Annotated in this window: 45 protein-coding genes (1 of these 45 running past the window's edge); 28 read left to right on the top strand and 17 right to left on the bottom strand. The window is 41.1% G+C overall.

Going from position 1 to position 57,671, the window contains the following annotated elements:
- Positions 1–196: the final stretch of an SCP2 sterol-binding domain-containing protein gene (locus tag CXF88_RS04510; RefSeq protein ID WP_101085699.1), read on the top strand. The gene continues 302 nt to the left of window position 1, outside the view; 196 of the gene's 498 nt are visible here — the last part of the coding sequence; its start codon lies beyond the left edge, outside the window; it ends in the stop codon at positions 194–196.
- Positions 197–384: 188 nt separating this feature from the next.
- Here CXF88_RS04510 and CXF88_RS04505 read toward each other — a convergent pair whose 3' ends face one another.
- Positions 385–636, bottom strand: a complete 252-nt coding sequence (locus CXF88_RS04505; RefSeq protein WP_101085697.1) for a YfhL family 4Fe-4S dicluster ferredoxin — start codon at positions 634–636, stop codon at positions 385–387.
- A gap of 13 nt (positions 637–649) precedes the next feature.
- Complete coding sequence (gene yegQ, locus CXF88_RS04500) at positions 650–2,014, bottom strand: tRNA 5-hydroxyuridine modification protein YegQ (protein WP_101085695.1); 1,365 nt, start codon at positions 2,012–2,014, stop codon at positions 650–652.
- A gap of 247 nt (positions 2,015–2,261) precedes the next feature.
- Between yegQ and CXF88_RS04495 the strand changes: the two genes are divergently transcribed.
- A complete protein-coding gene (locus CXF88_RS04495; protein ID WP_101085693.1) occupies positions 2,262–3,104 on the top strand; it encodes an HDOD domain-containing protein in 843 nt (280 codons plus the stop codon).
- A 124-nt stretch (positions 3,105–3,228) separates the two neighbouring features.
- A complete protein-coding gene (locus CXF88_RS04490; RefSeq protein ID WP_101085691.1) occupies positions 3,229–4,740 on the top strand; it encodes a bifunctional diguanylate cyclase/phosphodiesterase in 1,512 nt (503 codons plus the stop codon).
- A 38-nt stretch (positions 4,741–4,778) separates the two neighbouring features.
- Here CXF88_RS04490 and CXF88_RS04485 read toward each other — a convergent pair whose 3' ends face one another.
- The 8 genes from CXF88_RS04485 to ettA form a co-directional block, all read right to left on the bottom strand.
- A complete protein-coding gene (locus CXF88_RS04485; protein WP_101085689.1) occupies positions 4,779–5,213 on the bottom strand; it encodes a thioesterase family protein in 435 nt (144 codons plus the stop codon).
- Between the two features lie 40 nt (positions 5,214–5,253).
- Positions 5,254–5,940: a transporter substrate-binding domain-containing protein gene (locus CXF88_RS04480; protein WP_242445095.1), complete on the bottom strand. Its 687-nt coding sequence runs from the start codon at positions 5,938–5,940 to the stop codon at positions 5,254–5,256.
- Positions 5,941–6,407: 467 nt separating this feature from the next.
- Complete coding sequence (locus CXF88_RS04475) at positions 6,408–10,238, bottom strand: EAL domain-containing protein (RefSeq protein ID WP_101085685.1); 3,831 nt, start codon at positions 10,236–10,238, stop codon at positions 6,408–6,410.
- A gap of 310 nt (positions 10,239–10,548) precedes the next feature.
- The gene (locus CXF88_RS04470) at positions 10,549–11,022 is read right to left on the bottom strand and encodes an NYN domain-containing protein (protein ID WP_101085683.1); all 474 of its coding nucleotides are present in this window, start codon (positions 11,020–11,022) and stop codon (positions 10,549–10,551) included.
- 17 nt (positions 11,023–11,039) lie between these two features.
- Complete coding sequence (locus CXF88_RS04465) at positions 11,040–14,144, bottom strand: multidrug efflux RND transporter permease subunit (protein WP_101085681.1); 3,105 nt, start codon at positions 14,142–14,144, stop codon at positions 11,040–11,042.
- On the bottom strand, positions 14,144–15,181 hold the full coding sequence (locus tag CXF88_RS04460) for an efflux RND transporter periplasmic adaptor subunit (protein WP_242445118.1): 1,038 nt from the start codon (positions 15,179–15,181) through the stop codon (positions 14,144–14,146). The genes CXF88_RS04465 and CXF88_RS04460 overlap by 1 nt, the downstream gene beginning before the upstream one ends.
- A gap of 323 nt (positions 15,182–15,504) precedes the next feature.
- A complete protein-coding gene (locus CXF88_RS04455; protein ID WP_101085677.1) occupies positions 15,505–16,737 on the bottom strand; it encodes a hypothetical protein in 1,233 nt (410 codons plus the stop codon).
- A gap of 285 nt (positions 16,738–17,022) precedes the next feature.
- Positions 17,023–18,690 (bottom strand): energy-dependent translational throttle protein EttA, encoded by a 1,668-nt coding sequence (gene ettA / locus CXF88_RS04450; RefSeq protein ID WP_101085675.1) that lies wholly within the window; start codon positions 18,688–18,690, stop codon positions 17,023–17,025.
- Between the two features lie 261 nt (positions 18,691–18,951).
- Between ettA and glyA the strand changes: the two genes are divergently transcribed.
- The 9 genes from glyA (at position 18,952) to CXF88_RS04405 (ending at position 26,473) form a co-directional block, all read left to right on the top strand.
- Entirely contained in the window at positions 18,952–20,205 is a 1,254-nt protein-coding gene (gene glyA / locus CXF88_RS04445; protein WP_101085673.1) for a serine hydroxymethyltransferase, read from the top strand.
- Between the two features lie 114 nt (positions 20,206–20,319).
- Positions 20,320–20,769: a transcriptional regulator NrdR gene (gene nrdR, locus CXF88_RS04440; RefSeq protein WP_011636508.1), complete on the top strand. Its 450-nt coding sequence runs from the start codon at positions 20,320–20,322 to the stop codon at positions 20,767–20,769.
- A gap of 64 nt (positions 20,770–20,833) precedes the next feature.
- Positions 20,834–21,979, top strand: coding sequence for a bifunctional diaminohydroxyphosphoribosylaminopyrimidine deaminase/5-amino-6-(5-phosphoribosylamino)uracil reductase RibD (gene ribD / locus CXF88_RS04435; protein WP_101085671.1), 1,146 nt, complete (start codon positions 20,834–20,836; stop codon positions 21,977–21,979).
- 63 nt (positions 21,980–22,042) lie between these two features.
- Complete coding sequence (locus tag CXF88_RS04430; RefSeq protein WP_101085669.1) at positions 22,043–22,702, top strand: riboflavin synthase; 660 nt, start codon at positions 22,043–22,045, stop codon at positions 22,700–22,702.
- Between the two features lie 103 nt (positions 22,703–22,805).
- Positions 22,806–23,909, top strand: a complete 1,104-nt coding sequence (ribBA, locus tag CXF88_RS04425; RefSeq protein WP_101085667.1) for a bifunctional 3,4-dihydroxy-2-butanone-4-phosphate synthase/GTP cyclohydrolase II — start codon at positions 22,806–22,808, stop codon at positions 23,907–23,909.
- Between the two features lie 123 nt (positions 23,910–24,032).
- The gene (gene ribE / locus CXF88_RS04420; protein WP_011636512.1) at positions 24,033–24,509 is read left to right on the top strand and encodes a 6,7-dimethyl-8-ribityllumazine synthase; all 477 of its coding nucleotides are present in this window, start codon (positions 24,033–24,035) and stop codon (positions 24,507–24,509) included.
- Between the two features lie 13 nt (positions 24,510–24,522).
- Entirely contained in the window at positions 24,523–24,927 is a 405-nt protein-coding gene (gene nusB, locus CXF88_RS04415) for a transcription antitermination factor NusB (protein ID WP_101085664.1), read from the top strand.
- An 87-nt stretch (positions 24,928–25,014) separates the two neighbouring features.
- Entirely contained in the window at positions 25,015–25,971 is a 957-nt protein-coding gene (thiL, locus tag CXF88_RS04410; protein ID WP_101085660.1) for a thiamine-phosphate kinase, read from the top strand.
- Positions 25,972–25,981: 10 nt separating this feature from the next.
- On the top strand, positions 25,982–26,473 hold the full coding sequence (locus tag CXF88_RS04405) for a phosphatidylglycerophosphatase A (protein WP_101085658.1): 492 nt from the start codon (positions 25,982–25,984) through the stop codon (positions 26,471–26,473).
- Positions 26,474–26,670: 197 nt separating this feature from the next.
- On the opposite strand, the gene CXF88_RS04400 is transcribed toward CXF88_RS04405, so the two are convergent.
- The 6 genes from CXF88_RS04400 to barA all read right to left on the bottom strand — a co-directional run bounded on the left by CXF88_RS04400 (position 26,671) and on the right by barA (position 34,458).
- Positions 26,671–27,813 (bottom strand): hypothetical protein, encoded by a 1,143-nt coding sequence (locus CXF88_RS04400; protein WP_101085655.1) that lies wholly within the window; start codon positions 27,811–27,813, stop codon positions 26,671–26,673.
- Positions 27,814–27,884: 71 nt separating this feature from the next.
- Positions 27,885–29,543, bottom strand: coding sequence for a DNA repair protein RecN (gene recN, locus CXF88_RS04395; protein WP_101085653.1), 1,659 nt, complete (start codon positions 29,541–29,543; stop codon positions 27,885–27,887).
- 128 nt (positions 29,544–29,671) lie between these two features.
- Positions 29,672–30,640, bottom strand: coding sequence for an AEC family transporter (locus CXF88_RS04390; protein ID WP_101085650.1), 969 nt, complete (start codon positions 30,638–30,640; stop codon positions 29,672–29,674).
- A gap of 88 nt (positions 30,641–30,728) precedes the next feature.
- Positions 30,729–30,929, bottom strand: coding sequence for a DUF3319 domain-containing protein (locus CXF88_RS04385; protein ID WP_101085648.1), 201 nt, complete (start codon positions 30,927–30,929; stop codon positions 30,729–30,731).
- Between the two features lie 84 nt (positions 30,930–31,013).
- A complete protein-coding gene (locus CXF88_RS04380; RefSeq protein ID WP_101085646.1) occupies positions 31,014–31,610 on the bottom strand; it encodes a YjaG family protein in 597 nt (198 codons plus the stop codon).
- Positions 31,600–34,458, bottom strand: a complete 2,859-nt coding sequence (gene barA / locus CXF88_RS04375; protein ID WP_101085644.1) for a two-component sensor histidine kinase BarA — start codon at positions 34,456–34,458, stop codon at positions 31,600–31,602. Before barA ends, CXF88_RS04380 begins: the two co-directional genes overlap by 11 nt.
- Before the next feature lie 102 nt (positions 34,459–34,560).
- Between barA and rlmD the strand changes: the two genes are divergently transcribed.
- From rlmD to rpoS, 13 genes are all read left to right on the top strand, one after another.
- Positions 34,561–35,940, top strand: coding sequence for a 23S rRNA (uracil(1939)-C(5))-methyltransferase RlmD (rlmD, locus tag CXF88_RS04370; RefSeq protein ID WP_101085643.1), 1,380 nt, complete (start codon positions 34,561–34,563; stop codon positions 35,938–35,940).
- Between the two features lie 184 nt (positions 35,941–36,124).
- Complete coding sequence (relA, locus tag CXF88_RS04365; protein ID WP_101085641.1) at positions 36,125–38,332, top strand: GTP diphosphokinase; 2,208 nt, start codon at positions 36,125–36,127, stop codon at positions 38,330–38,332.
- 91 nt (positions 38,333–38,423) lie between these two features.
- Entirely contained in the window at positions 38,424–39,245 is an 822-nt protein-coding gene (gene mazG / locus CXF88_RS04360) for a nucleoside triphosphate pyrophosphohydrolase (protein WP_101085639.1), read from the top strand.
- 114 nt (positions 39,246–39,359) lie between these two features.
- The gene (locus CXF88_RS04355) at positions 39,360–40,997 is read left to right on the top strand and encodes a CTP synthase (RefSeq protein ID WP_101085637.1); all 1,638 of its coding nucleotides are present in this window, start codon (positions 39,360–39,362) and stop codon (positions 40,995–40,997) included.
- 274 nt (positions 40,998–41,271) lie between these two features.
- Complete coding sequence (gene eno / locus CXF88_RS04350; RefSeq protein ID WP_101085635.1) at positions 41,272–42,573, top strand: phosphopyruvate hydratase; 1,302 nt, start codon at positions 41,272–41,274, stop codon at positions 42,571–42,573.
- A 100-nt stretch (positions 42,574–42,673) separates the two neighbouring features.
- On the top strand, positions 42,674–42,976 hold the full coding sequence (ftsB, locus tag CXF88_RS04345; RefSeq protein ID WP_101085633.1) for a cell division protein FtsB: 303 nt from the start codon (positions 42,674–42,676) through the stop codon (positions 42,974–42,976).
- A 61-nt stretch (positions 42,977–43,037) separates the two neighbouring features.
- Positions 43,038–43,736, top strand: coding sequence for a 2-C-methyl-D-erythritol 4-phosphate cytidylyltransferase (gene ispD / locus CXF88_RS04340; RefSeq protein ID WP_101086298.1), 699 nt, complete (start codon positions 43,038–43,040; stop codon positions 43,734–43,736).
- Between the two features lie 61 nt (positions 43,737–43,797).
- Complete coding sequence (gene ispF / locus CXF88_RS04335; protein WP_101085630.1) at positions 43,798–44,277, top strand: 2-C-methyl-D-erythritol 2,4-cyclodiphosphate synthase; 480 nt, start codon at positions 43,798–43,800, stop codon at positions 44,275–44,277.
- 27 nt (positions 44,278–44,304) lie between these two features.
- The gene (gene truD, locus CXF88_RS04330) at positions 44,305–45,378 is read left to right on the top strand and encodes a tRNA pseudouridine(13) synthase TruD (protein ID WP_101085628.1); all 1,074 of its coding nucleotides are present in this window, start codon (positions 44,305–44,307) and stop codon (positions 45,376–45,378) included.
- Positions 45,379–45,381: 3 nt separating this feature from the next.
- Positions 45,382–46,131, top strand: a complete 750-nt coding sequence (gene surE / locus CXF88_RS04325) for a 5'/3'-nucleotidase SurE (RefSeq protein ID WP_101085626.1) — start codon at positions 45,382–45,384, stop codon at positions 46,129–46,131.
- The gene (locus tag CXF88_RS04320) at positions 46,128–46,763 is read left to right on the top strand and encodes a protein-L-isoaspartate(D-aspartate) O-methyltransferase (RefSeq protein WP_101086297.1); all 636 of its coding nucleotides are present in this window, start codon (positions 46,128–46,130) and stop codon (positions 46,761–46,763) included. The genes surE and CXF88_RS04320 overlap by 4 nt, the downstream gene beginning before the upstream one ends.
- Positions 46,764–46,865: 102 nt before the next feature.
- Positions 46,866–47,795, top strand: a complete 930-nt coding sequence (locus CXF88_RS04315; RefSeq protein WP_101085624.1) for a peptidoglycan DD-metalloendopeptidase family protein — start codon at positions 46,866–46,868, stop codon at positions 47,793–47,795.
- 78 nt (positions 47,796–47,873) lie between these two features.
- Positions 47,874–48,845 (top strand): RNA polymerase sigma factor RpoS, encoded by a 972-nt coding sequence (gene rpoS / locus CXF88_RS04310; protein WP_101085622.1) that lies wholly within the window; start codon positions 47,874–47,876, stop codon positions 48,843–48,845.
- Between the two features lie 358 nt (positions 48,846–49,203).
- Here rpoS and mutS read toward each other — a convergent pair whose 3' ends face one another.
- Positions 49,204–51,801, bottom strand: a complete 2,598-nt coding sequence (mutS, locus tag CXF88_RS04305; protein WP_101085620.1) for a DNA mismatch repair protein MutS — start codon at positions 51,799–51,801, stop codon at positions 49,204–49,206.
- Positions 51,802–52,086: 285 nt separating this feature from the next.
- On the opposite strand from mutS, the gene recA reads away from it, so the two are divergent.
- From recA to csrA, 3 genes are all read left to right on the top strand, one after another.
- The gene (recA, locus tag CXF88_RS04300; protein ID WP_059746422.1) at positions 52,087–53,151 is read left to right on the top strand and encodes a recombinase RecA; all 1,065 of its coding nucleotides are present in this window, start codon (positions 52,087–52,089) and stop codon (positions 53,149–53,151) included.
- 809 nt (positions 53,152–53,960) lie between these two features.
- Positions 53,961–56,585 carry an alanine--tRNA ligase gene (gene alaS, locus CXF88_RS04295; RefSeq protein ID WP_101085618.1) on the top strand — a complete coding sequence of 875 codons (2,625 nt, stop codon included), beginning with the start codon at positions 53,961–53,963 and terminating at the stop codon, positions 56,583–56,585.
- A gap of 460 nt (positions 56,586–57,045) precedes the next feature.
- A complete protein-coding gene (gene csrA / locus CXF88_RS04290; RefSeq protein ID WP_011636538.1) occupies positions 57,046–57,243 on the top strand; it encodes a carbon storage regulator CsrA in 198 nt (65 codons plus the stop codon).
- Positions 57,244–57,671: the final 428 nt, after the last annotated feature.

Genomic DNA, 57,671 nt, shown 5'->3' with positions numbered 1-57,671 from the left:
TTTGGTTGCAGCAGGCAAAGAAGATCCCGACACGCTATTTTTTCAGCGTAAATTACGTATAGAAGGGGATACAGAGTTGGGGTTAGAGGTTAAAAATTTATTGTTGTCTATAGAGTTAGATAACTTACCCAAACCTGCTCGGATCGGCATTGAGCAACTGGCAAAAGTATTACAAACATTAACAGCCAGTGAATAGTGATGGTGTTATTTGACTATAAAAATCGGCGCATTAAGCGCCGTTTTTGCAGATACTAGATGCTAGATGCTAGATGCTAGATGCTAGATGCTAGATACTAGATACTAGATACTAGATACTAGATACTAGATATTAGATGCTAGGTACCTAGGCACTATCTATTAGCTCTTAGTTGCTCAATCCTGAGGTTACACATTGCCCGTGAGAGCAGCGTATTTTAGTAATAGCGCATCATGTGACTCGACATGTTTTGGGTCGGGGTCGATACAATCTATAGGACAAACAGACACGCAAGTTGGCTTGTCGTAATGACCTACACATTCGGTGCACAACGCGGGATCGATTTCATACACCTCTTCACCCATAGTAATGGCCTCATTAGGACATTCGGGTTCGCACATATCACAATTGATACAGCTATCGTCAATGATTAGTGCCATAAAAAACCTTAATTTAAGCTGGTTGATGAGGGTTTCGGGTATCCATTCCCTCAGGTAAATTACGCATTAACATGGCTTTGTCGATATTAATAGCTGCTGGAAGCGCTAGAAACACAAAATGGCCTGAGCCTAAAGCAGAGTCAATCGATTCGCCTTTGCGATTTATTAACCATTCAATAGTGATAACAAAATTACCTTCAGTTGTCATTATTTCAACACTGTCACCGACTGAAAATTTATTTTTTACATCAATTTCAGCCAAACCCTCAGCATTTCGTTTACCGGTGAATTCACCAACAAATTGCTGGCTATCACTCACAGAATGGCCATATTGATAGTTTTGATATTCGTCATGAACGTGACGACGTAAAAACCCTTCGGTATAGCCACGATGCGCCAAACCTTCAAGGTTGTTCATTAATGTGCGATCAAAGTCTTTGCCAGTAGCGGCATCTTCAATTGCTTGGCGATATAATTGTGCGGTGCGCGCGACATAGTAAAAAGATTTAGTACGACCTTCAATTTTTAATGAATCAATCCCCATTCTGGTTAAACGATCCACATGTTGAATAGCCCGTAAATCTTTTGAGTTCATAATGTAGGTGCCATGTTCATCTTCAAACGCAGGCATATACTCGCCAGGACGACCAGCTTCTTGCAGTAGCACTATGTCGCTACTAGGTTGGCCCGAACCTAATGTAGGGCTCTCAAACTGTACGGTTGGAGCCACAGGGATGATATCGCCAGTCTCTGTTTGCTGTGCTGGGTGCACATCGTATTTCCAACGGCATGAGTTGGTACAGGTTCCTTGATTAGGATCGCGTTTATTCATGTAACCAGAGAGCAAGCAACGGCCAGAGTACGCCATGCAAAGTGCGCCATGCACAAACACTTCTAATTCAATATCTGGACAACGTTGGCGAATTTCTTCAATTTCATCCAATGATAATTCACGCGATAAAATGACTCGCTTGATGCCTTGTTGTTGCCAGAATTTAACCGATGCCCAGTTAATCGCATTTGCTTGAACCGATAAGTGAACCACTTGTTCAGGAAACGCTTCGCGGACCATCATGATAAGCCCAGGGTCAGACATGATCACCGCATCAGGTTTCATCGCGATCACCGGTTGCATGTCTTTAATATAGGTTTTTAGCTTGGCATTATGTGGGGCAATATTACTCACCACATACAATTTTTTACCGAGGGCGTGAGCCTCTTCAATACCGCTGGCAAGTGTCTCCATTTTGAAATCATTATTTCTAACTCGTAAGCTATAACGAGGTTGGCCTGCGTAAACAGCATCAGCACCATAAGCAAAGGCGTAACGCATATTTTTAAGCGTACCAGCAGGAGATAATAATTCAGGTTTAAACATGTTTTTTGACCTAATTGAACATTGTGTGATGAAAGGGTCGAAGCTTACTTAAGGATATTAGCGAGGACAAATATAGCCTTGGTATTTGTGAGGTTGGTTGTATTTTTATTGTATCGAAGGAATTTATAACTGTTAAATCAGCACAGAAAGATATAAATAATTGAGTTGTCGTCAGTTGAGTAATCGCAAACGTTATCGGTTTGGGTATATAATCCAACATTAGAGACTATTTATTTATGGAGAACCCATGTCTACGGAACATCAACTCTTGGTTGGACTATTAAAAAAGCTCAAAGATGATGCTTTAGTTTTACCAACATTACCTGAAGTGGCCATGCGTGTTCAAGAAGTGGTATCTCGTCAAGATTCGAGCCTTAAACAAGTAGCAGATATTATTGGACAAGATGCGGCTATTTCAGCCCGTATTATTAAAGTGGCAAACAGCGCTTTATATTCTCGTGGTAATAAAGCAGAAAGCATAAATGCCGCCGTTAATCGTATTGGTTTAGTGCAAATTAAATCCATTACCACGTCAGTTGCCATGGAACAGCTCTTTATCTCAACCAACGAAATGGTGTGGGAGGTGATGGATGAGGTATGGAAGACCTCTATTGAAGTGACAGCTTCATCTTGTGCGATGCTTGAAATGTATAACAAACGTCATCCCACTAAAAAACTAGACCGTGATACGCTTACCCTTGCGGGATTGGTACATAATATTGGTGCATTACCAGTATTAACCGAAGCAGAAGTTCACCCAGAATTGTTTAGCCGAATTGATGACTTACGAAGTCTCGTACGTAAAATGCAGGGGCCGATTGGTCGTGCGGTATTAAAAACGTGGGACTTTGCCCCAGAAGTTATGGAAGTGGTGGAGCGTTGGGCTGATCTTCATTATATGCCTGAAAAAGTGACTTATCTCGACTTTATTCGTTCTGCGGCATTTTATACTGGTGAACTTAGAGCCGGTGAAGAGTTAGAAGAAAGGTTAGGTGTCTTTGTCCTACGAGGTTTACCTGTAACACCAGAAGATCTTGCTAGTGATGAGTTTATTGATATGTACCATTCAATTAAGCAAAGTTACGAATAATGCTATGTTAAGTGAGTTTCACGGATATTAATCAATGAGTTAACATTAAATGATTAATATCTAAGTGAGATTTTTTTGATGTTTAAATAACCGATGACTAAAACTGTAACATGATGAATACTTAATGAATTATTTGCTAATAACAGTGTTATTTATGATTGTGATTATGCTGTGCACCATTGCATTTCTCCATTGGCGTCAGCATCGTTTTATTAAACAATTAACTCACTCGTTAGAATTACAATTACTCAATCAAGATTCATTTAACATAGATTCTCCTGCCAAATCGTTAAAACCGCTCATTAATGTCCTCCATCATTTACATCAATCAAGCCTATTTAGCACCGAACGAGATAAGTTAACCGGATTAGCTAATCGTGTCGGCTTTAAACGTAAAATGTTGTCAAAAATGCCTATTTCAGAAGGTATGTTAGTGCTGGTGGATATTCGACAATTTCGTTTTGTGAATGATTTATTTGGTTTTTTATTTGGTGACAAATTGCTGAAAGCTTTTGCCAAGCGGATAGATAACCTGAACTGTAAAGCACAGTTCATCGCACGTATGAACGGTAATGAATTTTTGTTGTTTTTCCAGCAACCGTTGACTGTCGAGCAGTTGCAAACGATAAAAAATGATTTACAAAGTCCATTTGAAATAGAACAACAGCCAATCAGTATCAAAATGCAGCTCGGAGTATTGTCGCTCAATGAGCATCATGCCGATGTCAGTTTGATGCTGCGCCGTTTAGATTTAGCACTGAAGAAAGCCAAAGCATTAAAACAGCCGATTGCTTTTTACGATCAAGATGATGATAAAGCACAATACCGAGAATTGTTGATTATTAATGGCTTGCCTAAAGGGTTAAAGCAAGGTCAATTATTTATGGTATTTCAACCAAAGCTAGACATAAAAAGCGGCCGATGTAAGCAGGTTGAAGCGTTAATTCGTTGGCAACATGAAGGCTTAGGATTAATTTCTCCAAATGAATTTATTCCATTAGCGGAACAGACTGGAATGATCGATATTCTGAGTAGTTGGGTGTTAGATAACGTATTGGCTCAACAAGCCAAATGGCGAAATATGGGGGTTTACGTTAATGTAGCCATTAATTTGTCATCTACTGATTTAGATAATCCAAACCTTGCTGCCGATGTCGCCACCAAACTATCTCAGTATCTGGTTCCTGCCGAAACCATTACCATTGAAATTACTGAAAGTGTGTTAATGAAATCGCTCGAGCAAACGATTGTTACCTTAAATCAATTACGTGATATTGGAGTTAAACTTGCGATTGACGATTTTGGTACTGGTCATTCTTCTTTAGCTTATTTGCGTCATTTGCCCGTTGATGAAGTGAAAATTGATAAAGCTTTTTTAGATGAATTTGAAACATCTCAAGCGGCGAAACAAATTGTTAAGACCAGTATCGAGCTGGCTAAAAATTTAGGTTTTGAAGTGACGGTTGAAGGGGTTGAATCTAAGTCTGTTTTAGATAGGTTACATCTTTTTGGAGTAGACACTATTCAAGGTGATTACTTTGCTAAACCATTGACAGCCAATGAGTTTGAACATCTTTATCCGCAACTTAATTATCAAAAAATTAATAATCCACACTTTAGTGATCCTAAAAGTTAATTTCTTCAACGTTAAATGTCGTTGTGTCTGATGGTTAATTACTTAAATCCTGCTGATAAATGAGCGATTAATTCTACAGGCATAGGTGCAAGTTGACGCTTCTGGTTCATGCAGACCATTTCAATTGTAGCGGTTACTGCAGGTTTTTTAGCATTAGGCCGCCATATTTGTTGTTTCCATACGGTACGATATTTACTTTCAAAATAAAATTGTGTGCGCACATCAATAATATCTGCAAACTCAACCCCATCGTGACATAACATATCGCTGCGATAAACGGCAAAACCCAATTGTTGTTGCTGCCAAAGTTGGCTGAGTACATCTGCGCCGATGACATGTTCACGCGCACGCTCGAAATATTTTAAGAAGTTAGGATGATATACCACACCAGAAAAGTCGGTGTCCTCATAATAAATTTGTACAGAAAAAGAGTGAACTGGGCTGTACTTGTGCTCTACAGAGGGGTGACTCATTACACTATGACCTTATATTATTGATATTGTGGTTATGTCGTTAATCATTTGAAGGCAGAAGCAGCTGTTGGTACTTACCTTGTCTTTGTAACGTTAGCAGCCCTTTGTCGAGTAATTGGCTAATGTGCTCTGCTTGAGGGTTAAGTTTAGAAAATGCGACGAAAATTTTACTGGTATGATTATTAAACTTAGCTTTTATATTACGGCTAACACCCATCTGTTCGATGTAAACATCAGCAACAAGGTCATACATAATGGCGGTATCAATTCTGCCTACTAATAATAAATTGATTAATTGGCGCTGGCTATTTACCGTGATGACGTGTAACTGCAGCTGTTCAACAAGCGTCGTAAATTCGTCGCCGTACTCATAACCACTCACAATACCAATCGTGCTTTTTATTGGGATCTGCCATTTATTATCCGCAATGGTAGGGTGTTCTTTGGCAAAGAAAAAAGAAGCTGTTACTGTAAACAAAGGTTCATTACCGAATATAAATCGGTTAATAGTGCTTTGCTCTTTTGTCACATTAAAAACGCCATCAACCGAACCTCGCTCGGTCATAATCAAACCACGAGTATAGGGTACGACAATAGTAGAAACGTCAACATCAACTTGCTTAAAAGCCTGTCTAATAAGGTTATGGGAAATACCATTACCCACTTCATCGGCAAAAGGAGGCCAACTATCTTCTGCCGCTAAAGTGATTTTTAGTGGTTCTGCCACGGCGATGGTCGAGTTAAATGTATATAAAACTCCCACTGATATGAATATCAATTGGATGAATAAACGAGCTCGTTTGGGCATGGGAATGTAATCAAAAATTAGTTTTTTGTAACGTATTAACGACATATAATCCTTTATAGAAGTGTCCTGCTACGGCCCAGCAAGAATAACACTTTTGCAAATAAAGTGATATTCCCAATCATGTGAGCCCTCTCATTATTGATTTAAATAATAACAATGTAATGCGATATGAATAAGCATTTCACAGGTAATTATCTGCCTTGAAATGAATGTGTCTTCGCATCAATAACGAGAGTTTAAGGCACCTTATTAGGGTTAGTTTAGAATACAGATTGATAGGTAACAGCATCGTTAGTGAAGGTTATGTGTGTTTGCAGACGTCGCAGTAAGTCGTTAACAGTTTGGGTGCTGCTTATGCATGAATCGCTAATAAGTTACCGCTCTCATTATTCGTTTTCAACTTCAACATATTCACATAAGGTTAACTTGTTATGTAGAAGACATACTTCTAATTGAGTGACATCAAGAGCATGACTGAATAAAAAACCTTGAACTATTTTACAATTATACTGTTTCAATTTAAGCAGCTGAGCATGAGTTTCGACGCCTTCTGCAATGACATCTAATTTCAGCTCATTACCTAAGGTAATGATGTTTCGTAATACTATATTGCTGGTTTCTTCAGGCAAAATACTGCTTAAAAACCCCTTATCAATTTTTAAAGTATCAATGGGGAACTGGGTCAAATAGTTTAATGACGAATAACCTTTGCCAAAATCATCTAGGGCAATACGTACGCGTAATTGTTTGAGTGCTAATAGAACGTCTTGTGCTGTTTTTAAATCTTTAATGAGTAATGACTCGGTTATTTCAAGTTCAAGATGATGAGCCGGGAAGGTGGTTCGTTCTAAAATGGCAGCAATGTCATCAACAATAGTCGGTTGTGATAATTGTACCGGTGAAATGTTAACCGAAATATTGCCTCTCAGTATCCCTTGTTGAAGCCAGCGATATCCTTGCTGACAGGCTTGTTCAAGTACCCATAATCCAATATCGATAATTAAGCCACTGTCTTCAGCTTGATCAATAAAGCGGCTAGGAGAAATCATCCCGTGTTGAGGGTGATTCCAACGAAGTAACGCCTCTAAACCGACAATCTCATGTGTATCAACGCAACATTTTGGCTGGTAATGCACTTCAAGTTGCGCATCTGACATGGCATTATTTAGCTGATCTTTAATCAATAATCTTTCTAATAGTGCCGTGGATAATGTTTCGTTAAAAAAGTAACTTCCGTTTCGCCCATTTTGTTTAGCTGCGTACATGGCGGTATCAGCATGTTTTAATAATGTTTTGGCATCTTTACCATCTTCCGGGAAGCATGCCACACCAATACTGGCAGAACTGTTTAGCCAATATTGATTAATTTGATAGCCTTTGTTGAGCGTTTGACGAACTCGTTCAATGATATTAACTAAATCTCGGTTCACGTCGGCCGCAACTTGCTCGTATGGAATGATTAAGGCAAATTCATCTCCGCCGAGTCGAGCCAATACATCTTGTTGGCTTAAACAATGCTGAAGCCGTTTACCAACTTGGATAATGAGCTCATCGCCTACGTCATGGCCCATAGAATCGTTAACTTCTTTAAAGTGATCTAAATCGATAAACACCACAGCGGCGGTGTTGTATGGATTAGACATAAGTAATGACAGTTGTTGATTAAAATGAAACCGGTTTGCCAATCCCGTTAAGCTGTCAAAGTTAGCCCGGCGACTGAGCTCTCTCATTTGTTTGATTCGAGATAACGCAAACAAAATCATAATCAATATAATCATGGTGCCCGAAGCAATTAATGCGTAATACCACCAGGCTTTTTTTATGTTAAATGCAAATTCTGCCTGTTGGTTGCTCCATATACCGTCGCTATTGGTGCTTTGTACTTTAAACACATAATCACCAGCGGCTAAATTAGTGTACATCGCCCGAGGTAATAATGTGGTCAGCCAATCCTGATCGAACCCGGCTAACATATATCGATATTGATTCCGTTCAGGGGCAGTATAGTCTAATGATGCAAATGAAAACTGGATCATGTTGTTGTCGTAATCAAGTATCGGCTTCGGGGGAGGGTTATGGCTGTTAATATTAATATACGATTTATTGGCTATTTTTGCCGAAGTGATATGCACCGGAGGCGCAAAATCATTTTGGCTAATAGTGTCGATATCTATCTGTATCACCCCTTTATTAGTACCTAATAGTAACTGGTGTTGATAAATGGCTATTGCGGCTTCATTAAAGGTTAAGTTGTCGGTGTTAATCACGCTGGGATAAACACTTATTTTAGCGGTTTTTGGGGTATATTTGATCAACGTATGCTGGCTCGTTAGCCATAAATTACCTTGGTCATCACCAATGACGGCTTTTAAACGGTTATCTGGTAGGCCTTGCTGACGTGTAATGTATTCAATGGTAAATCCCTGAGGTACATTTGATGTTGGAATTATTTTTGCTAACCCGAGACCTTGGGTTGCTGCCCATATAATGCCTTGTTTATCTTGGTAAATACCGCCTATTCGGATGTTCTCTCTTTCATTACCTAAGCTTAAGTGTGAGGTGATATCCGTTTTAGGATCGATAATGAAAATACCATTGGTGGTGGCTAACCATAACTCACCTTGGGTAGCGATTAAACTGTCGAAGGTGAAATTCCCACCTGAAGTATAAAGATTATCCGCATCGTTAAAATAATGTTTTATTAAACCTTTTTGCGGGTTAAATAGCATTACGCCAGCGTCTAAATAGCCAGTGATCCACACATTGCCTTCTTGGTCTGGGTCAACAGTATAGAAATCAGTATTAGGAAAGCCATAGGGATTATTCACTTTATTACTAAAGTGTTGCACAGTGTCAGAGCGTTGATCATAAAAACTCAGGCCTTCAGCGTCAGAAAACCACAGATTATTATCTTTGTCTGTTGTTACGTTCCAAATATTGTTTATTAATGATGGAGTGGTTTTATCTTTTAAAGGTCCTAATTCAACCGTTTTATTATCGATGTTTATCTTATCGATACCCTTATTTGTTGCTACCCAGGCATCACCTGATTGCGTTAAGGCTATTGCGTAAACATTGCCTCCTGATAGCTCTGATTGGCTGGCAAGGGGTTTATACAGTCGACTTGATTTTTTCAATGGCGTGTAAAAGGCCGCACCTTGGTTAGTCGCAAACCAAATGATTCCTGAATGGTCGATAAATACATCATCAACATCATTGGTCGGTAATGATTGTTGATTAAACGTTTGTGAGGTTAACCAGTCAAAATGTTCGGATGCGACAGTTAAATTTGCCGCACCTTTATCGGTACTAATCCAGATATGTTGATCGTCTTCAATCGCTATGCTGGAGATGTAGTTACTGGGAATTTGTCCAACCTTTGGTTGTTTTGGACTAAAAAAATGCTGGAATGTGTTGTCGTTAGGCATAAATTTAATCAAGCCAAAATGTTGGCTACCAAACCAAAGTTGACCATGATTATCTATTTGACTCGTCAGAATGTAATCATTAAATAAATCTGCCGTAGCAACGGCTGAACCTGTAGTGGATATTGCTTGTGCTTTATCTGATTGATATAGCTGCATTGTTGTACTGTTGGGTTCTAATAATGCGAGACCATGGTCGGTCCCTACCCAAATACGGTGTTGAGTGTCTTCAACGATGCTGTAAATAGATGTTTCTACAGGAGTATCTTGTTGGTTTAAATATAATGGAACCGAGATGAAATCGGTTCCATGCTCTGTTTTATATTGTAACCCACTGCCAGTACCTATCCATAGCTGGCGTTTTGAATCCAAGTATAAACGCATTATCCAATTGGTGTTTTGAGCGAAAGGCTGTTGTGAGGTGGGGTAGATGTTAAGTTCATCATCGACGGTGAGTTGATTAAGACCGTCTTCAGTAGCAAACCAGATATTGCCTTGTGCGTCTTCGATAATATCTGTCACAAAGTTATTCGATATATGTCTTTTGGATCCCGGTGAAAACTGAAAGTTTATAAACTCTTGGCCATCATAACGGCTCACACCAGCATCGGTTGCAAACCATAAAAATCCGTTTTTTTGTTGATAGATAGAGGTGATCATGGTTGACGGTAAACCGTCAGCAATATTGAGCCTATCTATTTGAAACTGTTCTGCGTTTGTGGCTGAAATAAAGGCAACTGAAAGAAGTAAGCATAACAGCGAGCATAACCATCTTTGGAAAAAGAACACCATCAGAGACCTTATTATTATTTTTATAAAAAACTGATTTTGATACCTATAATAACAGGATGATATATTGTAAATACAGTCACTATTTTACACAACAAAATAATAACATTGTTTGTGGGTTTGGGATCTACTCATCTTCCTTTCATCAAATTTAAACCGTATTGATGAGAAGAAACTTGTGTAAATGAAGGCTGAATGGCTGAGGAATAAATCAAACTAATTTCTGTTGGTATCTATCTTAGCGATGTTTTTGTCGTATGTGTTAGCTTTGTCGCTTGTGCTTAAAGTGGGTGATTATTGTCATTGTTTGTATTTAAATAAGAAGCGAGGTATCGATGGCAGTGAATTGTTGCGCTTGATCGGTTAATGATTTTGCAGTGAGGCGTTCAACACTTAATACATGGGTGTAGCATGTGGTCGTTTGGTTGATTTTTTTGAGTAATAAATCGAAATCACCATCACCAGACAGTAAAATAACCTCATCTACCGTGGGCGCTATCTCTAGCATGTCGATGGTAATCCCAACATCCCAATCTCCCTTGGCAGAACCATCACTGCGCTGGATATAAGGTTTGGTTTTAACCGTAAAACCAATATGTTTTAGTGCATCTTGAAATTTAACCTGACCGTCATCGGCTGGTGCTATAGCGTAAGCTATTGCGTGGCTAATAGTGCCCTGTGCCGACAAATGTTTGTATAAAGCTCGGTAATTGAATGAACGGCCAAAACCTTGCTTACAGGTGTAATAAATATTTTGCACATCTACAAATACGGCAAGCGTTGTCATTATTACACCTGTGAAGATTAAGGCTGTTGCGCTTTTTGAGCGGCAATGGCGTCATTAAGTTGTGCTTCAACAAACCCTGGAGAGTGAGTTGACGAAGAAATAAGTCGGTACATTGCGGGTATCACCAATAGGGTGACAACGGTCGCAAATGCCATGCCGAAGAATATCACAGTTCCTACCGCAATACGGCTTTCACTCCCCGCGCCGGTTGATACGATTAATGGAATGGCACCAATAAGGGTGGTAAAGGCTGTCATTAAAATGGGTCTTAAGCGACGAGCCGATGCGTCAATAATGGCATTGTCGAGCGATAAGCCTCTGTCGCGTAGCTGATTAGCAAACTCAACGATTAAAATACCATTTTTAGTTACCATACCAATTAACATGATCATGCCAATTTGGCTGTAAATATTCATCCCTTGATGAGTGAGCACTAAGCCAATAAAGCCACCAAAAATCCCCATGGGAACGGTAAACATCACCACTGCAGGGTTGATAAAACTTTCAAATTGAGCCGCCAATACCAGATAAGCAATCAGCAGTGCTAAAGCAAATACAATGAGCACCCCAGCTTGGTTCTCTTTAAAGTCTTTTGACTCACCCGTGTAGGCAATTGAAATATCGTTTGGCAGTAATGTTATTGCGCGTTGTTCTAAAAAGTCGAGGGCTTCGCCAAGGGTATAACCTTCGCCTAAATTTGCCTTGATGGTGATCGATTTTTGCTTATTGGTATGACTTAATCGTTGCGGCGAGGCAACTTCTTCAACTTTAGTGACGGTATCAAGGGTGATTAATTCGCCTTTGCTGCTTCTAAAGTAAATCTTACTGAGGTCTGTGACGCTGTTAAAGCTGTTTTCATCACCGCGAAGGTACACATCATATTCTTCGCCACGTTCAACAAAGGTTGTTTCACTGCGGCCGCCCAACATGATTTCTAAGGTTGTCGCTATTTCTGCAACGCTAATGCCTAACTCTGCAGCTCGTTGCTTGTCTACCGTCACAACAAGTTCTGGTGTGGTCTCTGCGTAATCTAAATCAGCCCCGTCCAGCATAGGGCTTGCATCGGCTTCTTGTTGCAGTACTTGAGCCCATTTAAATAACTCAGCATAGTCAGAGCCGCCCAGTACAAATTGAACCGGTTCACTTGATTGGCCTCTAAATCCTGGCAACATTGGCCGTACCATGACATCTGGAATGTCTTTTAACGTTTGGCTGATTAACGCTAACGCTTGTTTAATATCGGTATCACGATCTTGCCAGTCTTCTAACTGGATAATCGCAAATCCGGTTTGATCTCCCGCTCGACCGCCAAATGCTGGCGCTTCAACGCTAAATGATTTCACTACTCCTTGACCCAATAGTGGCATTAATCGGTTTTCAACGATGTCCATATTGGCAACCATGCGATTATAACTGGTGCCTTCGGCGCCTTTAATAAACGCAAATAATACCCCGCGGTCTTCTTGTGGTGAGAGTTGAGAAGGGACTTGTTGCAAGAGTAAATAGCTACCACCGATGCAGGCGATAATAATGAATGGTGCTGCCATGCGCCAGTGCAATGCCCATTTGACCATACTACGATACCGTTGCTCTAAACGATTAAAGCCATTATCGATCGCAATGTTAAAACGATTTTTCTTCACATTGGCTTTTAATAGTTTACTGCTCATCACTGGGGTAAGGGTAAGGGCGATAAGGGATGAAAACAGCACCGACATTGCCAGCATCACGGAGAACTCAGTAAACAATAACCCGACCATGCCATCCATAAATGAAATAGGTAAAAATACCATCACCAGTACTAGGGTAGTTGATATCACAGCAAAACCGACTTCGCGAGTCCCTTTGTAGGCCGCAAGTATCGGTTTTTCACCTTGTTCAATATGGTGGAAGATATTCTCAACCACAACGATGGCGTCATCAACCACTAGACCAATGGCTAGAATAAGCGCCATTAGGGTTAATAAGTTAATGGAGTAACCTAAGCTGTATGCCGCCATAAATGCGGCAATTAATGATACTGGTACTGTGACTGCAGGAATGAGTGTTGCCCGTACTTGACCGATAAAAATGTACAGCACAAGAATAACCAATACCCCAGTAATGAATAGGGTGTTGTAAACCTCATTAATCGAGCGCGCAATAAACACATTGGCATCATAATCGACAACCAACTGCGTTCCTTTTGGCAGAAAACTCTGCACTTTGTCGACTTCTTGTTGTACTTGCAATGATATATCTAATGGGTTGGCATCAGATTGCGGCACTATGCCTAGGCTTAGGTTAACGATGCCGTTACTTTTAAAGGTCGAGTTTTCATTTTCTGCCCCAATGAACACGCTAGCGACATCTTTAAGATAAATAGGTGTGCCATCGTCAGCAGTGTGGACAACTAAATAGTTGAAGTCTTCTGGGCTGTAATATAGCCGTTTTGTTCTGACTGACATGACGGTGGTGTCGTTACGGACTTCGCCACCGGGTGTTTCAAGATTTTCGGTATTTAACGCACTAATAATGTCGTTGGTAGTTACATTTCTACCGGCCATTAATTGCGGTTTTAGTTGTACATACATGACTTTGTATAAGCCACCAGAAATATTGACTGAGCTCACCCCAGTAATTAAGCTAAATCTGTCCTCTAATACCCGCTGGGCGTAATCAGTGAGTTGAGTACGATCCATATTTTCAGAGCTTAAGTTGACGTAAATCGACGGCTCACCAGTACCATTATCTTTAGATACAATCGGATCATCAGCTTCATCGGGTAAGCGACGTTGTGCTTTGGCAACGGCATCTCGTACGTCACTGACGCCTTCGGTTAAGTCCCAACCTAGTTCAAACTCGATTGAAATACGTGACATGCCATTTCGAGTGGTTGAGGTGATTTCATCAATACCGCTGATGCCAGTTAATTCATCTTCAAGGCTCTTAGTGATTTTACTTTCCATAATAGTGGCAGATGCACCGCTATAAGTGGTCATGACGGTCACTACCGGATTTTGTACGTCGGGCATTTCTCTAACCGACAGTTTAGAGAACGACACTAAGCCAAAAACACACAGTAATAAACTTAATACAATCGCAACTACAGGGCGCTTTACCGCCGTATCACTTAGCCACATTATTGTTGCTCCTGTTTAACAGGGCTTGTTTGAACTTGCTTAGCTAAGTCTTTTACTTTGACACCATCACGCATATTTACCAGCCCTTGAACGACGATGTGGTCGCCGATGTTAATGCCAGATTCCAGTAACACTTGGTCGTCAATTCTGGCGCCTAACATCACTTCGGTGCGTGTGGCGATATTGTCCTGGTTGATTACGTAGACATAACGTTTGGTACCAGAATATTCAAGTGCTTGTACCGGAACAATAGGGGAAGACACGCTTGGAAATACCAGTGTCGCTGACATCATCATACCGGGCTTTAATTGACCCTTTTGATTATCAAACTGACTACGAATATTGAGATTGAGTGTTTGTGAATTGACGCGTGGATCAATAGCGATAATCTTGCCAGTAAAAATGGTTTTATTCCATGCTCTGCTGGAAGCGTTTACCGACATTCCTGTACTTAACAAAGAGAGATAATGCTCCGGCACTTGTAAATCGAGCTGTAACACGGATAAATCATCAAGTGATAATAGTGACTCATTGATACTGACCATCTTGCCGCGGCTGAAGTTAACCAAACCAGTGTTTCCGGAAAATGGCGCGGCTAGAGTATGGTAATCCAGATCTGTTTTGGCTGATTCAAGGCGAGCGAAAGCAATATCAACACTGGACTTTTGAGCTTCTATTTCTGTTTGAGTGATGGCGTTAACGTGAATCAACTTGTTAAACTCATTAAGCTTACGCACTTCATCTTGATAATAGGCTTGCGCTTCGGTCACGCTGGCTTTTGCTTTGCGGTTATCAAGTGTCAGTAGTGCTTGGCCTTTATTGACGTATTGATTAGATGTGACGGCTATGCTGTCTATTTTTCCTGCGACTTGCGGCGCTATCATTACCGAGTGAGTTGCCGCCAGTTTTCCTATTAAGGTAATTGATTGCGAAAGCTCATGTTGTTCAACGGTGGCGGTGACGACAGGAACCACTTTTTCAGCGCGAGGAGGTGTGGGCGCGGCAATACCATTGGAAATAAACCCAACATATCCCATCATCAATACGGTAGTCGAAAAAAGACATTGGCTAAGTTTTTTGATCATTTAAGTACACATCTCTATAAGCAATAATTGATGATGTCGTTACAAGACGACATTGGCTAACGACTAGCCCGTGATTGATGCAAGCTTATTGTAATTATATTTGCTTAACCAAGCGTAAAGTAATGTAAATCTTTTAATTTTCTTTGTAACAAGGCGCATATCAATAGTGGGTTTTGATGATGCTATAGCAACAAAAAAGCCATATCCGAAGATATGGCTTTGATTTATGTCAGCCAGGCTGAACAAATAGTTATGTTAAAACACTGGTTGAAACATTACTTCTCGATAGGCTCGTTAGTAAATTCAATGTTTTGCTTTTTATTGACAGGTGTAACACCCATAAAGTATTCATAACCTTTATCGGATGATTTCTTTTTGGCATCATCATCACTTAACTTAATACTGGTTTGGTCTGAAAACAAGGTGTATTTAGCCTTAGTTTTTTGGACTACAGGCTGCGGTTTAGCTGATGGTTTAAGAATGCCTTTTGGGACTTCTGCTGTCACTGCTTTAGCTTGGTTGCTGGCTGTATTAGACGCAGCAACATTGGCAAATTTATAATTAAATACGCCATTGCCTTCAACATTTTCGACGCTTGATTTATCTTGATTTTGGTAAGACGCTAAAATGCCGTGTTTCCCTAAAGGGATCTCGTGAAAAAGTTTTTTACCCGTGCCTACTTTGGTGCCATTGATATACCAATCTGCTGGTACGTTACTGATTAAGGTAACCATCGCCGACTTAAGGCCTAATTCTTCATTTAACATTGAGTCAATTTTATCGTTATAAGAAGGCTTAAAGTTCATCGCCACTTTATAATGCAAATCGCCTCTCATATTCATATTGGCGTCGATAACTTCATATGACAATAAAACACTTTTGTCATTTAAAAACGGCGACTCATTACGAGTATTGGATAAAATGCTGCTTTTAGACTCTTTCAAACAATCTGCGATAGTTTGATATTTTGAACACTCAGTCGAACCATTAATATTGACTGGCAGTGTGCTGCTTGATTTAGATAAATCTGCAATTAAACGATTAGTAATATCAGTTTTGAGTTTAAATAGTTGCTGACTTTTAGCGGCACGTTTTTTATTTATCGCCTCATATTCAGTTAATATTTCAACCTTTTCAGTTTCAAGGCGTTTACTGTCTTCTTCTGCCTTTAGGGTTAATTCATCGACTAAATTGACAGACTCTTCAATTTGTATATAGGTTTCTGGAAGCCCTGTTTTAGCCCGAATAACCTTAGGTAATTCTGTAATAAGCTCATCGTAGCGCTGCTGTTCTGAAACAATTGTTTTTTTCAGACCTTCAACGTCATAGGCTTTTTTATTAAGCTGTGAGAATTTGTCATTAACAGTGATTAGCAGAGAATCGATATCGTATTGATTTTCAATTTTATTGAGAGTCTGCTTTTCTGATGTGGTAATGACTTCGAGTGCCGCAAATGAGTTGCTTGCGTATAAGCACAATAAAGCAAGGCTAATTGAACCGTATCTCACTGATATCTCCATTAAATTTCTCTACAAGCTGGAACCATCGACACTCTGTATTGCGCTGAGTGTAATCAGCAAAGAGTAAAATAATCCGTTAATAATTTATAATACTGAAGTTATTTTGGCTTTACAAACAGATTGTGGTGCATTGCTCACAATAAATTGACAAATTTTTGACACTTGTCGAGATTTCGATCGTTAGTTTTGTAATAATCTTTTAAATAATGGCTAATATAATAAAGCAGAGCGCTGAGGCTCTGCTTTATTATTCAACACTTTATTGCAGACGAATTATTTATTTAAACGCTTGTATTTTAATCGATGCGGTTCTACTACATCGGTGCCTAAGGTGGCTTTTAACCAAGTTGAGTACTCAGTATAGTTACCTTCATAGAAGCTCACTTTACCTTCATCACGGTAATCCAAAATATGGGTCGCAATACGGTCAAGGAACCAACGGTCATGGGAAATAACCATTGCACAACCAGGGAACTCTAATAACGCTTCCTCTAACGCTCGTAAAGTTTCAACGTCCAAGTCGTTGGTGGGTTCGTCGAGTAATAATACGTTGCCACCGGCTTGTAATAACTTAGCTAAGTGAACTCGGTTGCGCTCACCACCCGATAATGAACCAATTATTTTCTGCTGATCGCCACCACGGAAGTTAAAGCGGCCTACGTAAGCACGGCTAGAAATTTCAGTGTTGTTGATGCGCATAATATCTTGGCCGCCTGAAATTTCTTGCCACACGGTGTTTTTGTCATTCATCGAATCACGGAACTGATCAACCGACGCAATTTGAACCGAATCACCGACAGAAATAGAGCCACTGTCTGGTTGTTCCTCGCCTGAGATCATTTTGAATAAGGTTGACTTACCCGCACCGTTAGCACCAATAATGCCGACGATAGCGCCCTTAGGAACCGTGAATGTCAAATCATCAATCAGTATGCGGTCACCATATGACTTGGTTAAATTAGTCACTTCAATGACTTTGTCGCCTAAACGAGGCCCTGGTGGAATAAACAGTTCATTGGTCTCGTTACGCTTTTGGTAATCGTTGGTGTTCAATTCTTCAAAGCGAGCCATACGGGCTTTACCTTTTGATTGACGACCTTTAGCACCTTGGCGTACCCACTCTAATTCTTTAGCAATGGTTTTTTGGCGGGCGCTTTCTGTGGACGATTCTTGGGACAAGCGCGCATCTTTTTGTTCAAGCCAAGATGAATAGTTACCTTCCCATGGAATACCTTCACCGCGGTCAAGTTCTAAAATCCAGCCAGCAGCATTATCTAAGAAGTAACGATCGTGGGTAATCGCCACCACAGTGCCGTTATATTCTTGTAAAAAGTGCTCTAACCACGCCACTGACTCTGCATCCAAATGGTTGGTTGGTTCGTCGAGTAATAGCATTTCCGGTTTTTCAAGCAATAAGCGACAAATGGCCACTCGGCGTCGTTCACCACCAGAGAGTACGGCAATTTTCTCATCCCAATCGGGCAGACGTAATGCGTTAGCTGCACGTTCAAGAATATGATCAAGATTATGCGCATCTTGAGATTGGATGATGGCTTCTAATTCGCCTTGCTCTTTTGCAAGTGCGTCGAAGTCTGCATCGGGCTCAGCATAAGCAGAATAGACCTCGTCTAAGCGTATTAGTGCATTTTTAGCTTCGCTTAGGGCTTCTTCGACGGCTTCGCGCACAGTTTGTTGTTCGTTTAAGCGCGGCTCCTGCGGTAAGTAGCCAATCTTTAACCCAGGCATTGGGCGTGCTTCACCTTCAATTTCGGTATCTATTCCCGCCATGATGCGCAGCAATGTTGATTTACCCGAACCGTTTAACCCGAGCACACCAATCTTAGCGCCAGGAAAGAAGCTTAACGAAATGTCTTTTAATATTTGCTTTTTGGGTGGGACAATTTTACCCACACGAAGCATGCTGTATACAAATTGAGCCATAATTATACTGTCTAATTGTCAACAAAGATGGTGATAATTCTACTGTATTATGTGCTGAACTCAACAGGCAATTGTGTGATTTTATCTAGCGTGCTTTTTAGACTCAATTCGCTAAACAATCTGCTAGCTTGGTGTTATCAACATGAATCGTTTTGTATTCAGAACACAGTGAATTTCATGTTGTTTGTACTGTAAATCATTATCGTTGCAGAGTAGAATACCGCGCAACCCTACTATATAGATAATGATGTTGGAGCTACCATGTTGAAGAAAGCGATGAATATTGCGGATTATGATCCAGAATTATTTAAAGCCATTGAAGATGAAACTTGTCGTCAAGAAGAACACATTGAATTGATTGCATCTGAAAACTATACCAGTCCACGTGTGATGGAAGCGCAAGGTTCTCAGTTAACTAACAAGTATGCTGAAGGTTATCCAGGCAAGCGTTATTATGGTGGGTGCGAATACGTTGATGTTGTTGAAACATTGGCTATTGAACGCGCAAAAGAATTATTTGGTGCAACTTATGCCAACGTACAGCCTCATTCAGGCTCACAAGCAAACAGCGCAGTGTTTATGGCGTTGTTACAACCGGGTGATACTGTTTTAGGGATGAACCTTGCTCATGGTGGTCATTTGACCCATGGTTCACCAGTGAATTTTTCAGGCAAGCTTTACAACATCATTCCTTACGGTATCGATGAAGCTGGCAAAATTGATTATGACGAAATGGAGCGTTTAGCCATTGAGCATAAGCCTAAGATGATGATCGGCGGGTTCTCTGCATTTTCAGGCATAGTCGATTGGGCTAAAATGCGTGAGATTGCTGATAAAGTTGGTGCTTATTTGCTTGTTGATATGGCTCACGTTGCTGGCTTAGTGGCTGCAGATGTTTATCCAACGCCAGTCCCACATGCACATGTGGTCACCTCAACAACTCATAAAACATTAGCGGGTCCACGTGGCGGGATTATTATTTCTGCTGCCGATGATGAAGTGTTGTATAAAAAGTTGAACTCAGCGGTATTCCCTGGTGGCCAAGGTGGCCCTTTAATGCATGTAATCGCAGGTAAAGCGGTTGCATTTAAAGAGGCATTAGAGCCAGAGTTTAAAGTATATCAACAGCAAGTGGTTAAAAACGCTAAAGCTATGGTTGAAGTATTTTTAGCTCGCGGTTACAAAATTGTTTCTGGCGGTACAGAAAACCATTTAATGTTGGTTGATTTAATTGGTCGTGATTTAACCGGTAAAGAAGCAGATGCTGCATTGGGCAATGCCAACATTACCGTCAACAAAAACTCAGTACCTGATGATCCACGTTCACCGTTTGTCACCTCTGGTGTTCGTATTGGAACGCCAGCAATTACTCGTCGTGGTTTTAAAGAAGCAGAAGCGAAAGAATTGACCGGTTGGATTTGTGACATTCTTGATGATGCATCTAACGCCGAAGTGGCTGAACGAGTGAAAGGTCAAGTGTTGGCATTATGTGCCCGATTCCCTGTATACGGTTAATCGTCACTTGATGCCTGTTGAAAAGGTTTAGGTTAACCTTGCTCAACAAATAGGATAAACTTTAATGGCCGCTAATTGTTAGCGGCCATTTTGTTTTTTTCTGCAGGAGGTTCAATGCATTGCCCTTTTTGTAGCGCGACCGATACCAAAGTTATAGATTCTCGATTAGTGGCTGATGGTCACCAAGTACGTCGCCGCCGGGAATGTACCGAATGTCATGAACGTTTCACCACGTTTGAAGGCGCAGAATTAGTCATGCCTCGCGTCATCAAACGTGACGGCACTCGACAACCATTCGATGAAGAAAAATTGCGTGGCGGCATGCTACGTGCGGTCGAAAAACGCCCGGTCTCAATTGATGAAATTGAACAAGCATTGACTAAAATCAAATCAACACTGCGCGCGACAGGTGAGCGTGAGGTGAATTCTGAAATGATTGGTAATCTGATGATGGAACAGTTGATGAGCCTTGATAAAGTGGCATATATCCGCTTTGCATCGGTTTATCGCGCATTTGAAGATGTATCCCAATTTGGTGAAGCCATTGCTAAATTGCAAAAGTAATGCTGCTTAATAATATCTGTTTTAATGGTTTTAATGGCATTTAAGCAATAAGAGATTATCTCCCATGTCTAACTGGTCCACCTTTGACACCCAAATGATGAGCCGTGCCATCGCGCTTGCCGAGAAAGGCCGTTATACCACTCGGCCAAATCCTTGTGTTGGTTGTGTCATTGTTTATCAGAATAAGATTATTGGTGAGGGTTATCATCAACGTGCTGGCCAAGGACATGCCGAAGTTAATGCGCTGAAAATGGTGCATGATAATGGCTTGTCTGCTGAAGGTGCCACGGCGTATGTCACTCTTGAACCTTGCAGTCATTATGGCCGCACACCACCTTGTGCTTTAGGCTTAATTAATGCCAAAGTTGCCAGAGTTGTGGTATCGGTGACCGATGCAAATCCACAAGTGTCTGGTCGCGGTATAACCCTGTTACGTGAGGCTGGTATTAACGTTGATGTTGGATTGCTCAGCGAACAAGCCTATGACCTTAATCTGGGTTTTATGAAGCGGATGAAAACAGGACTTCCTTGGATAACGGTAAAGATAGCAGCCAGTTTAGATGGTAAAACGGCTCTGTCTAATGGCGTGTCGAAGTGGATTACTGGCAGTGCAGCAAGAGCTGATGTGCAAAAATACCGCGCTAGCCATTGTGCATTAATCACTGGTGTTGAAACCATTCTTGTCGATGACCCAAGCCTTAATGTGCGCTATGAGGCGTTAGGTGAGTTAACCACTCGCCATACAAAAGATGAAATCTTCCAACCTCTAAGGGTTGTGCTCGACAGTCGCGCAAGATTAACAGCAACACAGCAATTATTTTCAATTCAAAGTCCTATTTTACTGGTTTCTGGCTGTAATTATCCCGAAAGCACCAAAGCTGCATTTCCAGATCACGTATCATTTCTTCAGTTAACGTGTGACTCGTCAGGCAGAATCCCATTGTTAGCTTTGCTAACATATTTAGGTCAGCATACTAATTCTGTTTTAGTTGAAGCCGGTGCTACCTTAGCCGGAGCATTTGTCGCCCAAGGGCTCGTTGATGATATTGTGCTTTACCAGGCGCCTAAACTATTAGGTAGCCACGGACGTAATATGTTGCAGTTACCTAATTACAGTACAATGGAGCAAACGCCGGCACTGCAATTAATTGATGAACGCAACGTTGGACAAGATAAGCGTTATATCCTCAGATATAATCAACCCTATTAATGTGCGTGTTGTTCAGTCCAAAACCTGAACAACAGCAAAGTTTAACTGCAAAAAGTGAGTATTATGTTTACTGGAATAATCGAAGCCCTTGGCACATTACGTAAAATTGATCGCAAAGGTAACGATATCCGCTTAACAGTTGCCAGCGGTAAGCTGGATTTAACGGATGTAAAGCTAGGTGACAGTATAGCAACCAATGGCGTGTGTTTGACCGTTGTTGAGCGTTTAGGTGATGGTTACGTTGCTGATATATCAGCTGAAACCGTTGACTTAACTGGCTTTAGTCGTTATCAGGTCGGTCAAAAGGTTAATCTTGAGAAAGCGGTTACGGCAACCACTCGATTAGGTGGACACATGGTAAGTGGACACGTCGACGGCATTGCAAAAGTTGAGCAATGCGCTTACAGAGGTAAATCACTAGAGTTTTGGTTATCAGTACCGGCCCAATTAAGTCGCTATATTGCTCACAAAGGCTCGATAACCATCGATGGTGTGAGCCTGACTGTTAATGAAGTTGATGGTGCTCGTTTTAGATTAACGATTGTACCTCACACTGCAGGTGAAACCACGCTGGTGGATTTAAAAGTAGGTGATAGTGTCAATATCGAAGTCGATTTAATCGCGCGTTATTTAGAACGTTTAATGCAACCGGAAACTAACCATGTGCAGCCTTCATCGGGCGTGACCATGGAGTTACTCGCTAAATCAGGTTTTTTACGTTAATCGCGACAGTAAAATACCATTTGTACCCTATACATAATATGCAATACCAATAGATTTAATGCCTAAGGTTTAAATCAAACACTTACTAAATAAAGGTCTGACAATGGCGCTACATAGCATAGAAGAAATCATTGAAGATATTCGTCAAGGTAAGATGGTTATCTTGATGGATGATGAAGACAGAGAGAATGAAGGTGATTTGATTATGGCCGCTGATAAAGTGACGCCAGCAGCAATCAATTTCATGGCAACCTATGGCCGTGGATTAATTTGCCAAACAATGACCAAAGAGCGTTGTCAGCAGCTTAATTTGCCTTTAATGGTTACCAATAATAATGCCCAGTTCTCGACTAATTTTACCGTATCAATTGAAGCGGCGACCGGAGTCACAACAGGTATTTCTGCTCATGACCGTGCAGTGACCGTACAAGCTGCCGTTGCCAAAGACGCCAAAGCCTCTGATTTAGTGCAACCTGGACATATTTTTCCGTTGATGGCACAAGAGGGCGGAGTATTAACCCGCGCTGGCCACACTGAAGCGGGTTGCGATTTAGCGCGCTTAGCTGGCTGTGAACCTTCAGGTGTCATTGTTGAGATTTTAAACGAAGATGGCACCATGGCGCGCTGTCCAGACTTAGAAATATTCAGTGAAAAACATGGGATTAAAATCGGTACTATTGCCGATTTAATCGAATACCGTAACACTAATGAAACTACCGTTGTACGTGAAGCTCAGTGTAAATTACCCACTCGTTTTGGTGAATTTACTATGGTGACGTTTAGAGACACTATCGATAATCAATTACACTACGCCTTGGTTAAAGATGAAGTAAAACCGAATTGTTTGGTGCGTGTGCATTTGCAAAACACCTTTAATGATTTGCTGCATTCTGAACGTGATCAAAAGCGCAGTTGGCCATTAGAAAAAGCCATGGAGCGGATTGCTTCCGAAGGTGGCGTTTTAGTACTACTGGGTAATGATGAACATACAAGTAATTTATTGGCCAAAGTAAAAGCCTTTGAAGCTGAAGATAATGGTCAATCTCCTGCGCCAGCAATGTGGCAAGGAACATCTCGTCGTGTTGGCGTAGGCTCTCAAATTCTGTCGAGTTTAGGTGTCAGCACTATGCGTTTACTCAGTTCGCCAAAACGTTATCATTCACTGTCTGGTTTTGGTTTAGAAGTGACTGATTATATAGCTGAATAATTTTGGCTTATGGTAAATTTAACAAATTCATTAATTGCATAGCGCTCAGGGCTTTTGGCTGTGATATCATAACGCCTCTTTTTGCCCCGAGCCGGGTGCTTTAGCTAATTTAGGTAAGATAGAATGAACGTAGTTCAAGGTAATATCGAAGCGAAAAATGCCAAAGTGGCGATCGTAATATCGCGATTCAATAGCTTTTTAGTTGAAAGTCTGCTTGATGGTGCAATAGACACATTAAAGCGTTTCGGCCAGGTCAGTGACGACAACATTACTGTTGTTCGCGTACCTGGTGCAGTTGAATTACCGCTTGCAGCAAAACGTGTTGCAGCAAGTGGAAAGTTTGACGGTATCATTGCATTAGGTGCTGTCATTCGTGGCGGTACACCTCATTTTGAATTTGTTGCTGGTGAATGTAACAAAGGTCTTGCACAAGTTGCATTAGAGTATGATCTTCCTGTTTCATTCGGTGTATTAACTACTGATACCATTGAGCAAGCTATTGAGCGCTCGGGTACTAAAGCAGGCAATAAAGGTGGCGAAGCAGCCCTTAGTTTGCTTGAAATGGTTAATGTACTGCAACAACTAGAACAACAGCTGTAATAGTAGGAAAAGTATGAAACCTTCAGAGCGCCGTAAGGCCCGCCGTTTAGCCGTTCAAGCCATTTATTCATGGCAGTTAAGTAAAAACAAAGTTGCTGACGTAGAACATGAGTTTTTAACTGAACAGAACACTGACGGTGTTGATGTCGCTTATTTTCGTGAGTTGTTAACTGGTGTAGCATCAAAAACATCGCAAATTGATGAGCTGTTAAAGCCGCATCTTGATCGTAATTTTGAAGAAGTGTCACCAGTAGAAAAAGCCATTGTGCGTCTGGCAACTTATGAGTTGACCTTCCGTAAAGATGTGCCGTTTAAAGTGGCGATTAACGAAGGTATCGAGTTAGCGAAAGCGTTTGGTGCTGAAGATAGTCACAAATTTGTCAACGGCTTGCTTGATAAGTTAGTGAAGCATAAGTAACACCAGAACGGTATCTTCGGATACCGTTTTCATTTGTTATTAATTGTTTCAAAATTGAGGTGGACGGTTTACCGTACCAGACTGAATGTGAAAGAATTCCAACTCATTGAACATTACTTCCGCAATAAAGGCCTAAAAAGGCGCGATGTAGAGTTAAGCATCGGCGATGACTGTGCGTTAGTGAATCCTGCCGACAATAAATCGATAGCGATTTCTTGTGATACCCTCGTTGAAAATGTCCACTTTTTAGCAAGCATTCCTGCTCATGCTTTAGGTTATAAATCGTTAGCGGTTAACCTTTCTGACCTCGCCGCCATGGGAGCAGAACCAGCCTGGTTTACCTTAGCACTGACGCTCCCCAATGTTGACCAGCCTTGGTTAGCACATTTTAGTGAAGGCCTGTTCGAGATTGCAGAATATTATGGTATTGCCTTAATTGGTGGTGATACTACCCGTGGACCTCGCAGTATCAGTATTACGATTAATGGCCAAGTTCCTAAAGGTACTGCATTAACTCGTGATGGTGCAAAAATTGGTGATTGGGTCTATGTCACCGGCACTTTAGGTGACTCAGCTTTAGGTCTTGATATCCTCAGAGGCGTTAAAACGGTTAACACTGAAGATAAAGAATATCTGATTAATCGTCATTATTATCCAACGCCTCGTGTTTTAGCTGGCCAAGCTCTGCGTACACTTGCCACCAGTGCTATCGATTTATCTGATGGCTTAATGTCTGATATTGGACATATATTAACGGCATCGAAAGTGGGCGCCATCATCGATGTGAATCTAATTCCGTTATCAAACTCAATTAAAGCCAATCTTAGTCATGAAGATGCATTAAGCTATGCACTCACGGGTGGTGAAGACTACGAGTTATTGTTTACGGTTCCAGAATCACAACGCGGCGCAATTGATACCGCGTTAATTCATGCTGGTGTCAAATTTGTAAAAATTGGTCAAATCTGTGCAGGTGATAAATTAAAACTAGTCGAAAATGGGTTGGAATTTAACCCGATTTCACGTGGCTTTGTGCATTTTTAATTGAAGTACTATGAGATTATTAACCCAAGATAAATTCGTAAAAAAGCTGTCTTTAGCCCATCCAATTCACTTTTTGGCATTAGGCTTTGGCAGCGGTAAAGCGGCAAAAGCACCGGGTACCTTTGGTACCTTAGCCGCGGTGCCCATAGTGTTGCTCATGCAACAGTTAAGCTTAACCAATTACCTGATCATTACCTGTATTTGCATGCTCGCTGGCTTTTATATTTGTGGCAAAGCAGCTAAAGATATGGGCGTACATGATCATGGTGCTATTGTGTGGGATGAAGTGGTTGGGTTGATGATCACCATGATTGCAGCGCCTTTAGGTTTTATGTGGTTAGCACTTGGTTTTGTACTATTTCGCTTTTTTGATATCGTCAAACCATGGCCTATTCGCTGGCTTGATGCCAAAGTGCATGGCGGTTTTGGGATAATGATTGATGATGTATTGGCGGGAATCTTTTCGTTAATAGGTGTGCAACTAGCGGTGTATTATCTATAACTGATTATCTATAACTGATTATCTATAACTGATTATCTATAACTGATTATCAATACCTGATTATAAGTAACTGATCATAATTAACGATTAGCAAAGAATTATAAATGCACTTATAAATCATACCTAATACATAAAAAGAGCACATTTGTGCTCTTTTTTGTCGATAATACTCATACTAAATCAGTTGCAGCTACTTACTAGGATGATTTTGCGGTAAGTAGATTGGTCCGCAATTGCTCTAACTCTGTATTCATATTGGTTAAACGTTGTTTGTAATCTGTTCCATAAACAGTGCAATTAAATAGTTTACCAATCGGATTGTAGCGTAACATCCATAATTGCTGAAAATAATTGTCGTTAGCACAATAATTTGGTTCTTTGAGCGTGTGCATCGAGGTCGTTGAAACTGGTTCCTTTACTAAGCTGACAATATACTCAGCCATGAGATTGTCACTGTCTGTTGGCTTAAGCAACGCATAGGCTAACCATTTCTCATAAAAAGCCACGCTATCAGACTGCACTTCAATTAACATTTGTTCTGTAACGTTATGGGCAAAAAGCCATTCTCCAGAAAATATCCGTTCAAAATCACTATCAGTTAATTCGAAAGATGTTTGCCAAGCTGTGACTTTGGTTGCAACAGCTGCATCAGTGGTTTTAGCTAAGGTGCTAGCTAAATTAAGCTGATATTTGATCATGTTAACGGCAATCATATGATTGAGTGTTGTGCGAGATGAGTGATAAACCATATTCCAAAAATGTGCATCTTTGTTTAAAAATGCCACTGTAGCTTGTTGGTCAAGTTTGTTGTCAGATGTATCTACACTTATTATCGCAGCAAGCTGACGAACATCTCTTAACTTAAAAAGCAGACCCCAATGAGCTTGATTGTTTGGGGTTAAAGACTGTGGTTCTTCTTGCCAATAAGGCATATCTAATAATGTATTATATTGTTGTATATTGGCATTATGAGCGCCAATGACATTTCTAATACTATCGCTATTATCGCTAATAAATTGACTGCATATTATCAAATCCGTTTGATAACAAGCCGTTTTAAAGTTGTCAGTTAACTCAACTTCTTGCTCGCTGAAGCTGATTAATGGTTTTTTATCATTTGTTTTATCGTCTCCTATTGTGCCTACGATAGTAATTGCATACTCATAGCCATTTTCGCTAGGGTCGATAGGTTGCTGTTTTAGCCAGTTTTCAACTAAAAGAGTGTTAGGTGACTTTGTTCTGTCTGTTGCATTAATGGCCACTAAACAGACAACGGTAAATACCAGTAAGCTACATATTAGCCCGACAAAAATACCCAAGCCCTTTATTACTTTCATCATTATGATTTATCCGTAAATCTATTTTAACTTTACGTTAACATATTGATTTGCTTTTTATAAGTGCATAACGATTATTGCAACAACTCACGGGCATTCGCCAAGGTATTTTCGGTAATGACATCACCACCTAATAAGCGCGCAAGTTCATTCACCCGTTGATCTTTATCCAACGTCTGCATGGTCGTTTCGGTGTTGCCACCTTTATTAAATTTATTCACAAACATATGTTGATGACCATTACCTGCAACTTGCGGCAAATGGGTGACACACAATACTTGAGTTGATTCGCCAAGGCTGCGTAACATACGACCGACTACCGATGCTGTTGGTCCAGAAATACCCACATCAACTTCATCAAATATCAGTGTCGGAGTGGCGACTTTTTTAGCCGTGATCACTTGAATCCCTAATCCAATACGCGATAACTCACCGCCAGAGGCAACTTTAGAAATCGGTTGTAATGGTTGCCCAGGGTTTGTGGTCACCATAAATTCAATGCTATCGCAGCCATTAACTGAAATGTTGTCCGGATTATGATTAATCTGAATGGTAAATTTACCCTTAGGCATATTAAGCTCATGGATAGACTGGGTGACTAGCTTGTCCAATTCTTTAGCATAACGGCTACGACTTTGACTCAGTTTTTGTGCATTGGTTAAGTAGGCATTTCTGGTGGCTTCAAGTTGTTGTCTTATACCATCTAATTTAGTTTCGTCGTCAGCAAGTTCGGCTAATTCACTCATCAATGCTTGATGATGTAGCGCCAGCTTATCAGCACTCACATGATGTTTGCGCGCCAATTGCATTGCCGTTGAAAGACGTTTTTCTAAATAGGCAAAATGTTCTGGATCAAGCTCTAAACTGCTTAAATAACTTTCAATTTCGCTAGCGCTTTCTTGTACTTGAATTAACGCATCGCTGATCATAGTGCTGATAGGCGCAAGGGATTCATCATAGCCTTGAAGCGTATCAGCAATACTGGCCACTTTATTAAGCAGAGATTCTATATTGCCTTCATCACTTTCGGTCAATAAATGCAAACCTGCTTGGCAACGTTCAATTAAATCTGTGCCATTGGCTAAGCGTTTGTGTTCTTGTTCTATTTCATCAAATTCTTCCAAGCCTAAGTTGAACTCATTAAGCTCTTCTACTTGATATTGCAGTAGCTGTTGACGCGAAATACGTTCGTGCTGTGCTTGTTCAAGATGCTTTAGCTCGTTTTCCACTTGTTTGCAGCGTTGATAGCTAGCGCTAACGCTATCGAGCAGTATTTTGTGGTTGGCATAGTGGTCGAGTAGGTTTAATTGATGCTCGCTTTTAAGCATTGCGTGATGAGCATGCTGGCCGTGAATACCAATCAATAGGTGACCGATGGCTTTTAATTGCGTCACGGGCACAGGATTACCATTAATGTAGGCTCTTGAGCGGCCATCACTGTTAATAGTTCGACGTAATATGCACTCATCTTCAGCATCAAGATCGCTATCTTCAAGCCAGCGTTTGGCTAAAGGTACATCATGAAGGGTAAACCTTGCACTCACTTCGGCTTTGGAGGCTCCAGGCCTGACAGTGTTGGCATCACTTCGATTACCAAGGCATAACCCAAGCGCATCGATAGCAATCGATTTGCCTGCACCTGTTTCGCCGGTGATGCTTGTCATACCGGCTTTAAAGTCGAGCTCTAAAAAACGCACGATAGCAAAATTGTTGATGCTGAGTTGGCAAAGCATAATAAATTCCTGTCAATGAAACCACCAAACCACTGTATTGATAAACAGTATATACTGATTTTATATACAGTAAAGTGGTTGAGGAATAATTATCGCTGACTATTTTATCATCTAGATTTGATTGTTCATTAAGCAATGGATTTTAAAAGTGTTTCTATTATCGGCAAACTGATAAAAGTGATTAATGTGCCATATAAAATACCTTGGGCGCTGACATTGGCGTTAATTTGGTAGCGGTCGGCCAAAAGGTACACACTTGCTGCTGTCGGTAACGCTGCCAAAATGACTCCCATGGTCAGTAATTCCTTTTCTACGCCGAACAGTTTGAGTAAACCAAAGGCAATTAAAGGTTGAATAATTAGCTTGAGTAAATTGATTAAGTTCAGTTCCGCAATCAAACCAACACTGAACATTTTTGTGCCAGATTGATGTCGTAATGCTTTGGCAAGTACCATTCCTATAGCAAACAGTGCACATGGGCTAGAGGTATTTCCCACCTGATGTAGCATTAAGGCCAAACTATCCGGTAAGGTAATATGCAGTGCTGATAAACCGATGCCAATAACACTGCCAACCACGATTGGGTTTTTATACAGGGCATTAGCCATGATGACGATGGCATGGTCGGTTGATTGTTTATCACGGCTGGCTAGCTCAATTGATACTAAAGCAAAAGCAAACATGAACACCGACAACAAGCTGGCAATCGCTGCAGCGACTAATGCCATTTTATGACCTGGGAATAATAAACTCAGCAATGGAATGCCAATAAATGCGGTATTACCAAACGTAGCATTTAATGCGCGCATGGCGGCAACTGCTTGTTTTTTAGGTGTGCGAATTAGTGATACAACAATCACTAAAGCGTAAGTGATGATCATCGCCAGACTAAACCCACCGATAAAACCCCATTGAATAATGTCTTCAATGCGCGTTTCAGCTAGCACAATCAGTAATATAGCGGGGAAAGCAATGTAATAAACAAACTGATTGAGGATCAAATCGGTGTCTGCTGGCAACAGACGCATTTTTTGAACAATACTGCCGAGCAGCATAATAATAAATACAGCGATTAGCGGGGTAAGAATACTGGACATCCCTCGCAATTCCTTAGCAAAATGATAATAAGGTCACTTTACTGCTTTTCGATAGGCGGATGCAATTAGGCTAAAGTTAAACGAGTGATTATTTGTCAGATTTTAAGGCTAAATTTGCTTTTGATATTTTCGGTGGAGGTAATATTCCAAGTTCAGAAAAAAAATGCACTTGCCGCCTTAACTCAAATAACGAACCCACTCGTACTTGATTGCCAATCACTAGCGTCCAGTTATCAGTTTTACCATTGGTGTTACTGAAAGTGAAACCTTGATAAAAAATTCTTCTCATGGCGCGACACCTAATAAAAAGCCTGAATAATTTCAGGCTAAATGACGTTTATTGGCAGTAACCGATCCGTGCTACAAGTTTTTGCTACAGGCTAATACCAATATTAGACACACCGGCTTCGATAATATCTTTACGTAAACCTTTAACCAGTTCGCTGGTTATGTCTGGATTAGCTTCGACAATGTCGAGTAACATGCCTTGTAATTCTTTTTCTTGTTCCATTACTGGGTGAGAAAAAACAAACTCATCGAGTTCTTCATCCATTAATGATTCATCGCTAATAGCTTCAATATAATTGGCGACAGTACTTGATGATAACTTACTGATGTTAGTAATATCTTCTTCAATTTTTCCATCTATCGCACCCATTAAGGTGGCAATGGCTACAGCCGCATCCATGGCGGGATAAGCACCATAGGCTTCAAACTCGCTAGGATCAGGGGTGTTTTCATCGAGGCGCTGTAAATGCACATCAATATTGAACTTAAGCTTTTTGTCATATTGGCTTTGCCATAATAACTCTAGCGCAGTACTTAATACCTGCGGTTGGCCAAATTCACATACTTCAGAAAATAATTGATAGTTTGGGAGCATTCTTTGACACAGTGCGAGTGCAAAAAGTTGCTTCTGAGGTAACGACAATGCCTTTAGGCGTTTAAAAAAACCGGTTTTACTGGTCATTGGGAACATCCACTGATAGCTGGTTTATCACTTGATTTGCAGCTGATTCTACCTTAGTTAACTCATCAAGTAACTCTAGTATTTCAGGTTCTAGGTCATCGATGTCAATTTTATGCTTTAATGCTGACTCAATATCCCGGCAGAGCTTTTGTGTTGTCGGTACACCGCAATAACATGTTGCACCATGCAGTTTATGCACTGCCTGCAACAGTGTCTCAGCATCTCTGGCTATTAATGCTTTATCGATAGTTGCGGTTGTTTCAGGTAATGAATTAACTAACATCTTTAACATGTCTAAGGCTAAATCGGTTTTCTGGTTTGCTTGGGTTAAACATAAATCCCAATTGAGAACATGGGTGTCGAAATGAGTAAATTGAGGTTTAATTATCCAGCGGCTGATAACGCTTTTTAGTGATAATTCATCAATCGGTTTAGGTAGGAAACCATCCATACCGCTAGCTAAAATATTCTCACGCTCTTCTGCTATAGCATGTGCCGTTACTGCAATAATCGGCGTATTACGGTTGAGTGATTCTGATCGTATTTTCTGGGTTGCGGTTATGCCATCGGTTCCTGGCATTTGAATATCCATGAAGATTAGGTCAAATGCTTGTTTTTTAGCTTGTTGAATCGCATCGGCGCCATTATTAACGGTCACCACATTGTCGACTAGTTCTTTGAGCAAAGTATCAATTAACTTAAGATTGGCCATGTTGTCGTCAACGGCTAATACTGATGCATTGAGGCGTTGTGTTACATCAAGATTTATTTGCTCAGGTAAACTGACAAAAGTAGAAGGTACTGGTGGATATATTAAATGATGCGCTAGGGTAAAATCGCTCACTGGGGTGCTGAGCAATACATCTGCGTTGACTTTTAGCACATTGATTATCATGTCTTGATCTAGACAGTCATGTAATAAAATCAGGCAGTCGGTATGTTGTTTGGCTTGCTGTAATAAATGGATAAAAGACGCATTGTCGGCAAAACCATGGCAGCTCATGATGATGTAATCAAATTTGCTGTTTTTAGTTTGTAACACGGAGGTGAGATTTTCTGGATTGGCCACATTAGTGATAATTAATTGCCACGACACTAAGCGGCGATTTAATGTGTCGCGGGTTAATTCCCGTGGTTCATATAATAAGACTGATTTATGTTGCAATGCATCAACCGGCAACACTTCGCCAATTTCAAATTGACTGATCCCAAGCGGCAGAATAAACCAGAAATTTGAGCCTTTATTAGGGGCCGAGGTAAAGCCTATCTGGCCACCCATTTGGTTGATTAAGCGTTTAGTAATCACTAAGCCCAATCCTGTGCCACCAAAGCGGCGTGAAATGGATGAGTCGGCTTGACCAAATGCTTGGAATAAATATTCTTGCTGACTCTCATCAATACCAATACCGGTGTCAATAACTTCGCAGCGCAGGGTAATGTTATCTTCGTCCTGACCCACTAAGTGTATTTTGAGTATGACACTGCCTTTGTCGGTAAATTTAATAGCATTACCAACTAAGTTAGTAATAATCTGGCTGACTCTCATCGCGTCGCCACTGACACTTTCTGGCACATTAGCATCAATGTCGATAACCAGTTCTAGGCCTTTCTCTTGTGCACTACCGGCTATAATAGTCAGGGTTTCAGTTAGCGTTTCTCGCAGTGCAAAAGGCATTTTTTCTAATATCATTTTACCGGCTTCCAGTTTAGAGAAGTCGAGAATATCGTTAATAATACCCAGTAGGTTACTGGCGCTGCGTTCAATGGTTTTTATGTAGTCGAGCTGGCTAGTATGCAGAGGTGTTTTTAATAACTGTCTTGCAAATCCTATGACACCATTGAGTGGTGTACGTAACTCGTGCGACATGTTGGCTAAGAATTCTGATTTTATCCGACTCGCTTCAAGCGCGCGTTTTTTGGCAATATCGAGCTCAACGTTTTGAATTTCAATCTGCTCGAGGGTTTCGCGTAAATCAGAGGTTGCTTGATCAATATTTTGCTGCATTTCATCGTGATATTCTGACAATGAACTTGCCATTGCGTTGATCCCTCGTTTGAGTAGATCCAGTTCCCCAATCAAGTTGCCTTCTAGGCGAGTGTCGAGTTTACCTTCACGAATTTTGGCTACCACTCGCACCATTTCGGTAATGGGGTAGTTCACGTGTTTGACTAAGCGGAAGGTAAAAAATAGGTTAAATTGCACGCCGATTAATACGATAATAAACGCCGCTATAGCCGCTCGATGTTGTTCGAGCAAGGCGTTCTCTTTATTTAGTAATACTGATATGTAGCCTAATATTCGCTCTTGTTGATTATTGTAAATTGGCGCAACGACACCATTGGTAGAGGCATTATTATCGATGTCGCTGTTACTTTGACGATTTATACTGGCAACATGTTTTTGTTCTAACCCAGTATGGGATATTATTGGCACACGAATGACTAAGGTATCGCCAATCGTTTCATGTTCTGTACCGATTAAGTTTGCCAGCGTTTGTTTGTAACGCATCGTTTCAAAATCTTTGTGGTAGTGCGAAGTGACAAAGAGTTGGTTTTCGGCATCAAAAACAGCAATAGATAAGATTAGCGATGCATTGTTTATCTGTGAGGCGGCGAGTAAAAGTTTAGTTGATTCACGGTCTTGAGTGATAATACCAAATTCACTGGCAATGGCTAATGGCTCAACAATGTTGCTGCCCTTTTCAATTAAGGTTTGTTCCAATTCATAAAAGCGGTTTATCGTGAAATAACTTCCAAGTAGAATACCCACTACAATAGTGGGCGCTAACGCAAGTACCAGAACCCAAGAGCGTAGGCTGTATTTGGTCATATTGTTGGCACTTTTCATGGCTGTTAGGTATATCCCTGTTACTAAATCGCTGTTATTCCGTCTAGACTGCCAGATATGGCGCACTCTTGACTAGTTTTTTATTCAATACCTGAGGCCGAAATGGCACAATTTTTCCAAGCAAAACCGAACAAATCTAAGCAATTATCAGCAAAGTTAAGCCTCAGTGTCACTCAACTTGACCATTTAGGTGCAGGCATAGCGCAACATCAAGGCAAAATAGTGTTTATTCCGGGAGTGTTACCGGGAGAGACCGCTACGGTGCAATTTGTCGAACAAAAGAAAAGCTACGCTAAAGCCAAGCTCATCACTATTGAGTCTGCATCGGCTAATCGAATCAAACCTCATTGTCCACATTATCAACAATGTGGCGGTTGTGATTTGCAGCACATGGACACTAATGCGCAACGCGAGCATAAGCAAACCGCCTTGGTTGATTTAATCAACAAGCTGTCGAGTGCTAAAGCCATTGATGCTGATATTATCGCTGACCCTATAGTGGGTGAGGCCTGGCATTATCGCCGAAGAGCAAGATTGGCCACATTATTTGATAAAAATACTCAGCGGTTACAACTTGGGTTTCGCGCCGGAAATAGCAATAAAATTGTTTCCATTCAGCAGTGCCCAGTGTTATCTGAGTCATTGTCTGCTTTGATTACTCCATTAGCGGCTAATTTAAATCAACTTAAAGCTAAGGCCAGTTTAGGGCACGTTGAACTCACCCAAGCTGATAACGGTAATTTTGCGGTACTAAGAGTGACTAAAGTATTACCGGCTTCCGATATTCGCTGGTTAACGGGCTTTGCCGAAAAACACCAGCTTAACTTATTATTGCAAGATGATGCTGGTCAATTAACCCAATTGTTCCCCTTGCTGCCTGTTGTTGATGCCGCGGGTGATGAAGCTGTCGCGTTACCTTATTATCATCTTGCACAGGAGGTTGTTCGTTGTTCATTCACTCCTGGTAATTTTGTCCAAGTTAATGGTGCTATTAATCAGGCCATGGTCGATCAAGCCATCCAATGGTTAGACCCTCAACCAGGTGAGCGTATTTTAGACCTATTCTGCGGTGTGGGTAATTTCAGTTTACCGTTGGCATTAAAGGCAGCAGAAGTCATTGGTGTTGAAGGTGTGCCTGAAATGGTGCAACAAGCCAAGCAAAACGCTGTCGACAACCAATTGGATAATGTGACTTTCTATCATGCGGATTTAAGTGCTGATCTATCTACACAAACATGGTTAGGCAAAATTGATAAACTGTTGCTGGACCCTGCTCGAGCAGGTGCTTTTGAAAGTTTACAATGGTTACAGAAAATGCAACCTAAAAAAGTGGTGTATGTTTCATGTAATCCGGCAAGTTTAGCGCGTGACAGTAGTGTATTATTAGCCAGTGGATATCGAATTGCCCAAGTAGGATTAGTCGATATGTTTCCGCAGACGCATCATATTGAAGCCATGGTGTTATTTGAATTAAATATTTAAACAACGATTTTTTAGCCGCTTACGATAGGTATGCTAAAAAATTGGCCAACTGAACGCTATTGAATTGACAAAATAATATTGCGCTTCAAGATAGGTTGTTCAGTTGGTGTTAACACCATATATGCACACTATGCCATGTGCATATGGTTGGATGTCAGTCGGTCATGCGGCTAAGGAAGGGTTCATGGTATCTGTTCGCGAAGCACATTTTAATACGCAAGTATTCCAATTAGATGAGTGGGTCGCTCGTTATCTCGACGATAAAGATGATGCTCAGAAGTTATTGGTATTGATCCAGCAAGTTGAGGCCTTACCGGTTAAAAACAAACTGGCCCATACTGAGCTGCTTGCGCGTGCTCGCGAAATGATCGAAATCTTAGCGCCGCTGAATATGGACATCGAAACGCTACAAGCCGCAGTATTATTTTTGCTATTCGATGCTGGCGTTCTCAATGACGAACAAATCCTAGAGCAATACGGTGAAAACCTTGCAAGGTTAGTTGCCAGCGTTGTGACCATGAATGCCATTGGCGCATTAAAAGTCAGTCAAAATTCGCGCGATGCCGAACCTCAAATAGATAACATCCGAAAAATGTTATTGGCCATGGTTGAAGATGTTCGTGCCGTAGTGATCAAATTAGCCGAACGTGTATGCTTACTGCGTGCGGTAAAAAATGCCGATGAAGAAACTCGGGTATTATTAGCACGAGAAATTGCTGATATTTATGCGCCGTTAGCAAATCGCTTAGGCATTGGTCAATTAAAGTGGGAGCTTGAAGATATTTCTTTTCGCTACTTGCATCCAACTGTTTACAAAGACATTGCCAAACAGCTTGATGGTAAACGTGTCGACCGCGAAGTGTTTATCGACAAGTTTGTGACTCAGTTGCAGCAGCGTTTAGATAGCGATGATATTCGCGCCAAAGTGTACGGCCGCCCTAAGCACATTTACAGTATTTGGCGAAAAATGAAGGGCAAAGATCTCAAGTTTGATGAGCTTTTTGACGTCCGAGCTGTACGTATTGTCACCGAAAGATTACAAGATTGCTATGGCGCGTTAGGGGTTGTGCATGACCTTTGGCACCACATTCCGCGTGAGTTTGACGATTACGTAGCAAATCCAAAACCGAACGGCTATCAATCTATTCATACCGTAGTTGTTGGTCCTGAAGGCAAAACCGTAGAAATTCAAATTCGTACCGAGGCGATGCATCAAGATTCTGAACTTGGGGTTGCCGCGCACTGGAAATACAAAGAAGGTGCCAGCAATACCAAACAAACCGGTTACGAAGAAAAAATTAACTGGTTGCGTAAAATTTTACAGTGGCAAGAAGATGTCGCTGAAAGTGGTAATTTGGTTGACGAAGTCCGTAGCCAAGTATTTGAAGACCGAGTCTATGTATTTACCCCAAGTGGTGAAGTCGTTGACTTACCTTTAGGTTCTACCGTACTCGACTTTGCTTATTATATTCACTCTCAAGTGGGTCATAAGTGTATTGGTGCAAAAGTCGACGGCCGCATTGTGCCATTCACGTACCAAGTTGAAACGGGTGAGCGCATTGAGATTATCACTTCAAAAACGCCTAACCCAAAACGTGACTGGCTCAATCTTAATTTAGGCTATATCAAGTCGTCTCGTTCGCGTTCAAAAATTCAACACTGGTTTAAGCAACAAGACCGCGATAAAAATATTGCCGCGGGTAAAGAAATGCTTGAGTCTGAATTAGCCCGAGTGGGTCTTAAAGTTAAAGATGCGGCAGTGGCGGTAGAGCGCTTTAATTTAAACTCTATGGATGACATGTTGGCGGCTATCGGTGGCGGCGATTTACGCTTAAATCAAGTGGTTAATTTTACCGATACCAAAATTCGCAAAGTAGAAGACACTGACGAAAACTTACTTGAAGACATTATAAAGAAAGCGTCGCATAAGCCTAAAAAGTCGAGTAAAGGCCAAGTCGAAGTTAATGGTGTTGGTAATTTAATGAGCCACATTGCGCGTTGTTGCCAACCCGTTCCCGGCGATGAAATTTTTGGTTATATTACTATGGGACGGGGTATTTCTGTGCACCGTAGTGATTGCGAGCAAGTGAAAGAATTAATGCGTGCCCACCCAGAACGCAGTGTCGATGTGATTTGGGGTGAAAACTACTCTGGTGGTTATCGTATTCGCGTTAGAGTACTTGCCCATGATCGCAGTGGCTTATTACGAGATTTAACCACAGTGCTAGCGGCAGAGAAATCCAATGTGATGGCCATGAGTTCATCTTCTGATGTTAAAAGCCAAACGGCCACCGTAGAGCTTGAACTTGAATTGTATAATTTAGATGGTTTATCACGGATTCTCGGTAAACTGTCGCTTGTTGATGGTGTGATTGAGTCGCGTCGATTATAACGTAATTAACATCATGGACTTATCTTGAAGGCATCTACTTGTTAGGTGCCTTTTTCATTAGATTTTATCTTTACAATAGAGGACCGTTTCTGTGGCAGATATTCAATCGTTACTGACCATCATGCAGCAATTGCGCAACCCCGAGTCTGGTTGTCCTTGGGATCAAGCGCAAGATTTTGCCAGTATTGTGCCCTTTACCTTAGAAGAAGCTTATGAGGTTGTTGATACTATTGAGCGACAAGCATGGGAAGAGTTACCTGATGAACTGGGCGACTTATTGTTTCAGATAGTGTTTTATTGCCAATTAGGGCAAGAGCAAGGTAAGTTCGATTTTTCGACGGTAGTGGCGCGAATTAGCGATAAGCTTATTCGCCGTCATCCACATGTATTTGCTCAGTCAGAAAACAACGTTGTTGGTGCCATCACCAATACTCACGATTTAAGCCAAGCGTGGGATTCGTTAAAAGCCAATGAACGTCAGCAAAAAAAATTGCACTCAGCGTTAGATGATATCCCTCAAGCATTACCGGCGTTATCTAGAGCACGAAAAATTCAACATCGAGTGGCTAAAGTTGGCTTTGATTGGGCCGAGCTTGAGCCTGTTGTTGCCAAAATACATGAAGAAATGAATGAAGTACTGGTAGAAGTTAATCTACGACATCAAGACCCTGAATTTTATCAACCGAGAATTGTTGATGAAATGGGCGATTTATTGTTTGCTGTAGTCAACCTTGCTCGTCATTTAAACGTTGATCCTGAACAAGCACTACGTCAAGCCAATCATAAATTTGAACGTAGATTTAGAGGGGTTGAGCAATGTGTAGACAATAGTGGAAAACCGATACAACAGCATAGCTTGGAAGAATTAGACCACTACTGGAATGTGGTAAAACGACACGAAAACATAAATTAAGCTAAAATTAGCGCGTTTAAGTTTGTCGAAACGAGGTGGCTTTGCTATAATATCGCCCCGTCCTAGTGCTTTCTTACAAGCACGTTTTTTCCAACACATTTTCTCAGGTTCAGCATGACTACAAGGTATATCTTCGTTACTGGTGGCGTTGTTTCATCACTAGGTAAAGGCATTGCAGCAGCTTCGCTCGCGGCAATTTTAGAGGCGCGTGGCCTCAATGTAACCATTATGAAACTTGACCCCTATATTAACGTCGATCCGGGTACCATGAGCCCAACTCAGCACGGTGAAGTTTTCGTGACTGAAGATGGTGCTGAAACCGATCTCGATTTAGGTCATTACGAACGTTTCATTCGTACTAAAATGAATCGTCGCAATAACTTTACTACTGGTCGTATTTACGAAGAAGTGATTAGTAAAGAACGTCGTGGTGATTATTTAGGCGCAACCATTCAGGTTATTCCACACATTACTAACGCGATTAAAGAAAAAGTGTTAGCTGGTGGTGAAGGCCATGATGTCGCGATTGTAGAAATCGGTGGCACGGTAGGTGACATTGAATCATTGCCGTTTCTTGAATCTATTCGTCAGTTAGGTTCTGAATTAGGACGCGAACGTACACTATTTATGCATTTAACCTTAGTGCCGTTCTTAGGCGCTGCAGGCGAAATTAAAACCAAGCCGACGCAACACTCTGTTAAAGAGTTGCGTTCAATTGGTATTGCACCGGATGTACTGGTTTGTCGTGGCGACCGTGCAATTCCTGCCAATGAAAAAGCTAAAATTTCGTTATTCTGCAACGTAGAAGAACGTGCGGTTATTTCATTAAAAGACGTTGATAGCATCTACAAAATCCCTGCGTTATTACGCTCGCAAGGATTAGATGATTTAGTCATCAAACGTTTTAATTTAGCGTGTAACGAAGCTGATTTGTCTGAGTGGGAAAACGTTATTTATCAAGAAGCCAATCCAAATGGTGAAGTCACTATTGGTATGGTAGGTAAGTACATTGAACTCCCTGATGCATACAAGTCGGTGAATGAAGCATTAAAGCATGCAGGCTTAAAAAACCGTGTAACAGTGAACATTAAGTACATTGATTCACAAACAGTTGAAGCTAAAGGCGAAGAAGTATTGCAAGGCCTAGACGGTATTTTAGTACCAGGCGGCTTTGGCGAACGTGGCGTAGAAGGCAAGATTTTTGCTGCCAAATTTGCTCGTGAAAACAATCTTCCGTACTTTGGTATCTGTTTAGGTATGCAAGTAGCATTAATTGAATTTGCTCGCCATGTAGCAGGTTTAGAAGGTGCGCACTCAACTGAGTTTAATCCACAGACACCTTATCCGGTAGTGGGTTTAATTACTGAGTGGATTAATGAAGAAGGGGATGTCGAAACGCGTCATGAGTCTTCAGATTTAGGTGGCACTATGCGTTTAGGCGCTCAGCTATGTCATTTAAAAGAAGGCACAAAAGCGGCATTAGCCTATGATTCTGCAACCTGTGTTGAACGTCATCGTCACCGTTACGAAGTGAATAACAACTACATCGATCGCCTAGAAAAGGCCGGCTTAGTGTTTAGTGGTTTATCATCTGATCGTAAACTGATTGAGATGATTGAATTGCCTAATCACCCATGGTTCGTTGCGAGTCAATTCCACCCGGAATTCACCTCAACACCGCGCGACGGTCATGCATTATTTGAAGGGTTCATAGCCGCTTCTTATGCGTATCAAAAACGCGATATCGATTAATGAATCAGCCGCTAATGTATCCATTAGCGGCTTTTTTATTCAAGATACTTGCGTTAGATCATATAATCGCATTGATGGCGTGTAACTGCAGTGAAAACTAAGTTGATGCAAAGTCTAATTCGATTTATCCTAAGCACTAACCGATTTAAAATTACTAAACTGAAAGTTATATACCAATAAATCTGCTTTTTTAAGTCTGTTATGTATTTTTATTGGTATTAACTTTTTATTTCTTTTAATTTTTTAATTTACTTACACAAAGTACGAGGGAATTATGGCTAACATCATTAAAGTGATTGGTCGCGAGATTATGGATTCGCGCGGTAACCCAACTGTAGAAGCAGAAGTGCATTTAGAAGGCGGTTTTATTGGTATGGCTGCGGCACCATCTGGCGCATCAACCGGTAGTCGCGAAGCATTAGAACTGCGTGATGGCGACAAAGCACGTTACTTAGGTAAAGGGGTTCTTAAAGCGGTTGCTGCTGTTAATGGCCCAATTGCTGAAGCACTAAAAGGTAAAGATGCATTGGCTCAAGCTGAACTTGACCAAATCATGATTGACTTAGACGGTACCGAAAATAAAGCAAAATTTGGCGCTAACGCCATTCTTGCTGTTTCACTAGCAGTTGCAAAAGCTGCCGCTGCGGCTAAACACGTCCCTTTATATGCTCACATTGCTGATCTAAACGGTACACCAGGTGTTTACTCTATGCCTCTTCCAATGATGAACATCATCAATGGTGGCGAGCACGCCGATAACAGCGTTGATATTCAAGAGTTTATGATCCAACCTGTTGGCGCTAAAACTTTCCGTGAAGGCCTACGTATGGGCGCGGAAGTATTCCACAGCCTTGCTAAAGTACTTAAAGCTGACGGTCACTCAACTGCGGTTGGTGATGAAGGTGGTTTTGCTCCAAACCTAGCATCTAACGAAGCTGCACTTGCTGCAATCAAAGTTGCTGTTGCCAACGCCGGTTACGAGCTAGGTAAAGACATCACGTTAGCGATGGATTGTGCTGCTTCTGAATTTTACGACAAAGAAGCCAACATCTACGATCTTAAAGGTGAAGGCAAGAAGTTTACTTCTGAAGAATTTAACTTCTTCTTACAAGGTCTTACTGAACGCTACCCAATCGTTTCTATCGAAGATGGTCTGGACGAGTCTGACTGGGATGGTTTTGCTCACCAAACTAAACTAATGGGCGATAAAATCCAATTAGTAGGTGATGATCTATTCGTAACAAACACTAAAATCCTTAAGCGTGGTATCGACAACGGCATCGCTAACTCTATTTTGATTAAATTCAACCAAATCGGTACTTTAACCGAAACATTGGCTGCAATTAAAATGGCTAAAGATGCAGGCTTTACTGTTGTTATCTCTCATCGTAGTGGCGAGACAGAAGATTCAACGATTGCTGATTTAGCAGTTGGTACCGCGGCTGGCCAAATCAAAACGGGTTCACTAAGCCGTAGTGACCGTGTTGCCAAATATAACCAATTGCTACGTATCGAAGAAGCTCTAGGTTCAAAAGCACCATACAACGGTCTTAAAGAAGTGAAAGGCCAAGGATAATATTTTTGCTTTAGCTTAAAAAGGCCACCACTCGGTGGCCTTTTTTGTTGTACTATAACGGACATATTTTCTAAGGATTACTTCGACATAAGTTAATATTATGAAGCAACTAATATTTTTACTGATTTGTTTATTGTCACTTTTACAGTACCGGCTTTGGTTGGGCGATAACAATTTGTCAGAATATGTCTTATTGCAAACCCAAATAGCAGGCCAAGAACAAAGTAATGGCAAGCTTGTCGCTCGAAATCAAATTCTTAAAGAAGAAATTATCGATTTGAAAAGTGGCACAGAAGCCATTGAAGAACGTGCCCGTAACGAATTAGGTATGGTAAAAGACGGCGAAACGTTTTATCGGGTCGTGGGTAGCGAACTACGTGAACGGAACCCATTTAATCGTTAGCGCAGGTTGCACAGCAGGTTTAACCCTCAGTCATATTACTTTAAATATTGGTACTGCATATATGTCAAACAATCCTCGTTCCATTATTGCAATTGTGCCTGCTGCAGGTGTTGGCAGTCGCATGGGGGCTGACAAACCTAAGCAATATTTAATGCTTGGCCAACAAAGCATTCTCGGCCATACATTAGATACATTGTTAGCTCACCCTGATATAGCTCAGGTTATTGTTGCATTGCATCCACAAGATAATTATTTTAGCCAATTGCCACAATCTAAACATCCTAAGTTAACCCAAGTTGTTGGTGGTGGAGAGCGTGCTGATTCTGTTTTAGCTGCGTTAGACTATGCGCATAGTCATAATCCAGATGCGTGGGCTCTTGTTCATGACGCGGCAAGACCTTGTGTAACCCACCAAGATATAACCCAATTGATTGAGTCGGTAGCTCTTCATCCTCAGGGTGCCATTCTTGCTGCACCCGTTCGCGACACCATGAAGCGCAGTAACGCCAGTGGTCATATTGTTCATACTGTCGATCGCTCGTTGCTATGGCATGCATTAACGCCGCAGTATTTTCCGGTCTCGATTTTACGAACCCACTTATCGGCAGCATTAGCGGCGCAAGTACCTATTACTGATGAAGCCAGTGCCATGGAATGGGCAGGTATTATGCCGGGATTGGTTAATGGCCGAATGGATAATATCAAAGTGACTCATCCAGATGATTTACAGTTAGCAACTCTGTTTCTGGCGCAACAATAATTAACTGAAATAACCACACTCGTTAATATTAGTTCAAAGCAAGTTAAGATAAGGTTTTTAAATGAATATTCGTATCGGTCATGGTTTTGATGTACATAAATTTGGCGGTGATAGCCCATTGATTTTAGGTGGTGTTACTGTTCCTTATGACTGTGGACTGATTGCCCATTCTGACGGTGATGTGGTACTGCATGCCATTAGTGATGCGATATTAGGGGCGATGGCGTTAGGTGATATAGGTAAACATTTCCCTGATACTGATGCTAATTTTGCTGGTGCCGATAGTCGAGTGCTATTAAGACACTGTTATCAACTTGCACTGCAAAAGCAGTTTGTTTTAGGTAATCTAGATGTCACCATTATTGCTCAAGCACCTAAGATGGCACCCCATATTGAAGCCATACGTCAGTGCTTAAGTGCTGACTTACAAACAGATATCGATAATATTAATGTTAAAGCGACGACTACCGAAAATCTCGGTTTTACTGGACGTAAAGAAGGCATTGCTGTTGAAGCTGTTGTGTTGATGAAGAGCCAATAACCTACAAAATATAGAGAGTTCTGTCACATGAAAGAATTACATTACCTATTTGGTAAACCCATAAGCCAAGCTGATTTACGTACCAATAACAGCGACTTTATTGTTAAAGAAATTTTGCCTTTTACCCCAACAGGGGAAGGCGAGCATCATATGCTTCATGTACGTAAAAATGGCATGAATACCGTATATGTAGCTGAAATATTAGCTAAATTTGCTAAAGTGCATCCCAAAGAAGTGACCTATGCCGGTCAGAAAGACAAAAATGCTATTACTGAACAATGGTTCGGCATACGTATTCCAGGTAAAGAAACGCCAGAGTGGACAGAGCTAAATGACGATAAATTAACCATTCTGTCGAGCAGTCGTCACAGTAAAAAATTGCGTATTGGCGCCTTACTTGGAAATCGATTTGTACTGACATTGCGTAATATCAATGATACTGCCGATGTCGAATCTCGTTTACAGCAGATAGCCAAACTCGGTGTCCCCAATTATTTTGGTGAGCAACGCTTTGGCCATGATGGTAAAAACCTAATCTTAGGTCGACAAATGCTCAGTGGTGGTCGAAACATAAAAGATCGCCATAAGCGCAGCATGTATTTATCGGCCGTGCGTTCCAATATATTCAATCAGGTAGTGTCATTTCGTTTAGCTAATCATCAGGTCGATACCGTCGCTGGCGATTGCGTGATGTTAGCTGGCAGTAAAAGCTATTTTACCGCCGAAGTATGGGATGATGTTCTCAACAGCCGCTTAGCTGAAAAAGATATTCAACTTTCAGCTCCTCTTTGGGGACGGGGAACACCATTAGCACAAGGTGAGGCATTAGCTTTAGAGTTAACGCCATTAGCTGAATTATCGGCCGATTTACAGGGACTCGAAGAAGCGGGTTTATCGCAAGAGAGACGGCCATTATTACTTGAGCCTCAAGGAATGAAATGGCAGTTTGATGCTGATACGCTCATACTTGAATTTGTGTTACCTGCAGGGAGTTATGCCACCTCGGTGTTACGCGAGCTCGCTGATTACCAAGATGTCCAAGAGTCGCAACGAAAAGTTATGGTTGCTGAGCAACAAGCACAAACAAATGAAGAGTGTTAATTAATGATTAATATTTTAGTCAGTAATGATGATGGCGTGAGAGCCCCCGGTATCATTGCATTAACCCTCGCATTGAGTGAGTTTGCGCAAGTATTAACTGTCGCACCGGATCGTAATTGCTCTGGTGCGAGCAATTCATTAACCTTGACTAATCCATTAAGAATTAATAACTTAGAAAATGGCTATGTTTCGGTTAATGGTACACCGACAGATTGTGTGCATCTCGCGATTAGGCAATTGTGTCAAACCGAACCTGATATTGTCGTTTCTGGTATTAATGCCGGGGCGAATATGGGGGATGACACTTTATATTCAGGCACTGTTGCAGCTGCAATGGAGGGACGTTTTTTAGGTTTACCTGCTATTGCTGTGTCACTGGTTGGAAAATCATTAATCCATTACGATACAGCAGCTGTTTACGCAGCCAAAATTGTAAAAGGGTTGCTGCAACATCCTATTAGTCGTGATCAAATTTTGAATGTTAATGTTCCAGATTTACCTTTAGCACAAATTAAAGGGATTAAAGTTACCCGTTTAGGAGCGCGACATAAAGCCGAAGGTATGATAAAAACCCAAGATCCAGCGGGTAAAGATATATACTGGCTTGGTCCTGTTGGCAGTGAACAAGATTCCGGTGAAGGGACTGACTTTGGTGCTGTAGCTGCGGGATATGTATCTATAACGCCACTCACGGTAGACTTAACGGCATACAATCAACTTGATGGATTAGCCGATTGGATAATAAAAATATGACTCGTGTAGCTTCTACATCAGCAATGAATTTGGCCAAAAAGCTGGCCGAGGCAGGGATTCGACATCCTGCGGTATTGCATGCTGTAGCAACAACACCACGTGAATTGTTCCTTGATGGTGCATTAGCTCATAAGGCGTATGAGAATACGGCATTACCTATCGGGCAGGGACAGACAATTTCGCAGCCTTATATTGTGGCTCGAATGACTGAACTGTTGCTGCAACATAATCCTCAAAAAGTGTTAGAAATTGGCACTGGTTCAGGTTACCAAGCCGCTGTTTTAGCATCGTTAATTCCAGAGTTGTTCACAATTGAGCGTATAAAAGCATTACAAATACAAGCTCGTCAAAGACTAAAACGTCTAGATTTACATAATGTCGCATTCAAATATGGTGATGGTTGGCAAGGGTGGTCAAACCGTGGACCATTTGATGGCATAATGGTGACCGCTGCTGCTGCGACAGTACCTCAAGCATTACTTGAACAATTATCCGAACATGGAGTATTGATTATTCCGGTAGGAGAAGACACCCAGCAATTACTCAAAATTACCCGCATTGGACAGACATTCAAATCTGAGATAATAGAGGCCGTTAAATTTGTTCCTCTCATTAATGGAGATTTGGCTTAGTTAACACGATACAAATGAACTTTATCCATTATTGATATTTTCGTTTGGAGTAAGCTTATTTAGCTTAACAATCACCTATTTCCCCGTTAAGGACTTTGTTTGATGAATACCGGTTGGCCCAACTTTGTGGTCTTAGCAATCATGCTCACTGGATGCAGCTTTCAAGCTGATCGTCCCGCACCGGTAGACAGCTTATCGTCAAAAAATCATGGTCCTCGGTATCATAAAGGCTCATTAAAAACCGATAAATATAAAGTACAGAAAGGTGACACACTTTATTCAATAGCTTGGGGTGCTGGACGTAATTTTGTCGAAGTTGCCCGTTTGAATCGTTTATCGGCTCCTTATACTATTTATCCTGGGCAAACGCTTAATTTAGCCACTACCAATAATAGTCAATCGGCACCAGCTCGAGCATCCCAACCTTCTGTTAATTCAGTACAAACCCAAGCCGTTACTAAACCCTATATTTTGAGTTCGAATAGTTCTATATTAAAAACAATCAAACCTACGGTTGCGCCAAACCCAGTCCCAGCAGTCGTTTCAGTCAGAACGAAAAAAGATCTTGATCACAAAGTGAAGCCTGCGTATTCTGTAACAACTACCCAACAAACAATTAACCAAAGTGCGAGTGGTTCTGTCGCTAATTTGCCACAGCAAGTTCAGCAATGGCACTGGCCAGTTAGAGGCCGAATAGTTGGATATTTTTCGGCATCAGAACAAGGCAATCAAGGTATAAAGATTGCTGGTAATCGCGGCGATATTATTAAAGCCGCAGCAGATGGGAGAGTCGTGTATGCCGGTAATGCACTGCGCGGGTATGGCAACTTAGTTATTATCAAACACAATGATGATTTTTTAAGTGCTTATGCGCATGCCGACACGATATTGGTTAAAGAAAAGCAATATGTGAGTGCAGGACAAACAGTTGCAAAAATGGGCAGTACCGGGACACACCAAGTTATGCTTCACTTTGAAGTACGATTTCATGGTAAGTCTGTCAACCCATTACGATATCTACCTAAACAGTAATTGTTTAGCAACATAAATAACGGAGGATAAGCAAGTGAAGTAGATTAAATACCACAAATTAGGTTTGGGAGAGCAATTATGAGCCGCAAAAATAATACTGCTTCAGCAGAATATCTTGTCGATCTAGCTAAACAACCACCAGAAGTTGCAACCGGTAAACGCGATTTGGTGCAACAACTTGATATTGAAGAAAAAGTCCAAGATGACTTACAAAAAAATTTAGACGCTACTCAATTATATTTAGGTGAAATAGGTTTTTCTCCGCTACTGACAGCAGAGGAAGAAGTATTTTTTTCACGTAAATCCCTCAAAGGCTGCGAAAAGTCTCGCAACCGCATGATAGAAAGTAACCTCCGTCTTGTTGTTAAAATTTCCAGAAGATATAACAATCGTGGTTTAGCGCTGCTCGATCTGATCGAAGAAGGCAATTTAGGCTTAATTCGAGCGGTTGAAAAGTTTGATCCTGAGCGTGGTTTCCGTTTTTCCACTTATGCAACGTGGTGGATCAGACAAACCATTGAACGGGCGATCATGAACCAGACTCGCACTATCCGTTTACCAATTCATATTGTAAAAGAATTAAATGTGTACTTGCGTACAGCAAGGCAGCTTGCCCAAAAACTTGATCACGAACCGACCGCAGAAGAAATCGCCGAAAAGTTAGATGTGTCGACCGGTGATGTTAGCCGTATGCTGAAGTTAAACGAAAGAATTACTTCGGTAGACTCGCCTCTGAGTGGCGATAATGAGAAGGCATTATTAGATGTTATTGCTGATGATGATTCCGTTGGCCCTGATTATCGGGTACAAAATGAAGATTTATCTAATTCGATAGTGGGCTGGTTAAACGAATTAAATACTAAACAACGCGAAGTGTTAGCAAGACGTTTTGGTTTACTCGGATATGAACCTTCAACATTAGAGAATGTCGGTGCCGAAATTGGTTTAACACGTGAGCGTGTACGTCAAATTCAAGTCGAAGCGCTTAAACGCTTAAAAGACTTACTTGGGGCGCAAGGACTGTCGGTTGAAGCATTATTCAGAGATTAATGGATAGTGAACGTTTATTGTGAATATTAGGCGGTTGACTATCATCAACACACAAATGATATGTCATCATTAATGTGTCAATAAGGTCAATTAAGGTATTGCGATATTAGGGTTAAAACCTATATGAGCATTTTAATTTTGCTCATGCGCTTAGGTTTATCCTACTAATCGCCAACTTAATTTAAGCGTTGTGTAGTGGCAACTTGACGATATAACCTAGGTATTACTGATAGTATTTTAATACTGTTGGTTCATTTCATCGTATTTCAGGGGCGTTACTCGTTTGATGTAACACCTAATACGTCATTGAAATGGAAGCCTTTGCAGGCTTCCACAGTTCAACAATTCACTTGGCCAGTTATTTTCGTAGCTCGGTGCTCGTGTGACTTAATCGCTTCAACTCATATAAATAATCTAACGCCTGTTTAGGTGTCAACTCGTCTGGATTAATTTGGGCTAACTTTTCCAACACGGGTGAGGTCTCTGGTATCGGAGGTAATAAGTTCATACTTACTTGAGTTGGGTTCTGTTGAGATAACGTCATATCTCGGTTTTCAAGTTGATGAAGCTTATGTTTTGCCGCTTTAATGACTGATGCCGGCACACCCGCTAGGGCCGCAACTTGTAGGCCATAACTTTTACTTGCCGCACCTTCTTGTACCGAATGCATAAAGGCAATTGTGTCGTCGTGTTCTATTGCATCTAGGTGAACATTAATGACTGACGGTAACAGCTCGGGCAATTGGGTTAACTCAAAATAATGAGTAGCAAATAATGTCAGTGCACTGACGTTTTTGGCTAGATATTCAGCAGCAGACCAAGCGAGCGCTAAACCATCATAAGTCGAGGTGCCGCGACCTATTTCGTCCATCAACACTAAACTGTTTGCAGTAGCATTATGTAAAATATTAGCCGTTTCGGTCATTTCAACCATGAAAGTTGATCGGCCCGATGCCAAATCATCTGATGCACCAATACGGGTGAAAATTCGGTCGATTTCACCAATTTGAGCATGGTCTGCTGGAACGAAACAGCCGATATGTGCCATCAATGTAATCAATGCAACTTGACGCATATAGGTAGATTTACCGCCCATATTCGGACCTGTGACAATAAGCATTTGGCGCTGCGGTGTTAACGCTACCGGATTAGCAATAAATGCTGCTTGGCTAACTCGTTCAACGACTGGATGGCGGCCCGCTTCAATATTAATACCAATATCGTGGGTCATTTGTGGGCATTGATAATTAAATAATTGTGCTCGTTCGGCAAAGTTACTTAATATATCTAACTCGGCAGCAGCCGTTGCAAACTGCTGTAATTCTTGTAATTTAGGTAACAATAAGTCAAACAGTTGTTCCCACAGTTGTTTTTCAAGCGCGAGTGCTTTGCCTTGGCTTGAAAGTACTTTTTCTTCGTATTCTTTCAATTCTGGGGTGATATATCGTTCGGTGCCTTTGAGTGTTTGACGACGCTGATAGCTCAGTGGCACTCTATCTGACTGTAAACGGCTAACTTCAATATAGTAACCATGAACCCGGTTATAGCCGACTTTTAAGGTGTTAATCCCCGTTTGTTGTTTCTCACGAGCTTCAAGTTCGACTAAATAATCACTGGCGCCTTCACTCAACTTACGCCATTCATCTAACTCATTATTATAGCCAGTACGGATAACGCCACCATCACGAATTAACATGGGAGGGTTGTCTACAATAGCGCGTTCTAATAAATCATGTTGTTCAGGGAATTCACCCAGTAATTGCACTAACGTATTTAATCGAGGTTGTTGGCATGTTGCTAATGTTTGCTGGATTTCAGGCAGAAGCGTTAGTGCTTGCTTTAAACGTGAAAAGTCACGTGGTCTGGCACTGCGTAGTGCTAAACGAGCCATAATACGTTCGATATCACCTAAGCTTTTTAGTTGCTCATGTAAGGTTTGATATAAGTCTTGCTCAATGAGTTCACTGACTGCGCTATGGCGATATTGAATAGTTTGACGATTGCGTAATGGTTCATGGATCCAGCGTTGTAACATACGGCTACCCATAGGGGTTGCGGTATTATCTAATACCCATGATAGGGTATTTTCTCGCCCGCCAGATAAATTTTGAGTTAACTCTAAATTACGTCTAGTTGCGGCATCTAAAATAATAGATTCAGATTGATTAAAGCGCACAATCGAGTTGATATGTGGTAACGCCATCTTTTGGGTATCTTTTACATACTGCATTAAACAACCTGCAGCTTGTAACGCCAATCGTGCATCAGTAATACCAAAACCGTGCAAATCTTTGGTGCCAAATTGATTGAGCAGTAAATTAATACACGTGTCGTAATCAAACTCCCACTCTGGGCGACGACGGATGCCTTTCATGTTATTGATTAATAACATGTCAGCAAAATCTTCACTGTAAAGTAACTCTGCTGGATTAGTCCGCTGTAATTCGGCTTCTAAAGCTTCACGAGTGGGTAATTCTGCAACAACAAAACGACCAGACGAAATGTCTAAAGTCGCGTAACCAAAACCGCTTTTACCCTGATACAGTGCTGCCAATAAATTGTCTTGTTTTTCTTGCAGTAGAGCTTCGTCAGTTAAGGTGCCAGGGGTAACAATGCGCACCACTTGGCGCTCAACAGGGCCTTTTGATGTGGCTGGATCACCAATTTGCTCACAAATGGCTACAGACTGACCAATGTTAACTAATTTTGCTAAATAGCCTTCGACAGCATGATATGGAATGCCTGCCATGGGAATCGGGTCACCACCGCTTTTTCCACGAGCCGTCAGTGAAATACCCAGCATTTCAGAAGCGCGTTTAGCATCATCGTAAAACAGCTCATAAAAATCACCCATTCGATAAAACAATAACATATCAGGATGGGCCGCTTTTAAGCCCAAATACTGGCGCATCATCGGGGTGTGTTTTTCTAAATCGCTGGTATCAATCACTGTCATTATGAACACTTCACTATTAATCAATCGTAGGACGTAAATCTTATGGGGCTAATCTTAACAATATTTGCCCCCAGCGTATAAATAGATTCAAACAAAAAATTTTATGAGGATAAAATATTGATGTAAATGATCAATTCTCAAAGGTTTAAAAAAAAATCAGCTCAGCACTTGATACTGTATGACTATACAGTATACTGATGAACATATTGAAATGATTCACGTCACTTCACCTAAGTCGAAATAGCATTTTACTAAACGTATTGAATGCCTTAAGAGGGTTTTATAATGAAGGTTGATCCAAATAAAGAGAAAGCACTAGCCGCCGTTTTAAGCCAAATTGAAAAGCAATTTGGTAAAGGCTCAATTATGAAGTTGGGCGAAGATCGCACAATGGATGTTGAAACTATCTCTACCGGTTCGCTTTCATTGGATATCGCACTCGGTGCGGGCGGTTTACCAATGGGACGTATCGTTGAAATTTACGGTCCAGAATCATCAGGTAAAACGACGTTAACTCTTGAAGTGATTGCCGCAGCGCAACGCGAAGGTAAAACTTGTGCGTTTATTGATGCTGAACATGCTCTTGACCCAATTTATGCGAAAAAGTTAGGCGTAGATATTGATAACTTACTTTGTTCACAGCCAGATACAGGCGAACAAGCGTTAGAAATTTGTGATGCGTTAACTCGTTCTGGTGCTGTAGACGTTATTGTGGTCGATTCTGTTGCAGCGTTAACGCCAAAAGCTGAAATTGAAGGTGAAATTGGTGATTCACATATGGGCCTTGCCGCTCGTATGATGAGCCAAGCTATGCGTAAGCTGGCTGGTAATCTTAAGCAATCAAATACTTTGCTTATTTTTATTAACCAAATTCGTATGAAAATTGGTGTGATGTTTGGTAGCCCAGAAACAACTACCGGTGGTAATGCACTAAAGTTCTACGCTTCAGTACGTTTAGATATTCGTCGTACCGGTGCCATTAAAGACGGCGACGAAGTTGTCGGTAATGAAACCCGCGTTAAAGTGGTTAAAAACAAAATTGCGGCTCCATTTAAGCAAGCTGAATTCCAAATCCTTTATGGACAAGGTATTAACCGTACTGGTGAGTTAGTCGATCTAGGTGTTGCGCACAAGTTAGTTGATAAAGCGGGTGCTTGGTATAGCTACAAAGGCGAGAAAATTGGTCAAGGCCGTGCTAATGCAGGTAAATTCTTGACTGAAAACCCCGTCATTGCCAGTGAAATTAATACCACTTTACGTGCGATGTTATTGAATGGTGGTGCTAATGCATCAGATTCTAAAACAGAAAGTGATGAGAATATTGACCTTGAAACGGGTGAAGTATTCTAAGCTAGTCAGTCAGTTACATCTATCGCGGTAGCGCATCTTGCGCGCCGCGAATATTCCTCGCTAAAAGCCCCTGTTGTTTACACCCTAAAAACGATAACCCTAAAAATTATAACGCTAAAAACTGCAACGTTAAAAACTGCAACGTTAAAAACGTTGATATGTGAAAAATCTCTAGTACTCGATTATTGTCAATCTCAGGGTTATTGAGTCATATCCGGTACTCTGCGTTACTTTGAATAATCCCACATAGCTTTAATGCCCATACTTTTAATGATTTAGTTCTGAATTATTTAGCATTTTAAATCACACTATTTGCCAAAAAATCTATTAGTTCTGCAGTTACCTTTTTCAATTGGTTTAAAAGCTAATGTGTTATTCCTAACCACGCTCTTTTTATCGTGATAGCGGAGGTTTATCTGGTTAAATTAGAGGGCATTGAGCTCACTTCAAATGTGGATAACAGACCTAACACTCGACAACAAAGGTTTGTTATTAATCTGCAATCTCAAGCTGACCATTTGCTTACTCACAAGGCAGTCTTACCGCCAGCAACGAGCCAATTGCCTGTGAATTTAACGTCGTTAGTTGGGTAACGGGCTGTTCGGGAGGTGTTTATTAGCTCGAGTTGAGCTTAGTTAACCTTAGTCGGTGAGATCGCTTATCAATAACTATTATTATCGGTTTATGCTCAGAGGATAATCGAGCCACTCATCTCGCATGTTGACGTAAATTCAGTATATAATGCTTACATTTACAGGCTTGCATGCCAAGCTCGTTACTTTCGTATTTTCTATATTCAGGGCCATTTCATGTTTCAGACTACAGCAGAGTTAAGAAGCGCTTTTTTAAAGTACTTTGAAGATAACGGACATCAGGTTGTTGATAGCAGCTCGCTTGTTCCCACAAATGACCCAACACTGTTATTCACCAATGCGGGTATGAACCAGTTTAAAGATGTGTTCCTCGGCATGGATAAACGCAATTACACCCGAGCGACAACTTCACAACGTTGTGTGCGCGCAGGTGGCAAACATAACGATTTAGATAACGTGGGTTATACCGCTCGTCACCATACTTTTTTTGAAATGTTAGGCAACTTTAGTTTCGGCGATTATTTCAAAGAAGATGCAATTCGTTTTGCATGGACCTTCCTAACCGAAACACTCAAACTGCCAAAAGAACGCTTATGTGTCACTATTTATGAAACAGATGATGAAGCATATGATCTTTGGACTCAAAAAATAGGCGTGCCAGCGGAAAACATGATCCGTATTGGTGATAACAAAGGCGGGGCTTTTGCGTCAGATAACTTCTGGCAGATGGGTGACACCGGTCCTTGTGGTCCTTGTAGTGAAATTTTCTACGATCATGGTGATCATATTTGGGGTGGCCGTCCTGGCACGCCTGAAGAAGACGGTGACCGCTTTATTGAAATTTGGAACATTGTATTTATGCAGTACAACCGTCAGGCCGACGGTGAAATGTTGCCATTGCCAAAACCTTCTGTTGATACTGGTATGGGTATTGAGCGTATTGCTGCGATTATGCAAGGCGTGCATTCAAACTACGAAATCGATATTTTTAAACAACTTATTGCCAAAACAGCTGAAATTATCGGTGTAACTGATTTAGAAAATAAATCTCTGCGTGTTATTGCCGACCATATTCGTTCATGTGCCTTTTTAATTGCTGATGGTGTTATGCCATCAAATGAAGGTCGTGGTTATGTGTTGCGTCGTATTATTCGTCGTGCAGTTCGTCATGGTAACAAGCTGGGTGCTAATGACGCATTCTTCTACAAACTTGTGCCAACGCTTATAAGCGTAATGGGCGATGCCGCCATTGGTTTAAAACAAACTCAAGCTATTGTTGAAAAAGCCTTAAAAGCGGAAGAAGAGCAGTTTGCTCGCACTCTTGAGCGCGGTTTAGTTATTTTAGACGGCGCGTTGAATAGCTTGCAAGGTGATACTTTAGATGGTGACACCTTATTTAAACTGTATGACACCTATGGTTTTCCTGTCGATTTAACTGCAGATGTTTGTCGTGAACGTGATATTAACGTTGATGAAGCTGGCTTTGAGTCAGCAATGGCTGAACAAAGAAGCCGTGCACAAGCTGCAGGCAACTTTGGCGCTGATTATAATAGCCAATTAATTATCGATGCAGAAACCTCATTTAGCGGTTATACCGAGTTAACTGGTCAGCCAAACGTGATTGCTTTATATGTTGACGGTAAAGCGGTTGATACCGTGATAGCGGGTCAGGATGCTGTCGTAGTATTAGACAACACACCATTTTATGCTGAATCTGGTGGGCAGGTTGGTGATAAAGGCCAGTTGACAGCTGAAGGCGTAGTATTTGCCGTTGCCGATACTCAAAAGTTTGGTCCAGCTACCGGTCACCAAGGTCAATTAGCTCAAGGTCAGTTAGTCATAGGCCAGCAGTTAACCGCACAAGTGGATAAAAACTTACGTCATCGTACGCAATTAAATCATTCTGTTACTCACTTATTGCATGCTGCATTACGTCAAGTGTTAGGCTCACATGTGTCTCAAAAAGGTTCACTTGTTAATCCTGAACGTTTACGTTTTGACTTTGCTCATTTTGAAGCGGTTAAGCCATCAGAATTGAAGGCTGTCGAAGATTTAGTTAATACCCAAATTCGTCGTAACCATGAACTTTGTACCACTGAAATGGGCATTGATGAAGCCAAAGAAAAAGGTGCAATGGCACTATTTGGTGAGAAATACGATGACCAAGTACGTGTTGTCACTATGGGTGATTTCTCTATCGAACTGTGTGGTGGTACTCACGTTGGCCGCACTGGAGATATCGGTTTATTTAAAATCACTTCTGAGAATGGTATTGCTGCCGGTGTGCGTCGTATTGAAGCTGTAACAGGTATTGCTGCAATGGCTTATATTGCTGATCAACAAGCCATGTTAGATGAGGCTGCACAACTACTAAAATCAGATAGTGCTTCGGTAGTCGCTAAGTTAAAAGCTCAGCTAGATAAAGTGAAGCAATTAGAAAAAGATTTATCTCAATTAAAAGATAAGTTAGCTGCTGCGGCCAGTGCTGATATGGCCGGTGATGCAGTAGAAATCAATGGCGTTAAACTTTTAGTTAAACAACTTGATGGTATTGACCCAGGTTCACTACGTGGTTTACAGGATGAGCTGAAGCAAAAGCTAAAGTCTGCGATTATTGTGCTAGGTACTGCTAAAGACGGTAAAGTTAATTTAATTGCTGGAGTCAGCAACGATTTAACCAAGAAGGTCAAAGCGGGTGAGTTAGTCGCAATGGTTGCACAGCATGTTGGCGGTAAGGGCGGTGGTCGTCCTGATATGGCACAAGCTGGCGGTACTCAACCTGAGAATCTAGCCGCAGCATTAGCCCTTGTAGAGCCCTGGGTAAACGAACGTTTAAGTTAATAAAATCTGTAGATTAGCGTTTTTTTGGCAATTGAGTCATAAAGTCTAAGATATGCGACTTTATGACTTGAGTGCTATGAATAGATTTGGCATAGTGAACTAACTTGCTAACAGTAAAAGCGTTTAAAAGGGTTGCTAGCGTTGGGCAATGCTTATTATTGTACTTATATGTAGTACTCTAATGTTGTATTGGTTTTCAATTCCTATCGTTTTTGTTATTGGTTTGCCGTATTGGATTGTTTAGTAACGGAGTCTTATATCGTGAATATGAATAATTTACGGTTGATCTCGTTTTTAAAAGACGACTAATCGTCAAGTTTTATGATTTCCTAAGAGAATTTGCTTTATAAACTGATGTATTCACCAATTGATACTATGATTTTATGTAAAGCAGACCTTATAATGAGCGCATATTACGGACAAAGCGTGTTATGCAGATTGAACTTAAAGGAGCAATCGAATGCTAATTTTGACTCGTCGAGTAGGCGAAACATTAATGATTGGTGATGAAGTCACCGTTACTGTGTTAGGTGTTAAAGGTAATCAGGTACGTATTGGTGTTAACGCACCTAAAGAAGTATCTGTTCACCGTGAAGAGATCTACCAACGTATTCAGTCTGAGAAGTCAGGTACCCCTTCTGAAGGTGGTAATTACTAATTTCGACAGATGATGTCGATATCATTAAAGCCAGCATTTGCTGGCTTTTTTGTTTTTGTTTTTGTTTTTGTATTGCAGTGGCATTACCGCTTTAGTTTAATCAGCCCTTATTCGTTAACCTCTGCTCGGAATTTTCACTGTCATCAAACTGTCCTTTGTTTATGCGATTGCTTCAATTAAAAGACCCGCTAGTTACGTGTCATTTCGCTGGGTTAACCCAAATGCAGAGCTAAATTTAGAACCAAATTCAAATAATAACGAGTCAATTTAAATATGAGTGACCAGTAAACATTCTACGTTTATCAATTTACCCATCTGTTATTCTGCGTTGAGGTTACATTAGCTCTAGCGTAGAGTACCTCACAGCTCCAATTTAAGGTTGTTGGTGTGAGCAGGACAATTTCCCCTTAAGTTGATACAAGACTGAA

The organism is Shewanella sp. ALD9 (assembly GCF_002836315.1).
In the GTDB taxonomy this organism is placed as follows: domain Bacteria; phylum Pseudomonadota; class Gammaproteobacteria; order Enterobacterales; family Shewanellaceae; genus Shewanella.
This window is presented reverse-complemented; position numbering and strand designations above follow the sequence as displayed.

Coding starts and splice junctions, on each gene's coding strand:
- CXF88_RS04505 (WP_101085697.1), bottom strand. CDS start 636: ATGGCACTAATCATTGACGATAGCTGTATCAATTGTGATATGTGCGAA.
- yegQ (WP_101085695.1), bottom strand. CDS start 2,014: ATGTTTAAACCTGAATTATTATCTCCTGCTGGTACGCTTAAAAATATG.
- CXF88_RS04495 (WP_101085693.1), top strand. CDS start 2,262: ATGTCTACGGAACATCAACTCTTGGTTGGACTATTAAAAAAGCTCAAA.
- CXF88_RS04490 (WP_101085691.1), top strand. CDS start 3,229: ATGAATTATTTGCTAATAACAGTGTTATTTATGATTGTGATTATGCTG.
- CXF88_RS04485 (WP_101085689.1), bottom strand. CDS start 5,213: ATGAGTCACCCCTCTGTAGAGCACAAGTACAGCCCAGTTCACTCTTTT.
- CXF88_RS04475 (WP_101085685.1), bottom strand. CDS start 10,238: ATGGTGTTCTTTTTCCAAAGATGGTTATGCTCGCTGTTATGCTTACTT.
- CXF88_RS04470 (WP_101085683.1), bottom strand. CDS start 11,022: ATGACAACGCTTGCCGTATTTGTAGATGTGCAAAATATTTATTACACC.
- CXF88_RS04465 (WP_101085681.1), bottom strand. CDS start 14,144: ATGTGGCTAAGTGATACGGCGGTAAAGCGCCCTGTAGTTGCGATTGTA.
- CXF88_RS04460 (WP_242445118.1), bottom strand. CDS start 15,181: ATGGGATATGTTGGGTTTATTTCCAATGGTATTGCCGCGCCCACACCT.
- ettA (WP_101085675.1), bottom strand. CDS start 18,690: ATGGCTCAATTTGTATACAGCATGCTTCGTGTGGGTAAAATTGTCCCA.
- glyA (WP_101085673.1), top strand. CDS start 18,952: ATGTTGAAGAAAGCGATGAATATTGCGGATTATGATCCAGAATTATTT.
- nrdR (WP_011636508.1), top strand. CDS start 20,320: ATGCATTGCCCTTTTTGTAGCGCGACCGATACCAAAGTTATAGATTCT.
- ribD (WP_101085671.1), top strand. CDS start 20,834: ATGTCTAACTGGTCCACCTTTGACACCCAAATGATGAGCCGTGCCATC.
- CXF88_RS04430 (WP_101085669.1), top strand. CDS start 22,043: ATGTTTACTGGAATAATCGAAGCCCTTGGCACATTACGTAAAATTGAT.
- ribBA (WP_101085667.1), top strand. CDS start 22,806: ATGGCGCTACATAGCATAGAAGAAATCATTGAAGATATTCGTCAAGGT.
- ribE (WP_011636512.1), top strand. CDS start 24,033: ATGAACGTAGTTCAAGGTAATATCGAAGCGAAAAATGCCAAAGTGGCG.
- nusB (WP_101085664.1), top strand. CDS start 24,523: ATGAAACCTTCAGAGCGCCGTAAGGCCCGCCGTTTAGCCGTTCAAGCC.
- CXF88_RS04405 (WP_101085658.1), top strand. CDS start 25,982: ATGAGATTATTAACCCAAGATAAATTCGTAAAAAAGCTGTCTTTAGCC.
- CXF88_RS04400 (WP_101085655.1), bottom strand. CDS start 27,813: ATGATGAAAGTAATAAAGGGCTTGGGTATTTTTGTCGGGCTAATATGT.
- recN (WP_101085653.1), bottom strand. CDS start 29,543: ATGCTTTGCCAACTCAGCATCAACAATTTTGCTATCGTGCGTTTTTTA.
- CXF88_RS04390 (WP_101085650.1), bottom strand. CDS start 30,640: ATGTCCAGTATTCTTACCCCGCTAATCGCTGTATTTATTATTATGCTG.
- CXF88_RS04385 (WP_101085648.1), bottom strand. CDS start 30,929: ATGAGAAGAATTTTTTATCAAGGTTTCACTTTCAGTAACACCAATGGT.
- CXF88_RS04380 (WP_101085646.1), bottom strand. CDS start 31,610: ATGACCAGTAAAACCGGTTTTTTTAAACGCCTAAAGGCATTGTCGTTA.
- barA (WP_101085644.1), bottom strand. CDS start 34,458: ATGAAAAGTGCCAACAATATGACCAAATACAGCCTACGCTCTTGGGTT.
- rlmD (WP_101085643.1), top strand. CDS start 34,561: ATGGCACAATTTTTCCAAGCAAAACCGAACAAATCTAAGCAATTATCA.
- relA (WP_101085641.1), top strand. CDS start 36,125: ATGGTATCTGTTCGCGAAGCACATTTTAATACGCAAGTATTCCAATTA.
- CXF88_RS04355 (WP_101085637.1), top strand. CDS start 39,360: ATGACTACAAGGTATATCTTCGTTACTGGTGGCGTTGTTTCATCACTA.
- eno (WP_101085635.1), top strand. CDS start 41,272: ATGGCTAACATCATTAAAGTGATTGGTCGCGAGATTATGGATTCGCGC.
- ftsB (WP_101085633.1), top strand. CDS start 42,674: ATGAAGCAACTAATATTTTTACTGATTTGTTTATTGTCACTTTTACAG.
- ispD (WP_101086298.1), top strand. CDS start 43,038: ATGTCAAACAATCCTCGTTCCATTATTGCAATTGTGCCTGCTGCAGGT.
- ispF (WP_101085630.1), top strand. CDS start 43,798: ATGAATATTCGTATCGGTCATGGTTTTGATGTACATAAATTTGGCGGT.
- truD (WP_101085628.1), top strand. CDS start 44,305: ATGAAAGAATTACATTACCTATTTGGTAAACCCATAAGCCAAGCTGAT.
- surE (WP_101085626.1), top strand. CDS start 45,382: ATGATTAATATTTTAGTCAGTAATGATGATGGCGTGAGAGCCCCCGGT.
- CXF88_RS04320 (WP_101086297.1), top strand. CDS start 46,128: ATGACTCGTGTAGCTTCTACATCAGCAATGAATTTGGCCAAAAAGCTG.
- CXF88_RS04315 (WP_101085624.1), top strand. CDS start 46,866: ATGAATACCGGTTGGCCCAACTTTGTGGTCTTAGCAATCATGCTCACT.
- rpoS (WP_101085622.1), top strand. CDS start 47,874: ATGAGCCGCAAAAATAATACTGCTTCAGCAGAATATCTTGTCGATCTA.
- mutS (WP_101085620.1), bottom strand. CDS start 51,801: ATGACAGTGATTGATACCAGCGATTTAGAAAAACACACCCCGATGATG.
- recA (WP_059746422.1), top strand. CDS start 52,087: ATGAAGGTTGATCCAAATAAAGAGAAAGCACTAGCCGCCGTTTTAAGC.
- alaS (WP_101085618.1), top strand. CDS start 53,961: ATGTTTCAGACTACAGCAGAGTTAAGAAGCGCTTTTTTAAAGTACTTT.
- csrA (WP_011636538.1), top strand. CDS start 57,046: ATGCTAATTTTGACTCGTCGAGTAGGCGAAACATTAATGATTGGTGAT.